This is a genomic window from Rhodococcus artemisiae (genome assembly GCF_036327795.1).
Taxonomy (GTDB): Bacteria; Actinomycetota; Actinomycetes; order Mycobacteriales; family Mycobacteriaceae; genus Rhodococcus; species Rhodococcus artemisiae.
The window spans coordinates 228413-284469 of record NZ_JAUTXY010000009.1; the positions used below are offsets into that span (position 1 = coordinate 228413).

Here is a 56057-nt window from a genome sequence, read left to right on the forward strand (position 1 = left end):
GTGGGCCGGGCACACACGGTCCTGGTCCCGGCTCTGGCGGTGGATCGTCGTGGGGTGCGGCTGGGCCGGGGCGCCGGGTTCTACGACCGCACGCTCCACCTGGCCGCGCCGGATGCGCGGATCGTTGCGGTGGTGCGCGACGACGAACTCGTCGACGAATTGCCCGAGGATCCGCACGACATTCGTATGGGGTGGGCGCTCACACCCGGGTCGGGGCTGGTCCGCCTCGGCTCCGACGAAGGTGCGGAACAACACAGACCCTAGATTTGTTGGCACTGTCGACTGTAGAGTGCTAAAGCCGATCTCATACGCGGAGGAGTCCCCGGTGCCCACTTATTCTTATGCCTGCACGACCTGCGACAACAAGTTCGATATCGTGCAGTCGTTCAGCGACGAGTCGCTGACCGAATGCCCCCAATGCACCGGAAAGCTTCGTAAGCTCTTCAACTCCGTCGGCATCGTCTTCAAGGGTAGCGGCTTCTACCGCACCGACTCGCGCAGCGGCGGCACCTCGAGCGAGTCCGCTGCTCCCGCAAAGACCGAGACCAAGTCCGATCCTGCGCCCGCCGCGGCGTCCACGTCGACCTCGACGGCTGCAGCCGCCAGCTGACGATCCCGGCTCCTCCCCGGAGTTGTCCACAGGCACCTTGTTCATCCACAGGTTGCCCGATTCGCCGGTTTCCCACGTCCGGCGGGCCGATCCGAGCCCTAGGTTCGGAGCATGCCCGTCGGACTTTCGTCGTTTCGAGATCAACTGCCGTTTCGTGACCTCGCTCAGCGACCCGCGTCGTCGCTGGAGCCGAATCTTCCCGACCGCATACGGACCCTGCTGAGCCCAGGTTGGGCCCGCAGCGTTGCGGTCAGGCGGGTCGTCGCGGCACTCCTCGTCGTCCTCGCCGCGATCTTCGCGCTACGAAACGATCCCACTACCGAACACACCGCGGTGGTGATCGCGGCTCGTGATCTGACACCGGGTGTCGCGCTCACCGCCGACGACGTCGAGTTCGCCGATCGCGACACGTCCACTCTCGTCACGGGCACCCTCACCGACGTCGCCGACGCCATCGGACACACGCTCGCAGGGCCGGTGCCGGCCGGCGAAGCGCTCGTCGACACGAGACTCCTCGGCCCGCGGCTCGCGGCCGCCGCCGTCGGCGTCGGCGCCGACGATGCGCGGGTGGTGCCCATCCGGCTTGCCGACGCGGGGGTCGGCCGGTTGTTGCGTGAGGGAGACAGAGTGGACGTCCTCACCGTCACCGCCGAATCCGATGCGGCAATGGGCGACGCCCACGTGCTGGCCCGAGGAGCCGTGGTGGTGCTCGCCCAGCACGAAGAGTCCTCCGATCAGCGCGAACGCGTGATCCTGGTGGCGCTGGAGCAGGAGCAGGCCATGTCGGTGGCGGCCGCGTCGCTGACGAGCGCTCTGACTGTCACCCTCCACTGACCGACCACACAGGCTGTCTTCGCGGTTTATCGTCCCTCTATCGGCATGTGGTGTGGAACACGCCGCATCACGGAAACGTCGATGCCGCGTTCGCGCGGTCCGGCCGAAAGGGATTGCACCATGCTGAAGGGATTCAAGGACTTCCTGCTGAGAGGCAACGTCCTCGATCTTGCCGTCGCGGTGGTGATCGGCACCGCGTTCACCGCCATCGTGACAGCCTTCACCGAGTACGTCATCGACCCGCTCATCGCCGCTCTCGGTGGCGACAACGAGATGGGCTGGGGTTTCCAGATCCTCGCCGACAACCCGTCGACCTTCATCAACATCGGCGCCGTGATTTCCGCGGCCATCAACTTCATCATCATCGCCGCGGTCGTCTACTTCGTATTGATCGTGCCGGCCAACGCGGCCAAGAAGCGGTTCACCACCGAACCCACCGACGAGAAGGCCAGCGCCGAGGACCTCCTCATCCAGATCCGGGACATCCTCGAGACACAGGCCGCGCAGGCAGGGCAGGGCGGGGCTCACGCCAAGCCCATCTCACCAGATCAGCAGTAAGCGGCTACACACAGACGAAAGCTGGGCCCTCTCGCGGTGCGAGAGGGCCCAGCTTCGTGGAGCTTCGGCTTAACGCCGGACGTCTACTTAGACTGTCCAGGCCTGGCCGTAGGTGGTGACGTTGTCGCCGTTCGCGGTGATCGCGCGGACGAACGGACGCACCTGCACAGCGCCGAGGACGCCGGAGGCGGTGCCGTGGACGTTGGAGAACTGGACGGTCTTGAAGTCGCCGTCGAACTCGCCCTCAGCGACGACGAGCTCCTCGATGCCCGGAGCCGGGGTCAGCTCGAGCTCGGCGTATGCCTGCGGGAGGATGTCGGTGACCTTGGCGCTGGCCGACTCGGACAGCGACAGCTCGAGCTGCGGGGTCGAGTAGGTGACGCCGATGGCGCCGTCGATGCTGCCGGCCCACGCGAACTGGTAACCGAACTGGAACGTGGTGCCCTCCGCCTCGGCAGCCTTCTCGCCGAGGAGGTTCGCGGTGCCGCGGCCGTTGTGGAAGAACTCACGGTTGAACGGGCTGCCACCGAGAGCCGGGACACCGTGGATGAAGGTGTCTTCCTGCGTCACGACGACCTCGAGGCCGTCGGAGACGATGCGGTTCTGGTCGTTGACCTCGGCCGAAGCGGCACCCGAGGCACCGACGACCATGCCGAGAACTGCGGCACCGGCCAGGACGCTGTTGCGGGCGGCCTTGAAGCCACGCGACTTGATTCCCATGATTACTCCGTACTAGGTGGTGGGGATTTACTGCGGATTGCTCGGAGCTGAACTCAGAGAGTCCAGACCTGGCCGTAGGTGGTGACGTTGTCGCCGTTGTCCGTGATCGCACGAACGAACGGGCGAACCGAGACGGGTCCGATGACGCCGGTGGCGGCACCGTGGACGTTGGCGATCTGTACTTCCTTGAAGTCGCCGTCGAAAGCGTTCTCAGCGACTACGATCTCCGCGATACCAGGAGCCTGAGTCAGCTCGACACCCGCGGTGACCTGTGGAAGTAGGCCCTTGACAGTGGGCGTCGTCTTGATCGTATCCACCAGCGTGTACGCAGGAACCGGTTCGCCATCAGCGTCGAGGATCGGGTCGCCGTTCTCGTCGTGCTGGTATACCGGTTCGCCGTCCGCGTCGAGGATCGGTTCCTGTACCTGAGCCGTATCGAACTTGGCCTCAAGGTCCGGACTGGTCCAGCTGAAGCCGATCGCACCGTCGAGCGATGCCGACCACGCGACCTGGTAGCCGAACTGGAAGGTCGTTGCCTCGAAGTCCGCCGACTCGGGTCCGACGATGTGGGCGAGGCCGCGACCGTTGTGGAACCACTCGCGGCTCAGCGGGCTGCCACCGATCGGGGGCACACCGTTGATGAAGGTGTCCTCCTGGGTGACGATGACCTCGTGGCCGTCGGAGACGATCCGGTTCTGATCATTGACCTCGGCACTTGCTGCCCCGGCCGATCCGAGAACCAGACCGGCCACAGCGGCCGCCGCCACCGTGGCGTTGCGGGCGGCTCGAAAACCGCGTCGCGTCTGAATCTTCATGAATGCCTCATCCGTTCTCTGCGTGCCGGTATGCGCGCCCGCGTCCGACAACTTGGTCGCCCTAGCCGTCCGCGAGGCGTATCCCACACAGAGCTCACCGCCGGTCGTTGCCGCCGGTGAGCTCGTTGTTGATCAACGTCCGCACGGTTTGCGTTACCGATTCGTGATCAAAGGTTGGCCCCTGCGACCTTTCCTTGACCTGATCGAACCTGTGAGGAGATTAGACCGTGACCAATCTCGAGGCAATGGCTACACCTGGCCATCGGAACTCTCACGAAACACAGTCAGACACAAGCGGGAAACGCAAGATATGCGCTACCGGGATTCACTCCAAGATTCCGGAACGACCTGCACCCATTGGGTGCCGTCATCAAGATTCGGACATTCATGCAGGTAATTGCCGCGATTACGTGCACTTTAAGTGCACATACATGGTGCAGGTCTGTGACCATGAACACTCACCACGCGCGCCACACCCCTACCTCGCGGGGAAACACGGCGTTACGAACGGGTTGCGACACGCCGACACCGAGCCGGGCGCAAGACTTAAGTTACCCTACGCAAAGTGATTGATATCACAGTCGACCGTGATGGGGTGGCACCTGGCGCTCGAGCCATTCGTCGGATTCGCCCGAACGGTCTTCACCGACCCCGCGTTCGTCCTTCGTCGTATCCGGAAGTGCGTCACCGAAGATCCGAGCAAGCCGCGCCCGGTCGATCCGGGCGCGGCTTCTCTGCTCTGGCGTAGTGCTGTCCGACGGGGCGGTGCTGTTGTGCTTGTCGTCGTCCGCCTTGTCGTCCGTTTTGTCGTCGGCAGAGATGGTGCTTACTCCTCCACTCGCGACAACTCGTCGATGACGTGGGTCGCGAGCGGCAACAGCGTCGCCATACCGTCGCGGATCGCCGCACGCGACGACGCAAGGTTCGCGACGAGCGTCGAACCCGACACCCCGACCAGACCGCGCGACAGGCCCGCGTCGACGGCTCCAGATGCAAGACCGGATGACCGCAGAGCTTCGGCTATCCCCCGGACCTCGTGATCGAGCACGTCCGCAGTCGCGTCCGGCGCCACGTCGCGCGGGGTAACACCGGTTCCGCCGACGGAGATCACGAGATCCACTCCCCCGATCACCGCCGTGTTGAGCGCATTGCGGATCTCGACTTCGTCGGCCGAGACCGACACGACACCGTCGACGACGTAGCCGGCTTCGACGAGCAGTTCCGTCACCAGTGGGCCGGTCGAGTCGGGGCTGTCTCCGTGCGAGACGCGGTCGTCGACGATGACGACGAGTGCGCGGCCCTTTCGGGGGGCTTCGAGTTCCATGGAGTCAAAGGTAGTTCGCAGGTCTTCCGGACGCGCTGTATGTTCGACAATCTCCATGATGTCTGCCTCCTGAATCATCGGCCACCATCCGCGTCGGAGGCGGTTTGAACATCGACCGTCGTCGGGTTGTTGCCCTGGGCGTCGGTGTACGTGACGCTCACCGTGGTGCCAGGTGCCTGCGAACGGATCGCGGCGATCAGTGAATCGCCGTCTGTGACGACCCGGTCGTCGACCTTCGTGATGACCGAACCGGCGGGGATCCCGGCACGTTCGGCAGGCCCGTCCGGGACGACCTCGGCGACGGCGGCGCCGTTCACGGCTGCCTGCGCCGGGACCTGGACACCGATGAGCGAATGCGTCGCGGTTCCTGTGCCGACGAGTTCGTCGGCGATGCGCCGCGCCTGATCGACGGGGATCGCGAACCCGAGGCCGATCGACCCGGACTGCTGACCCGAGGTCGCGATGGCCGTGTTGATTCCGACCAGGTTGCCTTCCATGTCGACGAGCGCACCACCGGAGTTGCCCGGGTTGATGGCGGCATCGGTCTGGATCGCGTCGATGACGGTGTTCTGGTTGCCGGTCTCGCCGCTGGTCGAGACGGGCCGGTTCAGGGCCGACACGATTCCGGAGGTCACGGTGCTCTCGAGACCGAGCGGCGACCCGACCGCCACCACGGGCTGCCCCACCTGAAGATTGTCGGAGTTGCCCATCTCGATCGGCGTGAGATCGTCGCGACCTTCGACACGGATGACCGCTATGTCCGTGATCGGGTCCGTCCCGACGACGCTGGCCGGCGCAGACGATCCGTCGGAGAAGTACACCGTGAGCTCGGCTCCCTGACCGGCTCCGGTGACGACGTGGTTGTTGCTGAGGATCAGCCCGTCGGAGGACAGGACGACTCCCGACCCTTCACCCGCACCGGTGCGTCCGACGACCTCGATGCGCACAACGCTGGGCACGACCCGCTGCGCGACCGCCTGCACGGTTCCCTCGGGGGCATTCGCCACCGTCGTGGTTTCCGGCCGAGGTGAGTCGAGTGCGTTCGTCACGCCGGCGCCCGACCCGGAATCGCGCATCGACCATGCTCCCACCGCGCCACCGATACCGCCGCTGACGACCGCCAAGGCGATGGCGCCCACGACGAGGGCGGTACGTCCGGACTTCCGCGGCTGCGTGGGCTGAGGTGCCTGCTGGTAAGGAGCCGTCGGTGGGGTTCCGTACTGGTGGGGTTGCTGCGGCTGCGCGGGACCGGGTTGTCCGGGCGTGGGCTGTCCGGAACCGTGGGTGGGGTCGTCGGTCATTTCGTTCGTCGCCTTCATCCTTCGAGTCGATCCGAGTGGAGGGTGTGTACTCCATCCAATATGGACCTGTCGGCTGAGAAGCTCCTGAAGAATCGGCTCACAGTTTCCTGGCAATTACCCTTCTGTCCACTCCTGGGCTCTGTGCACTACTAGGCGTCGAGCTGTGGCGTGCCCGGGAGCACGATGCGGATGAGCGCACCACCGCGTTCCGATCTGTCCACCGCGATCGTCCCGCCGTGTTTCATCACGACCTGCCGCACGATCGCCAGTCCCAACCCCGAACCGGGCATCGACCGCGCGGTGGTCGCGCGATAGAACCGTTCGAACACCAGCTCCCGCTCTTCCTCAGGGATACCCGGCCCGGCGTCGTCGACGGTCAATTCCATGAGTCCGGGGCCGATCTGATGCATCTCCACCACCACGTCCTCGTCGGCCGGGCTCCACTTCGCCGCGTTGTCGAGGACATTGACCACTGCCCGGGTGAGGGTCGCGTGGTCGCCGAAGATGAACCACGGTTCGGTGACCGCGGTGAAATCGATCTCCGTGCGACGTCGCCGTGCGCGCTCGAGGCTGCGATCGACGACCTCTGCGATGTCGACGGCCTCGAACACCGTCTCCGGCGCCTCTTCCCGGGCCAGATCGACGAGGTCGCCGACCAGTGTCGACAGTTCCGCGATCTGACCCACGACGTCTTCGCGGAGTTCGGCCATGTCCTCGTCGGGCAGGCTCGGCGCCCCCGGGCGGCTCGCGGCGATGAGCAGTTCCATGTTGGTCCGCAACGAGGTCAGGGGCGTGCGCAATTCGTGGCCGGCATCAGCGACGAGCCGTGCTTGTCGTTCCCTCGATTCTGCGAGCGCCCGCAACATCATGTTGAAGCTCTCGGTGAGACGCGCGAGTTCGTCGTGCCCGGTGACCCGGATCGGTCGCAGGTCATCGGTTCTCGCGACACGTTCGGCGGCGGCGGTCAGCCGCGCCACGGGCCGCAGACCGGTGCGGCCCACCGTCGCGCCGACGGCCGCGGCGAGCACAACGCCGCATCCGCCGACGACGAACAGCACGCTCGCGAGCCGGTTGAGTACCTCCACCGTGGGCCGCAACCGCTGCGCGATGACGATGGTGCTGCCGTCGGGGATCTGCTGCGCCAGAACCCGCTGCTGGTCGACGGTCCGCAACGACGACTCCAGCTCGCCTTCCGCGACAGCGAGTTCCGGCGCGCCGATCGGTACCGACGACCCGGGCGGGACGTATCGGCCGAGGTCCGGGTAGACGAGCGCGACGCTGATGTCGGAGCTGTAGAGCTGGGCGCCGCCGATGTAGCGCGGGTCGTAGGTGATCAGCGTGCTGGATTCGACGAGTGCAGACGCACGGGCCTGCAGTTGCTTGTCGATGTCGGAGTAGAGAGCACGCGAGACCACCATGTAGGCGGCGATGGACGTCACCGCGACCGCGAGTGCCACCGCCCCTGCGGCGAGCAGCGTGACCCGGGTGCGCAACGGCACCGACCGGGTCAACAGCATGGGGGGTCTCATCTGCCCACTCACGGAGGAGTCTCGCGCAGCACGTAGCCGACGCCACGCACCGTGTGGATGAGCCGCGGTTCACCGCCGGCCTCCGTCTTGCGACGCAGATATCCGACGTACACCTCGAGGGCGTTGCCCGAGGTCGGGAAATCGTAGCCCCACACTTCCTCGAGGATCCGGCTACGCGTGAGCACCCGACGCGGGTTCGCCATGAGCATCTCCATGAGCGCGAACTCGGTGCGGGTGAAGCTGATCTGCCGGTCGCCTCGGGTGACCTCTCGTGTCGCAGGGTTGAGGGTGAGGTCTTCGAAGCGCATGGCGTCTTCGAGTCCACCGTCCGGATCCGGGGTCGCGCGGCGAAGCAGGGCCCGGAGCCGGGCGAGGAGTTCTTCGAGTGCGAACGGTTTGGGCAGGTAGTCGTCGGCGCCGGCGTCGAGGCCGGAGACTCGCTCCGACACCGAGTCGCGTGCGGTGAGCACGAGGATGGGCAGGTCGTCGCCCGTACTCCGCAGCCGACGACACACTTCGAGCCCGTCGACGCGGGGCATCATCACATCGAGCACCATTGCGTCCGGCCGGGCGGCGGCCACTTTCTCGAGCGCGTCCTGCCCGTCGGTCGCGAGTTCGACCGTGTAGCCGTTGAAGCTGAGTGACCGGCGCAGGGATTCCCGCACCGCCCGGTCGTCGTCGACCACCAAGATGCGCATGCGCACCATTTTGGCCCCGACCGCTGAGAGGTGCCTGAGAACGGGTCAGAGTGTGTCGGGGTCGACCATTCCGAGCCGGACGGCCTTGACGAGCCGGCGTGGCACGCGGTGGGTCACGCCGCCCACGGTCACCGGCACCAGATCCGGCGCTTTCGTGTGCCATCGGGATCTGCGGCTGCGCGTGTTCGCGCGGGACATGCGGCGCTTGGGAACTGCCATGTGAAGCCTCGTTTCTGTTGTTGCAGGGTCAGCCGCGGGGACGCCGGGTGCCGTACTTGCGTTCGAACTTCTCGACGCGTCCGGCGGCGTCGAGAACGCGGGCCGTTCCTGACCAGAAGGGGTGCGATTCGTTGGTGACGTCGACGACCACGAGCGGGTAGGTATTGCCGTCCGACCACTCGACCGTGCGATCGGAGGTGATCGTCGAGCGCGTCAGGAACCTCGATCCCGTATTCGCGTCCTGGAACACGACCGGGTGGTAGTCGGGGTGGAGACCGGATTTCATGCGTGACCTCTCTTTTCGGAGCTTGATTCCGTGCGTTCGGCGGCCTGCTCGACGCGAGCCCCGTCGGTCGGCAGATCTGTGCACGGGTCCTGGTGGTAGTGGCCGAACGGGTCGTCCCACGTCGGCCACAGCTCGGGGTGGGCGAATTCGTCGTCGGTGAGGAGGGCGTCTCGCAATGCACCGAGCACGGTGTCGGGATCGGCGTCGTGGACGAGCACGACGAGCGAGCTGTCGCGGTCTCCGTAGGCGTCGCTCCAGCGCAGGGCAGCCATGGCGCGGCGTGCGTCGGGGATGCGCTGTTGTTGTTCGGGAGACATCGACGCGAGCCACGGTCCACCGTGCGCGACGCGCAGTCCACATCCCGCAGACTCGATGATCAGCGCATTGTCGGGCTGGGTCGCGACCCAGGCGCGGCCGCGAGTGCGCACGACTCCGTCGAGCAGGACGTCGATCGCCTCGTGGAGTCGCTGGGGGTGAAAGGGTCGCTGCGCGCCGAATTCGAGCAGCCGGATGCCGCAGTCGTCGTCGAGAGGTGGTTGGCCGCGCAACAGCGGTGAGTGTGCATCGGAGACCTCCCCGCGCCGCGCGCCGGACGGGATCCGCTGTAGCAGCGCCTCGACGTCGGGGTTCGTGCTCCACGCGATGGGTGCGTCGGGTGCGAGCCTGGCGAGGACGGCGTGGAGCCGGGCCTGTGCCCAGCCGTCGGCCCCGGGCCGGACGACGAGAGCGTCTGCGAACTCCACCTGTCCCACCACCACCTGGGCGACGGTGCGTTCGTCGTCGGGTGTGGTCGCGATGTCCTCGTCGCCGGTGGCATCGGTCATCCACGTGGCGGCGTCCACGCACGTCACTACTCCGTCGATGCGCACGTCACGGGAGGCGGGACCGTCGATCTGCCCGACGACATCGGCGACGACAACGTGCTCGATCGCCCAGCTCAGTGCCTCGGGTTCGAGTTGCGGGTCGAGGTGGAGCACGATCCGGTCGACATCGGATCGTCTGTGCATCCGGCGCAGCAACGGCAGGAGATCTTCCCGCAAGGTGCAGGACACACAAGCGTGCGCGAGTTCGAGTGCTTCGTGTCGCCGATCGTCCGATGTGGTGACCGTGCGGTGCACGATGCCATCGCCGACGTGCGAGAGGTCGTGGTGGACGACGATCGTGCCCGTTCGCAGGAACCCGTGGGCGACCTGTGCCGCACCTGCATCGCGAGCGTCGACTCCGCCCCGACCCGCCACGAGGATCAGCGGTGTCCTGGTATCCACCGCACCTCCTTTCGATAATGATTGTCATTAGCCAATCGGCAGAGTACAGTCGGCCCAGCCATTTGTCGAAAATGATTGTCGTTACGCTCTGTGGAGCGGCCGACAGGAAGGACACATCGTGTCGGCGCACTGCCAGGTGACCGGGCGCTCCCCCGGATTCGGGAAATCCGTCTCGCACTCCCACGTCCGCACCAACCGGCGCTGGAACCCCAACATCCAGCGCAAGACATACTTCGTCCCGTCCGAGGGGCGACGCGTCACGCTCACCCTCTCTGCGAAGGGCATCAAGACCATCGACCGCGACGGCATCGACGCAGTGATCGCCCGGCTGCGCGCGAGAGGAGAAAAGTTCTGATGGCACGAAACGAGATCCGGCCGATCGTGAAACTCCGGTCGACGGCCGGGACCGGATACACCTATGTGACCCGCAAGAACCGCCGCAACGACCCCGACCGCCTGGTCCTGCGCAAATACGATCCGACGCTTCGCAGGCACGTCGATTTCCGAGAGGAGAAGTAGCTGTGGCCAAGAAGTCCAAGATCGCCCGCAACGAACAGCGCAAGCTGGTCGTCGCGCGCTACGCCGAGCGTCGCGCAGCGCTGAAGGACACGATCCGCAGACCGACGAGCACCGACGAGGAGCGCGCCTCAGCACAGGCCGCCCTCCAGCGCCTGCCCCGCAACGCCAGTCCGGTACGATTGCGCAATCGAGACGCTGCCGACGGTCGCCCACGCGGCCACCTGCGTAAGTTCGGGCTCTCGCGAGTACGTGTACGCGAGATGGCCCACCGCGGGGAGTTGCCCGGCGTCCACAAGTCGAGCTGGTGAGGAGCGAAACATGGCAGTCAAACGAGGACCGTCGAAGAAGTCGCGTGCCGTCGAGGGCCGCAAGCCGAAGAAGAACCCCCTCTTCGCGGCGAAGATCGACCACGTCGATTACAAGGATGTGAACCTGCTCCGCACGTTCATCTCCGACCGCGGCAAGATCCGCAGCCGCCGCGTCACGGGCCTGACCCCGCAGCAGCAGCGCGAGGTCGCCATCGCCGTCAAGAACGCGCGCGAGATGGCTCTGCTGCCCTACGTCAGCAGCAAGTAGGACACACGCTCGAAGGCGCCCCTCCCGAACATTCGGGAGGGGCGCCTTCGTCGTCGAGTGTGCAGTTGTCGTCATGATTCGGACGTTTCCGCGCCGAGTTGTGCACACTCGATCAAGTTATCCACAGGGCGCGAATCGGCACTTCCGCGAACTGCCTACATCGGGCAATGTCTCGACCGTGGGGGATTTCGACGTTCCGTTCCTCGGCACCGAAGCGGTGGCTGCGGGCCGGTTGACTCAGGGGCAGCTCCGGAGCTTTCGGCGGGTACACCGGGGCGTGTATATCGATCCGAAAGTGTCGGTGACGCCGATACTTCGTGCGCAGGCAGCATGGCTGTGGTCGGGACGCCGGGGCGTACTTGCCGGCCGGTCGGCTGCTGCCCTGCACGGGTGCAAGTGGATCGATACGCGCGCGCCGGCCGAACTCATCCGCAGTGGTAGCCGACGTGCCGCGGCAGGACTCGTGATCCACGGCGACACTCTCCTCGACGACGAGGTGTGTCACCTCGACTCGATGGCTGTCACCTCACCGGCGCGGACCGGATTCGACCTGGGCCGATGGCTCGACCCCGACGATGCGATCGCCCAGCTCGACGCGTTGTGCCGTGTCACTCACCTCACTCCCTGCGACATCCACGAGCTCGCCGAGCGTCATCCCCGCGAGCGCGGACTCACACAGCTGGGCGACGTCCTCCGTCAGGTCGACCCCGGAGCCGAGTCGATTCCGGAGACCCGTGTTCGGCTGTTACTCATCCGCGGCGGGCTTCCCGTCCCCGAGACGCAGGTGCCGATCGTCGACGGCTCCCGGATACTCGCGCGAGCCGATATGGGATGGCGACAGTGGCGGACTGCCGTCGAGTACGACGGAATCCATCATTGGACGGACGAACGGCAACGCACGCGGGACATCGAGCGCTACGAGGCGTGTGAGTCGCTCGGCTGGTCGATGATCCGGGTGAACTCCGAGCAGCTGCGACGCCGACCGGCGTCGATCGTGAACAGGGTCCGGCTCCGGCTTCGCGCCGCCGGTGCTCCGGTTTGAGCGTGCACTTGTTGTCGCGTGTACCTGACAATCGCGACGACAACTGCACACTCGACGGAGCCTCGGGAGCAGGTCATTAGACTGGGCAACCATGTCTGGTGTGATCTCGGGATTCACTGTGATCTTCGTGATCATCGCAATCGGCTTCGTGCTGGGCCGCCGCGGCACGCTCGGCGCCGAGGCGCAGACCGTACTCAGCCGCATCGTGTTCGTCGTCGCGACTCCCGCATTGTTGTTCGACGCCCTCGCGACCTCCGACCTGTCGACGATCTTCTCCGAACACCTCTACGTCGGCGCAGCCACCGCCTTCGCCGTGGCCATCATCTACCTCGTGATCGCGCGGCTGTGGTTGAAGCGCGCGGTACCCGAATTGACGATCGGTGCGCTCTCCTCCGGGTACGTCAACTCCGCCAACCTCGGAATCCCGATCGCTGTGTTCGTCCTCGGCGACGCGTCGTTCGTCGCACCGCTGATGCTCTTCCAGATCATCGTGCTCTCGCCCATCGCGCTCACCGCACTCGATCTGTCCACCGCGCGACCGGGGATATCGCGGCTCGAAACGCTCATCACTCCCTTCAAGAACCCGATCGTCGTCGCGGGCGCCGCGGGCCTCGTCGTCGCGGGAACGGGGTGGCAGGTGCCCGACGCGCTGCTGCAGCCGATCCAACTACTCGGCGGCGCGTCGGTACCCGGCGCACTCCTCGCGTTCGGATTGTCGTTGCAGGGCGTGCGAGTTCTCCAGAAGGGCACCAGCCCCAGGCGCGACATCGCGCTCGCGTCGGTACTCAAGATCGTCGTCCAACCCCTGCTCGCGTGGGCCATGGGTCGCTACCTGCTCGGTCTCGACGGCACCGAACTGTTCGCGGTGGTCGTCGTCGCGATGCTGCCGACCGCCCAGAGCGTGTTCGTCTACGCGAGCGCATACGGTCGCGGCATGGTGCTCGCCCGCGACGCGGCGCTCGTCACGACGATCGCGGCGATCCCCGGACTCGGCGTGGTCGCGGCCCTACTCGCCTGACCGGCCCACCGACCACGCGGCCCACAGGCGCGCATACCTGCCGCCACGACCGACCAATTCATCGTGCGAGCCCTGTTCGACGATCCGGCCGTCGTCCATCAGAACGATGCGGTCGGCACGCGCCGCTTGGCTCAGCCGATGAGCGACGATCAGTGCGCTTCGTCCCCGCAGCGCTTCCTCGGCCGACGCCTCGAGTTCGTCGGCACCGGCCGACCCGGCGTCCGCGGTGGCCTCGTCGAGGATCACCAATGCAGGATCGAGCAGGATCAGACGTGCCAGTGCAAGTTGCTGTTCCTGCATCGGAGTGAGTACGTGGCCGCCCGAGCCCACCTCGGTGTCGAGCCCCGACGGCAGCCGCGACACCCAGCCGTGTGCGCCGACCCTCTCGAGCACGCCGACGAGCTCGCCGTCCGACGCGTCGGGCGCTGCCATCCGCAGATCGTTGCGCACCGATCCGGAAAACACGTGCACTTCCTGGGTCACGAGAGCGATCTCGCGGGTGCGACGCTCGTCGCCCAGTTCACCGATCGGAACCCCACCGAACGTCACGGTCCCGGAGCTCGCCGGATGCACACCCGCAAGCACCGCTGCGAACGTGGTCTTCCCCGCCCCGGAGGCACCGACGAGCGCGACGTGTTCGCCGTCGCCGATCTTCAGATCCACTCCGTGCACGATCTCCGGTCCGGTGTCGTAGCCGAAATGCACGTCGCGCGCGACGAGTACACGGCCCACCGGCTCCGGCGCGTCCGTGTGCTCGCGGTCGGCGTCCTCGTACTCTTCGCACTCCTCGATCAGACCCGCGATCCGCGACAGGGACGCGAGACCACTCTGCAACGAGTCCATCACCATCAGCAGCTGCCCGAGCGGACCGAACAGACGCAGGAAGAACAGCATCGCGGTGGTCGTGACACCGACGGTGATGGCATCGCTGTCGACAAGAAGGAAGCCGACGAACAGGATCGAGGCCATTCCGAGGAACTCGGCGAGATTGACTCGCCCGAACAGACGGTTGACGACGATCCGGGCCCGCAACTCCCACCGCGCCACCCACCACGAATGCTCGTCGATCGGACCGGCCAGTGCCGGACCGAGATCGAACGCGTGCACCGTCGGCAGGCCCCGGATTCCGCCGAGCACGTGGTGAGCGCGCTCCCCCATTGCCACTCGTGACTGCTGGTAGATCGGTGGGGCATCCCGCGTGTACATGCGCGCGCCCAGGTAGTGGACCGGCAACACCACGATGAGCACGATCAGGAACCGCCAGTCCAGTACCGCGAGGCCGAGCATCGTGAGTACGACGGTGAACAACGCGCCGGAGATCGCCGGCGCGGCCTCACGGATCGCGGAGCTCACCTGGGCCACATCGTCGGTCGCACGCGACACCAGGTCGCCGCTGCCCGCCGATTCGATCCGGGCCAGCGGCAGACGCATCGCCGCCGCGAGCATGCGTTCGCGCAAGCGCGCCAGGCCGGTCTCGAACAGCTGCGAGGTGAGCATCAGTCCGAGGCCGCTCAACACCGCGAATACGATGACTCCGACGACCATTGCCCCCGCGAGCCACGCAATATCGGTGAGGTCGCCACCCTCGAGCACCACGTCGACGGATCGTCCCATCGCCCAGGGCGTCACCAGGCCCGCCGCCGCGCCGATCACGAGCACGACGAACACACCGAAGGCCACGCGGCCCTTACCCGCGAACGCCGATCGCGCCACACGCACGGTGCCGCGCGCATCCGCGGTCCGGAACCGCTCACCTGCACGAACAGAAGTGGTGGTCATCGGTTCTCCCCGGTGGATGCGAAGGAACGGCCGGTCAGCTCGAGCACGTCGTCGGCCGCCGCGGTGAACGCGGGCGACCGCGTGAACACCACCGTGGTCCGTCCGCGCCGAAGCTCGGGTAGGCGTTCGGCGATCGTGGCCTCGGTGACGGAATCGACGGCCGTCGTGGGGTCGACCAGCACGAGCACTTCTGCGGGCGCGGCGAGCGCGCGTGCAAGCGAGACGCGTTGACGCTGTCCACCGGACAGCAGCCGGCCCGCCTCACCGACGGGTGTGTCGAGACCGGCGGGGAGTACCCGCGCGACGTCATCGCACGCCGCGGCGAACACCGCACGAGTGACCCTCGCATCGGCGTCGGGTGCGTCCGGTACGCCCGCAGCGATGTTGTCCACGACAGTGCCCTCGAACAGGTGCGACGCGTGCGGCACCACCCGCACGCTGCGTCGCGCCGCGTCGTTCCCCAGATCGAACAGGTCGACGCCGCCCACCACGACGCGTCCTTGTTCCGGGTGACGCGACCGCGAGAGCACGGCGACGAGATCAGCGGTGGTCTCGGCGTCGGTATGGACGACGGTGAACTTACCGGCGGCGATCGTCAGATTCAGATCGTGCACATGCCCGACCGTGAGCGATTCGAATTCGACGGTGCCATCGCCCGGGGCTTCGAGATCACCGGTCGCGACTGCGGGTGGCGCCTGCAGGACGCTCAGGACCCGCTCCGCGGAGGCGACTGCTGCCGCCCACACCGCACCCATGTTGGATCCGAGCGCAGCGAGCGGACCCATGATCACCTGCGTCACGCCGACGACGGTGATGAGCTGCCCGATGCTCAGCGAACCGGTGACCGCCATCGCGCCCGCAGCCACCGCGACACCGACGATGAGCAGGCCCGACGCGAATTCCATGGTGGCGATGTAGGCGCCCTCGGCGCGCGCCGAACGGAGTACGCCGTCGAGTGCTCGGCGGCTCGCGCCGACGTATCGTCGCGACGCCTCCGCGTCGGCGCCGATGCCCTTGACCACGCGGATGCCGGTGACGAGGTCGGTGGCGGTACCTGCTGCCGCTCCCGCGACCTTCTGTTCCTCGAAGCTGCGCCGCCGCAACGGACCGGAGCCCTTGTCGAGCAGCCACAGAATCACGGGCGCCCCGATGAGGATCGCCAACCCGAGCGGCCACGACACGCTCACCAGAATGACGGCACCGAACACGACCGCGGCGACGTGCCCGATCGGGTACACCATGACGGCGATGCCGCGGGCAAGCTGTTCGACATCCGAGGTCGCGATGTTCAGCATGTCGCCGGGAGTGCGCTGCGGGCCACCGACTCCGCGCACGTCGAGGATCCTGTCGGTCACGCGTGTGCGCATCCGGTGCTGCACCGCGAGCATGCCGGACTGCCCGATACGTCCACCGAAGCGTGCCGCAACCGTCAGGACCGCGAATACCGCAGCGAGGACGAGCAACCAGCGCCACAGCGCATCGAAATCCCTGGTCGCGACAGCCCGGTCGATGGCCTGCCCCATGACGACGGGCACCAGCGCTTCACACACCTGGTGGAGCGCGACGAGCAAGGCGGCCGGGGTCGTCCACTTCTTCGCCGCCAGCATCGTGAGCACCGTGAAGCGGCGGGGTGTGGTCGTATCGTCGACGACGACCTCGGGCGTCGGCATCGCCTGGGGCGGCGGGTCGAAAAAGACTGGCAGCTTCATCTATTATTCGGCGCGGATGCTCCCTCGTTCACGGGGAGAGGAAGCGCCGTCCTCCTTCCAAAAGGTGGGCTGCGTGGAGTAACCGTGTCGGACCGAGCACACCGTGTCGGTGGGTGCGGTTATGGTGCCGGGCATGGGGACCGAGGTGGTGCGTTACAAGTACCGGCTGCGGCCGGGTGCGCTCGCCGAACGTGCCCTGATCGAGGAATGGCACCGTTGCCGATTTTTGTGGAACGAAGCCGTCCACCAACAGAAGACCGGCCGGAAACCGAACTTCACGAAACTGGGCACCATGCTGACCGAGACCCGCGCCCGTTCGTCGTGGTTGTGGGAGGGTTCTCAGGTCGCGCAGCAGCAGATGCTCCGCACCTACGCGCAGGCGTTGGATGCCTCGTTCACCGTCAAAGGCCGCGGTCGTCCCCGCTACAAGGCGCGGAAAAAGGCGTTGCCGTCGCTCGAATACACCCGCCGCGGTTTCCGGATCCGCGACGAGCAGTTGGTGTTGCCCAAAGGTGTGACGATACCGGTGGTGTGGTCCCGTGACTTGCCGTCGGAGCCGTCGAGTGTGCGCATCACGCGTGACTCGCTCGGCCATTGGTGGGCGTCGTTTGTGGTGACCCGCGAGAGACAGCTGATCCCTGCCGTTGAGGAGGACAGTCGTGTGGGGATCGACTGGGGTGTCACGCAGACCGCGACGGCCACCGATGAGCAGTTCGATCTGCCGCATGCCGAATATCGGAAACGGTGCTCTGCGGAGTTGGCGAAATCCCAGAAACGGATGGCGCGACGCCGGCGTGGGAAAGGGCAGGCGCCGTCGAAGGGCTACCAGCGGGCCCGAAAACAGGCGGCGAAGGTGCACAAGAAAGCGGCCCGGCAGAACCGGCACGACGGACGAGCCTGGGCCAAGCGGGTTGTCGACGAGCATCAGTTGTTGGCGGTGGAGGATTTCAAACCCAAGTTCCTGGCGAAATCGAACATGGCGCGCAAGGCTGCGGATGCGGCGGTCGCGACCATGAAGCGGGAACTTGTCGAACGCGGTAGGCGGGCCGGCCGGAAGGTGGTGTTGGTGCGGCCCGCGTATACGACGATGACGTGTTCGGGGTGTTTCGCGAGAGCCAAGCAGCCCCTCGAACTCGCTGAACGAGTCTTCCGGTGCTGGGCATGCGGTCATACCGCGTGTCGGGATCGGAACGCTGCCAGAGTGATTCTGGCTGTGGCGGAGCGTGGCCACACCGGTGTCGACGACGTAGGTCACTGGGGTCCGCCTCCTTCGGGTGGTGGTTCGGGTGCGGTCTGAGCTGGAAATCTCCTGCCAACAGGACAGGAGAGACGTTAAGGTCCTCCGTCGTCGTGCGCGGCTACACACATTGCCACGTGGCACGCCTACGGTGGAACGCATGCGTCCTGTTGTGCTTCTCGCCTGCTGCCTCCTCGCCGCCGCATGCGGCTCGACTCCACCCGACGTCGAACCGCTACCGGAGAGTCCCGAACCGGCGGGAGCCACGGTCTTCTCGGCGCGACCCGACATTGTCGAGGCGCACCCGCTGACCATCACGTCGTTCTCACGTGTCGGCGACGACCGGCTCTCCCTGCATTTCGAGACCGGAACCCCGGAATGCTTCGGCGTCGACCCGACCGTGACCGAGACCGACGACGTCGTGACAGTGTCGCTGACGGGCGGCACCCTGCCGGAGGCGCAGGACAGCATGTGCATCATGGTCGCGGTGTTCGGAACGGTCGAGGTGCCGTTGCAATCGCCGCTCGGGGATCGAGTGGTCACCGCCTCCTGATCGATGCAGTCTCCTCCACGCCACTGGCTGTTCTATCTCTGCATCTCCACCGCGCTGCTGCACGCAGCATTCCAGTCGGTGCGCGTGCTCGTGTCGTACCGGATCCTCGCTCTCGGCGGCGACGCCGCGACGATCGGCATGGTCACCGCCCTGTACGCGATCGTGCCGTTGCTCGCAGCGGTCCGGATGGGGCGCGCCGTCGACCGCGGCCATGCCACGGTGATCCTGCGCGGGGGCATCGTCGTGTCCACCCTGGGTGTCGGCCTGATCGCGCTCAGTTCCGGCCTGCTGGTGCTGGGGCTCGGCAATATCGTGCTCGGACTCGGCCAACTGCTCGTCACCGTCTCCGGTCAGGCGTTCGTCTCGATCCTGTCGCCGCCGGGCGAGCTCGACCGCGGATTCGCCGGGATCACCCTCGGCGTGTCGATCGGGCAGGCCGTGGGAGTGCCGGTCGCGGGCATGATCGCCGCGACACACAGCACCGGCGACGGCGCCGTCGAGACCACGGGTGCGCTCATCGCGATGACGGTGCTGGCCGCGCTCGCATTGCCGTTCGTCATCGGGCTGCGAGAACCGCCCGGATCCGGGCGCACCGCGAAGGACGGTCCACCCCAGTCGGTTCGCTCGATGCTCGCCACGCCCGGCATGAAACCGGCGATGCTGTCGAGTCTCATCGTGCTGGCCTCCGTCGACCTCATCGTGGTGTACCTACCGCTGCTCGGAGAGCAGTTCGGCTTCGGGGTGCTACTGGTGTCGGTGCTGCTCACCGCGCGCACGGTCGCGTCGATAGTCTCCCGCGCGCTGCTGCCGTGGGCGTTGCGCCGGATCCCGCGGCGGCAATTGTTGTTGTCGGCGACCGCAGGCACGATCGTGCCGGTCGCGCTGATTCCTCTGGTGCCGAACCCGTGGGTGATCGGGGTGCTGCTCGCAGTGTGCGGAGTGTTCTGGGGCGTGGGCCAGCCGCTGACGATGACGTGGGTCGTCGAACTGGTCGCGCCATCGGATCGGGCGTCGGCGCTGGCGGTGCGGCTGACGGGCAACCGTCTCGGGCAGGTCGCGGTGCCACTCGCGGCGGGCGCGGTCGCCGGTGTCGCGGGGGTCGCCTCGGTGTTCTGGGTGACGGCGGCGCTGCTGTCCGCCGCCGCCACCTCGACGTGGCGCGCCTTGCGCAGCTGACGCGGCCCGGGAGCAGCGATTCAGTGGCAGGCCGACGGCACCGCCGCGAGTATGTCCCTTGTCGCGGCCGCCAGCCGATCGAGCCACGGCCCGGTACCCGCTGCCCGACGAAGCGCTTCATTCGGTAGCTCGATGCTCACCGGCAGATGCTCGGGCAGCGTCGCCCAGATCGCGGGGAGATCGATGCCCCCCGTCCCAGGTACGAGTCGTTCTTCACGAGCGTGCCGGATCAGTTCGGCGTCGTCGGTCGGGGCGGGCACCGACCCGTCGCACATCTGCGCATAGTGCAGCCATTCCCGCGGAATCGCGGCCAGGTCGTCGAGGGACGTCGTGGACCGTCCGACGTGCAGCGCGTCGACGAGAACGCTGCGGGCCGGGCCGTCGGCCTGTGACACGATCTCGACCGCGGCCTTCGCGTCGGGCACGGCTGTCCACGGCATGAACTCGAGGCTCGCGACAATCCCGTACTGCGCGCACAGCTGCGCGAGCTCGGCGTACGAGTCGGTCAGCCGTCCACGGTCCGGGTCGTCCCCGCCCACGAGCACGGCGCGGGCGCCCAGCCGCGTGCCCGCTTCGAGCATCGGCACATACGCGGCGGCATCGAAATCCTCACCGATGCGGATGATCTCGAGATCGAACACGTCGACCGGTGAGTCGTCGAGCCGCCTGATCAGTGTGTCGAGTGCAACCCGGTTCTCGTGCAGCGGGTACGCGATGGTGCCCGGCGCGGCCGGGAGCAGACGCAGACCGATGGTGTCGAAACCGTGCTGTTCGGCGAGCTCGACATGATGCAGCGGCGCGATGTCGAGGACGGTGAGGGCAGCAAGCCCCAGCGGTGCGGTCATCGGTGATCTCCTGGGGTCGAGGCGAGGCGGCGACCGGTGAGGTAGCCGAAGGTCATGGCGGGGCCGAGATTGATGCCGCCCGACGGGTAGTGCCCGCCCATCACGGATGCCTGGTCGACACCGACGGCGTAGAGGCCACCGATGGGCTGGTCCTTCGTGTCCAGCACCTGCGAGCGGACGTCGGTGACCAGGCCGGCGAAGGTACCGAAGCTGCCCGGCACCACCTTCACGGCGTAGTACGGACCCTTCTCCAGCGGCGCGAGCGACGGGTTCGGCCACGGATTCGCGGTGTCACCGGAACGCTGCGCGAACGGGGTTGTGCCCCGGTCGAACTCGGGGTCCACACCCTCGCGGGCACCCTCGTTGAAGGCGCTGACGGTCTTCTCCAGCCCGCCCGGGTCGACACCGATCTTCTCGGCGAGCTCGCGGATCGTCGAGCCCTTGGACAGATACCCGGACCGGACGTACGGGAACAGCGGAATCGGCAGCGGCTTCGCGAACCCGAGCGGCAGGTACCGCATGTAGCGGGCATCGGCGATCAGCCAGGAGCACACCTCCTGCCCTTCCGGGACATTCTTCATCATGCCGAGCGTGTAGTCGTGGTAGCCGAGGGCCTCGTTGACGAACCGGTGGCCGTCTGCGAGCACACCGATCACACCGGGCTTGCCGCGGTCCATGATGTGCGGGAACACACCCTCCTTGCCGTTGCGGTACTTCACCAGCGACACCGGGCAGTACGCGACCGGGGAGGCGCCGGACCGGTCCAGCCGACCACCGACGGACTCGCCGAGGGTGATGCCGTCACCGGTGGTGGTCGGCGGGGTCAGCGTCCAGTGCTCCCGGCCCGTGGGGGTGCGCGGGAACAGTTCCTTCACCCGGTCGAGGTCGTGGGTGAACCCGCCGGTCGCGAGTACGACACCACGGCGCGCGGTGACGGAGTACGCGCTGTCCGTCCCCTCGAGGCGAACCCCGGTGACCGCACCGCTCTCGTCGGTGACGAGGGCGGTCGCCGAGGTGTTCACCCGGATCTCGACGCCGGCATCGAGCGCGGAACGCAGCAACCGGCCGACGAGCGCGGTGCCGTTCACCAGCTGCTGACCGCGACGCTTGGTGACGAGGTCGAACATGTGCGTCGACACCCGCCGCGCACAGTGCACGAAGGCCTTCGGTGACCGGGTGGAGTGCAGGAACGCCTGCAGATCCGGGCCGGCCATGATGCCCATGCCGAGGAACGACGTCTCGTACAGCTGCCGGCGCAGCAGGCGCGCCACCTCGGGGCCGAGCTTGCGCAGGTTCACCGGCTTGGGCCCGACGGAACGGTGCCCGGTTCCGGCGCCGGGGGTGTTGCCGTGGATGTCGGCGATGCCGGCGCCTGGCACGAACTGCAGCGCGGTCTTCGTCTCGAAGAACTCGACCATCTCGGGGGCACCGTCGAGCAGTGCGTCGACCTTGACGGCGTCGAAGTTGTCGCCGAGCCGGTGCTCCAGGTAGGTGCCGGGCAGCTCACGCGGCTCATCGACACCGTCGGCGTGCGCGAACAGGTTGCGAGGAGCCCAGATCCAGCCACCCGACCACGCGGTGGCACCACCGCACACGCCGGCCTTCTCGACCACCAGCACGGACGCACCACCGTGGGCCGCGGCGACCGCGGTGGCCAGGCCACCGGCGCCGGAGCCGACGACGACGACGTCGTAATTGTCGGTGGATGTAGCGGGATTCATCACTGCTCCTCGGATGCGAGTACGGGTGTGGGTGCGAGGTCGACGGGCCGGCCGGTGCGAGCCGACTCGTAGACGGCTTCGACGACGGCGAGGGAGGTGCGGGCGTCGCGCCCGGTCACGGCCGGCGGTCGACCGGTGCGCACAGCGTCGGCGAAGTCCTGCACCTGCAGGGTGTGGAAATCGGTGAGGCCGGCGTTGACGGCGCCGACGTCGAGGTTGGCGTGTACCTCCGGGTCGTAGGGGGCGCGGAACCCCAATTCGCCTGGGACGGTCCACAGTTCGTTGACGCCTTCGCGGCCCTCCGGGAACTCGAGGACGCTCGCGACCGCCCCGGCGGACCCGATGACGGTGACGCGGTTGCCGAGGTTGTGGTTGACGCCGGTGGTGGCGGTGATCGTCGCCGATCCCCCGGACTCGAACGTCACGACAGCGGAGGCGGCGTCCTCGGTTTCGATGTGGTCGCCGTGGAAGCGGGTACCGATGACACCGGTGACCCGGACGGGTTCACCCATGAACCACTGCAGCATGTCGATCTGGTGCACGGCCTGCGTCATGAGCACGCCACCGCCGTCGGTGTCCCACCGGCCGCGCCACGGGTCGGCCGAATAGTAGGTGGACGGTCGGTGCAGAAGCACCGACGCCTCCCCGAGCACGGGCTGCCCGATCCGGCCGTCGTCGATCGCCGCCTTGATGCGGCGCGCCGCCGGCCAGAACCGTCGCTGGAACAACACCCCGAGCGTGACACCGGCACGGTCGGTGGCGTCGATCATGCGGTCCGCCGCCGCGACGGTCCCGGCGATGGGCTTCTCGCACAGCACGTGGATGCCCGCCTCCGCGGCGGCGACGACGATCTCCTCGTGCACCGGATGCGGCGTGCACACGGTGCACGCGTCCAGACCGAGCGCGAACAGCTCTGCCGTGGACGACACCGAATGCGGCAGACCGAATTCCGCGGCGAAGGCGCGAGCCCGGTCGAGGTCGGCGTCGCAGCAGCCGATCACCTCGACGCCGGGACTGTTCTGCAGGGCTCGGGCGTGGTTGCCGGCGATACGCCCGCACCCGACGATTCCCGCACGCAGCATCAGAAGTGCTCCTCTCGTTCGACGTCGCGCGCGGCGTTCTCACCGCGATCGAGGGCATCGAGCGCCACGATGTCGGCGGCGTCGAGTCGCACCTCCGTCGCAGCCAGGTTCTCGGCCTGCCGCTGCGGGTTCGCCGACCGCGCGACCGGGACCACGCCGTGCGCGCGGTGCCACGCGAGGATCACCTGCGCGGGTGTGTGCCCGAGCCGCTCGGCGATCCCGGTGACCACCGGGTCGCCGAGGGTGTCGCCGCGACCGAGCGGGCTCCACGACTGGGTGAACACCCCGAGCTCGTCGTGTGCCCTACGCACCGGCACCCGCGCCAGGGTGGGGTCCATCTGGATCTGGTTGACGGCGGGTGCTTCTCCGGTGTCGTCGATGACGCGGCGCAGGTGGTGTTCGAGGAAGTTCGAGACGCCCACGAACCGGATCAGCCCGGCCTCGCGGCACTCGAGCATCGCCGCGAAGGCCGCCGAGTACTTGTCGAGTCGCGGCAGCGGCCAGTGGATGAGGAACAGGTCGAGGTAGTCGAGGCGCAGGCGGGTGAGGCTGCGCTCGACGGCGCCGCGGATGTCGCCGGACACGTGGTCGCTGCCGCGAAGTTTCGTGGTGACGAACAGCTCGTCGCGGGGCACTCCGCAGGTGGCGAGGCCGGCGCCGACTGCATCCTCGTTCTCGTAGACCGTGGCGGTATCGATCAGCCGGTATCCGGCGTCGATCCCGGCGAGCACGGCGCGGGTGGCATCGTCCCCGACAAGCGGCCAGGTTCCCAGACCGATCGGAGGCAGCGCTGCGCGCACGGCATCGCGCGTCGTGACCGGGGTGGTGTCGGTGGTCATGCGGAAACCTCCATGCGGGTGGTAGCGCGGGCTGCCTCGGCGGTGATGCGGACGGCCACATCGGCGGCGGTGACGTTCGCGGCGTGAATGGATCCGCCGTCGCCGCTCGCGTCACCCACGCTGTACACACCGAGCCGCGGGGCGAAACGCCGCAGGTCGGCGAGCAGGTCGGCGCGGGGTTCGATGCCCTGCGAGACGAGCAGTTCGCCCGGTGCGTCGACGGTGCGCTGTTCACCGTTCGTGGAGATCACCACCCGGTCGGTCTCGATGCGAGCGATGGTCGACGACAGGTGCGCGGTGAAGTGCTCCGCGGCGTCCAGGCGCGGCAGCAGGACGATCTTGGCGCGGCGTCCCACGTCGTGAGCGATCGTTTCCTGCGGGCCGATCATGACGACGGTCGTGCCGCGCTGCAGCAGATCGTCGGCGACAGCAGCGGCCTCGCGGTCGGCGCCGAAGATGGTGATCGCCTCGGGGGCCGGATCGCCGGAGCACAGGAACTCCCGAACGTCGCGGACGCGGCGGGAGTCCAGGCCGGGCACGTCGAGGACCGGGCCGCGTCCGCCGGTGGCCAGCACGATCGCGTCGAAATCGAGCGCTGCGAGCGTCTGGGCGTCCACGGTCACGCCGGTGTGGCAGGTCACCGGAAGCTCGGCGAGTTCGGCGAGGTACCAGTCCACGATCCGTCCATATTCCGGGTATTCGTGGAGATCAGATGCGAGCGCGAAATCTCCTCCGAGGCCGTCACGTTCGTCGTAGACATCCACCTGATGGCCCGCGACGGCGAGTTCGCGTGCCACCGACAGACCGGCCGGTCCGCCACCGATCACCACGACCCGTGCCGGCACGCCGGCGGGTGCGGTGGGCTGGTCGAGTTCGCGTCCGACCCAAGGGTTCACCGAGCACGGCACCGCGCCGGCGGCGAGGCTGTCGATGCAGTAGTTGCACGCGATGCACGGGCGGTAGCGGGTCCCGGCGATCGCACGGTTCGGGAAGTCCGGGTCGGCGTGCAGCGTGCGGGCCATGGACACGAAATCTGCCTGGCCGGAGACGATGATCTCCTCGGCCGATTCGGGGGTGCTGATGCGACCGGCGACACCGACGGGAATGTCGAAGTCGCGAGTGTACTGCTCTGCGTAGGGTGCGAGCAGGCCGCGAGCCCACTCGCCGGGCTGGATGATCCACTGTCCCGCTTCGTAATTGCCGGCCGACACGTCAAGGAAGTCGAGGCGGCGCGTGTCGATCGCGTCGAGGCGGGCGCGGGTGGTGTCGGCATCGAGACCACCCTCGACACCTTCGAAGGCAGAGAAGCGGATGCCGAGTGCCAGGTCGGGCGCCGCGGTACGCACGGCGTCGATGACACGGTTGACGAACAGGGTGGGATCGGCCCACTTGTCGTCGCGCTTGTTGTAGGCGGGCGAGAGGAACTGATGGATGAGATATCCGTGGCCACCGTGCAGCGACAACACGTCGACTCCTGCCTGCGCGCAGCGCGCGGCGGCCTCGCCGAAACACTCGATGATGTGCTCGATGTCGTCGTCGTCGAGCTGCTCGGGCATCTCGCCACCGACGACCATGCACGGGATGGGGGTGGGTGCGACGGGAACGAATCCGCTGACGGCGCCCTGTGCAGTGCGGCCGCCGTGGTTGAGTTCCACGCCGACGAGCGCGCCGTACGCGTGCACTGCCCCGGCCATGCGGGCGATGCCGGGAATGCGATCGTCGTCGTCGACGCCCATCTGCCGGATACGGCCCTTGCCGTCGGCCCGCACGTAGGCGGCTTCGGTGAAGACGAGGGCCGCTCCGCCGGCGGCGCGCTGTTCGAGGTAGGCGATGTACTCGTCGGTCATGGTGCCGTCCGCGGCGCAGTAGTTGCGTTCCATCGGTGCCGACACGAATCGGTTGCGCAGACGCACCGGGCCCAGGTCGAGTGGCCGGGCGAATGCGGGGGTGTTCATCGAATCTCCTTGGTGAGGCTGTCCTCGATCAGTTCGTCGAGGTGGCCGCGCATGCGTCCGGGGTCGGGGGTGACCCCGGTCAGCAGCGCGAAGGTATCGGCGGCCTGCGCCACCAGCATCTGTCCGCCGTCGAGCACGTCGCATCCGGTGCGGATGGCCGCAGCGATCAGCTCGGTCCGCAACGGCCGGTAGACGATGTCGGCGACCCACAGGTCGGGGCGCAGCGCGGCGGTGTCGAACGGGGTGCCGGGGTGACCGGTCATGCCGATCGGGGTGGCGTTGACGACGCCCCGGCACTCCGGCAGTGCGGCGGGGATGTCCGCGACCGCGAGCGGTGTTGCCCGGACGGGGAAGGCGTCCGAGACGCGGGAGCACACATCCGCGGCGCGGTCGGGGTCGACGTCTGCGATGCGCATGTCCTTCACGCCGGCGCCGCCGAGCGCGTAAGCGACCGCCGAGCCTGCGCCGCCGGCACCCACGAGCAGCACCGTGTCCAGGTCGGCCCCGGGCAGTCCGCGCTGCAGCGCGGTGAGGAACCCGCTGTGATCGGTGTTGTGACCGATCAACCGGCCGTCGTCCACCACTACGGTGTTGACGGCACCCAGCAGCCGCGCGTTGTCCGACAGGTCGTCGAGGGCGGGAATGACGAGCTGTTTGCAGGGATGTGTGACGTTCAACCCGGTACGGCCGTCGCGGACTGCTTTGCGGACGACGTCGGCGGTGTCGGCGACGTCGAGGTTCTCGGCGTCGAGGTCGACCAGGTCGTAGCGGTAGTTGCCGAGACCGAGCTCGACGGCTTCGTGCGTGTGCAGGGCCGGCGACAGCGACGAGCCGATTCCGGCGCCGACCAGCGCGATACGGTGCGCGGGGGACACTATGGTGCTCCTGTGGGGTGGTGTGCTTCGGCGCTCACGGGGAGCACCTCGGTGAGGGCGATCGGTCAGGCGTCGGCGAAGCTCTTCTCGAGTTTCGCCGGTGAGGTAGGGCTCGATCCGCCGAGTTCCTCGGTGGGGGTGCGGTAGGTTTCGGGACCGGTCAGCGCAGCGCCCGCGGACAGGACTGCGAAGCCCAAGCACATCCACGCGACGGGGGCCCAGTTGGCGACGTCACCGGACGAGATGACCTGTGCGATCGCGGGGGTGAATCCGGCGACCAGCAGACCGAGCATCAGGCTCACGGCCATGCCGGTGTAACGCACCTTCGCGGGGAACTGCTCCGGGAAGTAGGCCGGGTAGATGCCGTTGGGCATCGCGTAGAAGAAACCGATCATGATGATGCCGCTGGCGAAGACCATCGGCGTGCTGCCGGTGCTGATCGCATGGAAGAACACGAACACCATGCCGCCCGATCCGATCGCGCCGAACACGAACACCGGCTTGCGTCCGATGCGGTCGGCGAGGATCCCGAAGAGCGGTTGAGTGAGCACCGCGACGAAGTTGGCGGCGGCGATCGCCCACAGCATCGAAGACCGTTCCATGCCCTGCACATCGACTGCGTACGCGAGGGCGAAAACGTTGACGATGGTGTTGATCATCGCGAAGCTGGACGACAGGCTGACGCGGATCACCGTGCGCCAATGCGAGCGGAACATCTCGACGACCGGCAGCGACGCCGTCTCGCCGTTCTCCTGCATTTCCTCGAACACCTCGGGCTCGTCGAGCTTGCGACGCAGCCACACGGCAACGACCGTCACAACGATGCTCAGCCAGAACGGGACCCGCCAACCCCACGAGTACAGGGCGTCATCAGGCAGCGACGCCACCGGAATGAAGACCAGGCTCGACACGACGATTCCGAACATGATGCCGCTCATGGTGAACGACGTGAAGAACGCGCGACGGCGCTCCGGAGAGTGCTCGAGGGTGAGCGATGACGACCCAGGCGATTCACCGCCGGCGGACAATCCCTGCAACAAACGGAGCAGCACCAGGATCACGGGTGCGGCCATACCGATCTGGTCGTAGGTGGGCAGGCAACCGATGATGAACGTCGAGATCCCCATCATGAGCAAACAAGCCAGAAGCGCGTTGCGCCGGCCGAATTTGTCGCCCCAATGTCCCCACAGCACCGCGCCGAGCGGACGCGCCACATACGCGACGCCCAGGGTACTGATCGACAGAAGAGTCGCGGTCGCGCCGCCGCCGGGGAAGAATATGTGGCCGAAGACCAGGGCCGCGGCAGAGCCGTAGATGAAGAAGTCGTAGTACTCGAGTGTGCTTCCGAGGAAGCCGGAGATCGCCGCCCGGCGGGCGTTCGCGGTGCTGCCCGTACCGGGGGCGGCCGCGTGGCTGTTCGTCATCTGATGTTCCTTTCGTCCCAGAATCCGACGAACTCCGAGGGCTCTTCCGAGAAGACGGCCCTCATACTCGCCGGAACGAAACGAGAGTGACACGCAGCACTATTTCGCGTCCAACACTGAAAAAGTCTTTGAAAAAGACCGATTACGTCTCAATAGGCCCGGGCAGGATCTCCTCGGCGAGATCGAGCGCTACCTGTAGTGCCGGCGAGATCCGCTTGCGCGACCACCCGAGTCCGTGCTGCATGTAGACAGGCTCCCCGGCAAGGGGCACGAACACGGTGCCGGGCGGGGCGATCGGTGCGATTCCCGAGGTCATGAGCGCGACACCGACTCCGGTCGAGACGAGCAGCAGGATCATGTACGGGTCGGTGATCTCCTGCACGATGCGTGGCCGGAAGCCCGCGTCCAGGCAGGCGCGCATCGCCACCTCCTGCAACGACGATCCCGCGGAGATCGGCGTGGTGATGAACCCGTCGTCGGCGAGATCGCGGAGGTCGATCTCCGATTCGCCGGCGAGTGGATGGTCGGTCGGCAGCACCGCCCCGAACGGTTCGCGACGGATCAGCCGCGTCGCGACGCTCACAGACTGCACAGGAAGCCCCACGAAGGCCAGATCGAGTGCGCCGCTTTCCAGTTGATCCACCGCATCACGCGTCATGATTCGACCGACCAGGGTCAGTTCGATGTCCGGGTAGCGCTGACGTAGCGCACGGGTGAGCGGCGGTAACGCCAGATGGTTCAACACACCGGTGAACCCGATCCGGATCCGGCCGTAGACGCGCCCTTCCGAGGCGCGGGCGGCCTGCCTGGCCGTCTCGACATTTTCGAGAATCTGGTAGGCGTGCGGCAGAAAGGCGTGCCCGCCCGCAGTGAGCGCGACACTGCGGGTGTTGCGTTCGAACAGAGTGACGCCGAGATCCTTCTCGAGTTTGCGCACCGTCTGGCTCAGGGGCGACTGCGCCATCTGCAACCGTTGGGCGGCCCGGCCGAAGTGCAGTTCCTCGGCGACCGCCACGAACGCTTGTATCCAGCGAATTTCCACCGATTACCTCCTCGAGGGATTGACGCCCGACTCCGCGGCCGTATATTGATCTCGCACACAACAGTGACATAAATTATGTCGATTTTGTACATAGCTTGTGCTCGGTTCGTACATAGATCCCCGAGGAGACCTCCGATGATCACCTATCCCACACGCGCGACCGCACTCGTCACCGGAGGTGCCAGCGGAATCGGCGCAGCGTGCGCGAAACGCCTCGTTGATGCCGGCGTGCGGGTCACCACCGCCGACATCGCCCCCGGCGCCGACGACTATCTCGACGTCACCGACCCCGATTCCGTCGACCGGCTGCGAACGCGCGTGGGCAAGGTGGACATCCTCGTCAACAGCGCCGGCATCGTGGGACCGTCCGCACCCGTGACCGACGTCGACTTCGCCGACTGGCAACGCACCTTCCGCGTCAACGTCGACGGCACCTTCCTGATGTGCCGCGCGTTCACCCCCGGCATGATCGAGTCCGGGTGGGGACGCATCGTGAACCTGGCGAGCATCGCGGCGAAGGACGGAAACCCCACCCAGAGCGCATATTCGGCGTCGAAGGCCGCCGTGATCGCATTGACCAAATCACTCGGCAAGGAGATCGCCACGACGGGCGTGCTCGCCAATGTCGTCGCCCCGGCGGCCGTGGAAAGCCCCATGAATGCCGACACAGACCCGGCGATCCTCGCCCGTTCACAGAGCCTGACTCCGATGAGCCGGATGGGCCGCCCGGAGGAGATAGCGGAACTCGTCGCGTGGCTGTCTTCGGACGCGTTGAGCTACTCCACCGGCGCCGTGTACGACGCGAGCGGTGGGCGTGCGTCGTACTGACACAACCGTCGTGCCGGTACCAGCGCGAGGTCAGCGACGCCGCATCCGCACGTAATTGCCCACCACAGCGGCACCGAGACCGTCGAGGTCCGGCGCGACCACACGACCACCCACACGGCGTGCCATCCTGTCGACGATCCGCGCGAGCCCGGGATCGTCGCCGAGCCGGAAGATCGTCACCTGCGCATCGATCTTCGCGAGATGGTCGAGTTCGCGCACGGTCAGCCCGAGAGTCCGTGCACTGGGCGGGTAGTCGAATGCCGCGTACCCGTCCGATTCCAGATGTGCGGTCGGTTCCCCGTCGGTGACGACGAGCACCACCGGCTGCGCGTTCGGATGACGTCGTAGATGTCTGCCGGCGAGCAACAGCGCGTGGTGGAGGTTGGTGCCCTGCTCGTAGACACCGTCCAATCCAGCGAGTTCAGGGGCAGTGACCACACGTGCGTGCCGGCCGAACGCGATGAGCTGCAGCGCATCACCGCGGAATCGGGTGGACACGAGGTGATTCAATGCGAGCGCGGTGCGTTTCATCGGCACCCACCGCCCGTCCATGACCATCGAGAACGAGGTGTCGACGAGAAGTGCGACCGCAGCCTGCGCACGCTGTTCCGTCTCGACCACTTCGACGTCCGACACCGCCATCCGCACGGGCACACCGGGATCGCGCAGCGTCGCATTGGTCAATGTGCGCACGACATCCCACGGTTCGGTGTCGCCGAACTCCCACTGCCGGGCCGCTCCGGTCGGTTCCCCCATCGCCCCCGCGCGCCGCGTCTCGCGCTGCCCGCCCCGCGACGAGATCCGGTTCATCACATCGCGCAGCGCGTGCTGCCCGAGTTGCCGCATGGCCTTCGGCGACAGACGCCACTGCCCATCGGCACCACGATCGAAGAACCCCTGCTTCTGCAGTTCCTTCTCGAGTTCGGCGAGAGTCCGCGCATCGGCGGCGGCCTCCGGACCGAGATGACGTTCGAGGGCATCGAGATCGACGTCGTCGAGCGACGCACCCGCGTACTGCTGCGACAGCTGCTCGGCGAGCTGGTCGAGTTCGGAGATCTCCTGCAGCGCTCCGGTACCCTCCCCGAGCCCCATCCCCTCGTCGCCGCGGAACCGCTGGGAACCGGTCCAGTCCTCGCCGGGACGGGCCGAGCGCAGATTGCCGTCGAGCCGGTCGAGTTGCTGCATGAGGTCCGGGGAGCCGAATGCCTGCTGGGCCAGCGCATCGAGTTCGTCGCGCTGTTCCTGCGTCAGCGAATTGCGCAGGCGCTGCGCCGCCGCGGCACGCTGCGCGAGGGAGTCGAGCAGTTCCTCGACGTTCTGCGGATTCTCCGGGAAGAAGTCGCCGTGCTCGGCCATGAACTGCTCGAAGTCTTCCGGGGTGTCCTCACCGCGGGAGTGCTTGTCGAGTAGATCGTTGAGATCCGAGAGCATCTCGGCGATGCGCTGCCGGTCTTCGTCGGTCGCGCCTTCGAGCGCCTGCTTCATGCCCGCGAACCGCTGGTCGAGCATCTCCCGGCCCAGGAGGTCGCGGATCTTCTCGTAGTCCTCGCGCGCTCGGGAGCTCCGCCAGTCGTAGTCGGCCAGTTCCTGCACCGCCTGCGCCGTGGAACTCGGGAGTTCCTCCATGCGCATCTCCGAGAAGCGCGCGTCGTCGTCGAGTGCCCGCGCGAGCGTCTTCCGTTCTTCGAGGACGGCCTTGTCGAGCAGTTCGCGCACCTCCCGCAGGGTGCCGTCGAGGTTGGTGCGATCGAGCAGCTCACGCTTACGCCGGTTCGCCTGCGCCGCAAGCTTGTCCAGTCCTCGCATGTTGCCCTGCCCGCGCCGGAGCAGCTCGCGCAACGCCTGCCGCGGCGAACTGCCCGCGAGGACGTCGTCGCCGATCGACGCGAGGGCATCCCGCAGGTCCACCGGCGGGGCGAGCGGATCACCTCCGTGATAGGGACCGTATCGAGCTGCCCTGCTCATCAGGAATACACCGCCGCGCCGTCGTCGCCAGTATCCTTGGAGATGCGCCGCGCCAGGTAGAGCCCCTCGAGTGCGAACTCGATCGCTGAGGCGCGGGTACCGGGATCGCTCGCGCCGAGGCGGTCGGCGATGTCGTCGAGCACGGGCAATTCGGGAAGTTCGTCGAGCAGCACTTTCGCGGTGATCCGCTCCCCCGTGACCACAGGATCGCCCTGTTCGACGGCCGCGACGAGCGGGGCGAGGTCGATGCCGGCCAGGCGAGCACGGGCGGTCTCTGCGGTCGCGCGCCGCAGCAGGTGGTCGAGGACCTCGAATTCTCGCCCCTCCTCACCGGACTCGAATTCGACCTTGCCGCGCAATACTTCGACGACGGTGCCGAGATCGACCGGACGCGCCACCGGATCGTCCTCCCCCAGCACCGCACCGCGGCGCACGGCCGAAGCGGCGACGGTCTCGGCCCCCGCGACCGCGAACCGTGCCGAGACACCGGACCGTTGGTCGACCGAAGTCGACTCGCGCAGCAGCCTGGTGAAGCGCGCAAGGATCTCGAGCAGGAAACCGGGAACACGGGACTGCAATTCGGCCTCCTGCCGGATCACCGCGATCTCGTCGTCGAGTTCCATCGGGTAGTGCGTACGGATCTCCGCGCCGAAGCGATCTTTGAGCGGGGTGATGATGCGTCCGCGGTTCGTGTAGTCCTCAGGGTTGGCGCTCGCGACGAGCAGCACGTCCAGCGGCAGCCTGATGGTGTATCCGCGCACTTGGATGTCGCGTTCCTCCATGACGTTCAGCAGCGACACCTGGATGCGTTCGGCGAGGTCGGGAAGCTCGTTGACGGCGACGATACCGCGGTGCGACCGCGGCACGAGACCGAAATGGATGGTCTCGGGGTCGCCGAGACTACGCCCCTCCGCGACCTTGACCGGGTCGACGTCGCCCACGAGGTCGGCGACGGATGTGTCCGGGGTGGCCAACTTCTCCGCGTAACGCTCGCTGCGGTGCCGCCACGCGACGGGCAGGTCGTCGCCGAGTTCGGCCGCGCGCCGGATCGACGCGGGTGTGATCGGCTCGTACGGGTGTTCGCCCAGTTCCGACCCGGCGATCACGGGTGTCCATTCGTCGAGGAGCAGCGGCAGGGTGCGCAGCAGGCGGGTCTTGCCCTGGCCTCGTTCACCGAGCAGCACCACGTCGTGGCCGGCGAGCAGCGCCCGCTCGAGCTGCGGGACCACCGTCTCGTCGAATCCGACGATTCCTGGCCACGGATCGGTGCCGTCGCGCAGGGCGGTGAGCAGATTCTGTCTGATCTCGTCCTTGACGGAACGCTGCACGTGTCCGGACGCGCGCAGAGCACCGAGAGTGGACGGGCGGGAAGAAGGTGACGTCACCCCACCAAAGGTACGACTGTCGCGACGTTTCGGCACCCGCTCGCGAATCGGACGGGTGAATGGACGGCAACGTGGAGCGCCGCGCATACACTTCCGCTCATGGACACCTGGCTCCTGGCGGTGCTGCTCGGGCTCGGCCTGGCCGCTGCGACCGGGTTGCGCACGTTCCTCCCGCTGCTGATGTTGAGCGCGGCCGTGCACTTCGAATTGTTCGGAATCGTCGTGGGTGACTCGATGCAGTGGGTCGGTTCCACGGCGGCGCTCATCGCGTTGGCGATCGCCACGGTCGCGGAGGTGCTCGCCGATCTGATCCCGCTCGTCGACAATGCGTTGTCTCTGGTCGGTACGGTCGCCCGTCCGATCGCGGGTGCGCTGGTGGCGTGGGCAGCGTTCAGCGAGCTCGATCCGGCGTGGGCGGCGATCGCCGGGATCGTGGTGGGCGCGCCCACCGCGCTCGCGGTGAGTACCGCGCAGACCGGAACCCGCGCCGTGAGTACCGCCACAACCGCGGGCGTCGGCAACCCCGTGCTGTCGGTGATCGACAGCACCGCGTCGTTCGTGACGTCGCTGATCGCGCTGGTCGTGCCGCTGCTGGTGATCCCTCTGTTGATCTTGTTCGGCTGGCTCGGGTTCAAGGGATATGCCCGGATGCGACGCGCCCGCCGCGCGGGAACGGCCTGAGTGTCCGCAAGGTCCGGTCCTTCTGATAGACAAATGACATGTCGGACACCGAGATCACCTTTTCCAGCGGCGATGTGACCCTGCACGGCAGCATGCGCATCCCCGTCTCGATCAAGGGAGCGGTACCGGCGGTGCTGTTACTCGCAGGCAGCGGACCCACCGATCGCAACGGCGACAGTGCCCTGCTGCCGGGAAACATCGGCACCCTCCGGCACCTCGCCGACGTCCTCGAAGACAACGGTTTCGCGAGCCTGCGCTACGACAAGCTCGGCAGCGGCACCACGGGCCTGGGCCCCTATGATGTCGAGGACGTCGCCGATCTCGGATTCTCGACGTTCATCGATGCCGCCTCCGACGCGCTGGCCTTCCTCGCGAAGCAACGCGGCGTGGACGCATCGCGGATGTACGTCGTCGGGCACAGTGAGGGCGCACTGATCGCGCTGTCGCTCGCGCAGGACAGCGCCCGAACCGAACACGACATCAAGGGCCTCGGCTTGATCGAGCCGCTGGCTGTGCGCCTGCTGGATCTGCTCACCGCCCAGATCGACGCCCAACTCGACGCCGTGGTGTCCGCGCGGCAACTGCCTGTACAGATCGCCGACGAACTGCGTGTCGCGCTGGCGGGTGCGGTCGAGTCACTGCGCGCCGACGGCACACTGAGCGACAACCTTCCCGAGCCGCTGCGCAACGCGGGGCTCGTCTCGGCCAACGCCAAGGCACTCGCCGAAGAGGACGCACTCGATCCGCGAATGCTGGCCGCGCAGGTCGACGGCAACCTTCCGGTCCTCACGACCGTCTCGTCGAAGGACATCCAGGTCCGCATCGAGGACGTCGACTCGCTCGACTCCGCGCTGGTGCACACCCGGCTGACCTCGCTGCGCATGCAGCGCACCAACCACGTTCTCAAGGACGTCGGCGACCAGCAGTCCACCGGTTCCGACTACGTCGCCGACCTGCCGTACTCCCAAGAGTTCACTTCCGGTTTCCAGAAGTGGGTCGGATCCCTCTGACCTGCATCAATGCGTCCGGCGCGAAATCTCAGATGTCGCTTTCGCGTCGATAGTGTATTGTCTTCCGTTAACCCGCTGGAGCACACAAGAAAGGTACGGTCCGATGCGTATTCAGTATCAGTTCTGTAAGCGCCGCTCCGTACCGTTCGCGTTCTTCCACTCCCACGTAGCCCCGCGGCAACCCCGAGAATAGAGTCCTCGACGACTCGCCTCTCGGGCACCCGGGCACATCGCCCCGGGTGCCTTTTTCTTTCCCTTCCGACAGGAGAACACTATGAAATTCCGACTCACCCCTACGGGCGAGATCCCGAAGGATCTGCCCGACGATCTGACCGGCCACGCCATCACGATCGACCTCAGCCACGTCGACGCCGAGAAGGGCGCCGAAGCGGCCGTCCTCATCCGCAAGCTGCTCGACCGCGGCGCTGCCCGCCTGGTCATCGCCGACGACCGCGGCGTCCTCGACGCCCCCGCACAGCGCACCGCCCACCCGCAAGCCGCCTGAACAGCAGCAACTGCGAGTGGGCGGTAGCCCTGCGAGAAGACTCGCTCCGCTCGGGATCAGTGCGCGAAGTGCCGCGCACCCGTCAGGTACAGCGTGATGCCGGCCTCGCGAGCAGCGTCGATGACCTCGTTGTCGCGCACCGATCCACCCGGCTGCACCACGGCCTTGACGCCCGCCTCGGTCAGAACCTGCAGGCCGTCGGCGAACGGGAAGAACGCGTCGGACGCCGCAACGGAACCGACGACACGGTCGCCGGCGCGGGTCACCGCGAGCCGCGACGAATCGACCCGGTTGACCTGGCCCATGCCGACACCGATGGTCGCGCCACCTGACACCAGCAGGATCGCGTTCGACTTCACGGCACGCACCGTGCGCCACGCGAACTCGAGATCGCGCAGAGTCGCCTCGTCCGCGGGGTCACCGCACGCGAGCTGCCAGTTGGCGGGCGAATCTCCCTCGGCCGTGATCTCGTCGCGCTCCTGCAGAAGCAGACCACCGGAGATCTGACGCATCTCGATCTGCGCCGACTTCGGTGAGTCCGCGCGCAGGATGCGGATGTTCTTCTTACGGGAGAGCACTTCGACGGCACCGTCGGCGTACGACGGGGCGATGATGACCTCGGTGAAGATCTCGGCGACCTGCTCGGCCATCTTCACGCTCACCTCGCGGTTCGCGGCGATCACACCACCGAACGCCGACACCGGATCGCACTCGTGGGCATTGCGGTGCGCTGCGGCGATGTCGTCGGCGATCGCGATGCCACACGGATTGGCGTGCTTGATGATTGCGACGCACGGCTCGCTGTGGTCGTGCGCAGCGCGCCACGCAGCGTCGGCGTCCTGGTAGTTGTTGTACGACATTTCCTTGCCGTGGAACTGTTCGGCCTGCGCCAGTCCGGGCTCGCCGTCTTCGGAGACGTACAGGGCAGCGGCCTGGTGCGGGTTCTCGCCGTACCGCAGGACATTCGCGCGGGTCCACGTCGCGCCGGCCCATGCCGGGAACTGCGACTGCTCTCCCCCTGCTACTTCCCCCGTCGCTTCGCTCGCCCCCGCTACATCACCCGTCGCTTCGCTCGCCCCCGCTACATCACCCGTCGCTTCGCTCGCCCCCGTGACATCCCCCGTCGCTTCGCTCGCCCCCGCCTCGGCTGCATAGCCGCTGTTCATCCAGCTCGCGACCGCGACGTCGTATGCGGCGGTGTGCTGGAAGGCCTGGGCCGCAAGACGCTTGCGCTGCGCCAGCGTGAATCCGCCACCATTGACGGACTCGAGGACGCCACCGTAGGCGGCGGGGTCGACGACCACCGCGACCGACGGGTGGTTCTTCGCAGCGGCACGCACCATCGACGGACCGCCGATGTCGATCTGCTCTACGCACTCATCGGGAGTCGCGCCCGAGGCCACGGTCTGCGTGAACGGGTACAGGTTGACGATCACCAGCTCGAACGCCTCGATACCGAGATCGGCGATCTGGTCGAGGTGGTCCTGCTTGCGAGTATCGGCGAGGATGCCGGCATGCACTCGCGGGTGCAGCGTCTTGACGCGACCTTCGAGGCATTCGGGGAAACCGGTGAGTTCCTCGACGCGCGTCACGGGCACGCCTGCTCCGGCGATCGTCGCGGCGGTAGAGCCGGTGGACACCAGTTCGACGCCCGCGTCGTGCAGGCCACTCGCCAGCTCGACCAGTCCGCTCTTGTCGTAGACGCTGACCAGTGCGCGGCGCACAGTCTTACGTTCGGTCACTGGGGATCACGGCCTTTCGTCCATCGGATACAACTCCACGGGTCGCGACGGCGGCGACAACGTCGACCAGCAAGCGTCGTTCCACAACCTTGATGCGTTCGTGCAGGGCAGCCTCGTCGTCGTCGTCGAGGACCGGCACGGGTTCCTGCGCAAGAATCGGCCCGGTGTCGACCCCACCGTCGACGAGGTGCACGGTCGAACCGGTGACCTTCACGCCGTACGCCAGCGCGTCGGGTACAGCGTGCGCACCGGGGAACGACGGCAGCAGAGCGGGGTGCGTGTTGATGATTCGCCCACCGAATCGCTCGAGGAACGCGGTACCGAGGATCTTCATGAACCCTGCGGTGACAATGAGGTCGGGTTCGTGTTTCGCGACGGCCTCGGTGAGGGCGCGATCCCACTCACCGCGGTCGGCGTAGTCGCGCAGCGCAACCTTGAACTGCGAAACCCCTGCGACGTCGGCGTGCTCCTGCGCGGCGCACACGCGGTCGACGCCGACTGCGACGATCTGCGCGGGATACCCGTCGGTGCGGGCCGCGTCGAGGAGCGAATACAGCAGACTTCCCGCGCCCGAAGCGAGCACGACGATCCGCGCGGGTGCGGTGGGCGGCAGCTGGTCACGCGAGGCAGTCAGCGCTCTACTCCTGGAACTCGAGGGGGCAGGCCGGTGAGGCGGCCGCCTCAGACACTAGTCGCCGTCCTTCTCGCGCTTTTCTTCGACCTCCCTGTCTACGGTGCCGGACGTCGTCCCAGCAACAGATTCGTCGGTATCCGCCTCGCCTGCGGCCGTCTCCTCGTCTTCCAGGTCGACGACTTCGGCCTCGATCACGTTGGGGTCGTCGTCGGCATCTACGTCTTCGCCAGCGTCCTCGTCTTCGGTGTCTTCGGTGTCTTCGAGGTCTTCGGTGTCTTCCCCGTCATCGGCAGAGTCCGCCTCGGGCCCCTCGATCGCCTTGATCTCGTCGTCGACGTCGTCATCGTCGGGGTCGAGGTCGTCGGGGTCGTCGTCGTACCCGGCGCCATGGTCGTCGTACTCGTCCGCGACGGCCTCTGCCGCAGCGAGCTTGCCCTCGCGCCACATCAGCAACTGCGCGGTGATCAGGCCGAGCAGCCCGACCCACGCGAAGACCAGAACACCCGTGAGCCACCAATTGCTGCCCACGATCCCGAATATCCCGAGCGGGCCGCCTGCGGCCCAGGCCAGCAACGCGATCGCGAGGCCGGTCTGCGCGGCCGCCGCGAGAAGCGTCAACGACGCGTCGGCGCTGCGCACCGGCACACCGTCGGCCTGCGCCTGCAGGACGCGGTGCGCGACGAACCTACCCGCGAGCGCGCCGACAGTCGCGGGAACGGCCAGCATCACCGGCCAGAACGCAGCTACGGGACCGGCGGGAATCGCGGCGAGGACGGGGAGCGCCGGCAGATCGCCGCCGCTCGCCTCGAACAGGCTCAGTCGGACGTCGCCGAACTGCACGGTGCTACCGGCAAGGATCGACGAGGCGCCGAGGAAGACGTTGGGGAGATAGAGAATCGACAGCACTGTCAGCCCGAGGACACCGACGATTCCTCCACCGCGCTCGAGCAGGTCGCCCATTGTGGTCCACGACAACGCCATGCCCACCAGGGTGAGGACACCGCCCATCGCGAACATGCCGAGCAGCGCTCGCACAGCCGGACGCACCGACAGAATCAGCCATTCGGGAATGTCGTACCGCTGGCAACCCACGCGCCATGTCCGCGCACCGATCCCCAGCACGGCAGCCAGTAGGTACAGACCCGTCACCCAGGCGAGTGCGGCAGCCGCGTTGGGTGGCGCCACCGGGAGCACACTCGCGGCATCCTGCATCACGACGAGAGCGATCACGGTGACGAGCGTGGGTCCCGCGATGGTCGCGACGACGATCCGTGCAGCGTCGTGCAACGTCAGGTTCTGTTCGGTGTGTTCGATGGTCGAATCCACTGCCGCGGCACTCGCCCGCACCGCCTGCCACACGATCAGCCCCGTGGGCAGCAGTGGCAGCACACCGAGTGACGTGCCGTCGATCGTCAGCGTCACCTGGTGCAACGCGAGCCACGTACCGGCGATCGCTGCGTAGATTCCCGTGAGATCGCTGTTCACCGCGACCATCGTGATCACCACGACGGTCGCGACGAAGGCGATCGTTACCGCGGGGACACGCGCCGCCGCTGCGATCAGGATCCGGAAGCGTTCCGAGTCGATCCGGTCGTCCTCGGGAGGTGTGTGCCGAATGGGCCGGCCTAGCGTCGAAGTCATCACCTCGATGGTTGCACCGCCGGTCGGCCAACGGTGTCAGGCGCGCCGATCACCGCTGGTCGTCGGGCGCACGGAACACCTGGGTCGGCGCCTCGTCACCGGTGTTCTCGGCAACCGGGGCAGCGCCCGATCCGGTGTCGCGGGGCTGCTCGGGCTCGGACTCCCGGGGTTGCGCCGGCTCGTGCGACTGGGCCGGCTCGTGCGACTGGGCCGATTCATAAGACTGGGCCGGCTCGTGCGACTGCTCTGCATCACGCTGCGCCGCCGCGTACGGCTGCAGGTATTCGCTGTAGGGCGCCTGCTGAGATGTCTGTCCCGCAAACGGGGCCTGCTGGCCCGGATAGGGCTGCTGCATCCCCGGGTGCTGCATCTGACCGGGTTGCTGCTGCCCCCCGTACTGCTGTTGCTGGGCCCCATACTGCTGTTGCTGGGCCCCGTACTGCTGGGTTTCGAACTGCTGGCCGGGATACTGGGCGCCGAACCGGCCTGCTGGAACCTGCTGGCCCTGCTGCAGGAATCCTGGTTGCGCAACGCCCTGCTGTGGAACGCCCTGCTGAGGGCTTCCCTGCTGGGGTGTTCCCTGCTGGACGGGTTGCTGGGGGAAGCTCTGACCGTAGGGACCCTGCGGGGCGGGGCGCTGCCCCGGGACCAGCACGCCGATCCCGAAGAGCAGCGCAAACACCGCGAGCGCCGTCTGCAGGAGACCCAGCACGAGAATGGTCACGCCACCCCAGGCGATGCCCGTGTCCTGGGGAAGGTGGAACAGTTGGAAAAGCGATGTCACGAATCCGACCCCCGACGCGACCACCGCGGCCGCGCGCAGATCCTGGCCGGGCAGCAACGACAGAGCCGCGCAACCACCGCCGAACAGCAGAAACGCGAGCGGCACGACCGCAAACCCGAAGTCGAACGACGACAACGACACGAACGAGCCGAAAGTGATCCTCACGTACGGAGCCAGTCCGACGATGAAGTTCACGATGCCGAGTACCGCCACGCCGATCGGCAACAGCAACGGCACAACCTTGCTTTGGACGGATGGGCCGCTGGGGTATGACATCGATCCTCCTGCAGTAGTCGGTCGCTGATCACCACCCTATGCACCCGGAGCCAGAATGGTGGCCATGCCGCACACACTCGCGCCAGGATCGGACATCCTCGTCGAGACGGAGGTGAAGAACTCACGGTTCCTCGCCGCGATCCGCCGCGTCCACTCGACCGGCGATGCCACCGCGTTCGTCGACGAACAACGCCGGCTGTATCCGGACGCGCGTCACCACTGCTGGGCCTTCGTCGTGGGGGACGATCAGGCGCACCGTGCGGAACGGTCGAGTGACGACGGCGAGCCAGGTGGCACAGCCGGTGTCCCGATGTTGCAGGTGCTGCATCACCGCGACCTCGTGAACATCGTGGTGGTGGTGACGCGCTGGTTCGGCGGCATCAAACTCGGCGCGGGAGGTCTTGTCCGCGCCTACTCGGGTGCAGTGTCGACGGCGATGGACACCGCGTCACTCGTCGAACGACAGAAGCGCGAAAGGTTCACGCTGGGCGTCGGGCATGCCGACGCCGGAAGACTCGAGGCAGAACTGCGTGGGCGTGGAACGGCGGTGCTCGATGTCGCCTACACCGACCGGGTGGTGTTCACTGTCGCGGGCGATGCAACGGAGCTCACAGGGCTGGTGGCGTCGCTGACTTCCGGTGCGGGTGAACTCGAACCAGCGGGCACCGAGTGGATCGACCTTTGACGTCCTCCCCGATCCGAGCGAAGGGGCAGACGTCGGGCGACCCGCGGGTGGAAACAGGAACGCGGCGCCCGCCCGGACCGTGTGGTCCGGGCGGGCGCCGCGGTGAATCTACTCAGGCGCTACAGCTCAGAGCGAAGCGAGGATCTCGCGCGCGAGGGCCGCGGTCTCGGACGGCGTCTTGCCGACCTTCACGCCGGCCGCCTCGAGGGCGTCCTTCTTGGCCTGGGCCGTGCCCGAGGAGCCGGAGACGATGGCGCCGGCGTGGCCCATGGTCTTGCCCTCGGGAGCGGTGAAGCCCGCGACGTAGCCGACGACCGGCTTCGTGACGTTGGCCTTGATGTAGTCGGCCGCGCGCTCTTCGGCGTCGCCACCGATCTCGCCGATCATCACGATGACCTTGGTCTCGGGATCCTTCTCGAACGCCTCGATGGCGTCGATGTGGGTGGTGCCGATGACCGGGTCGCCGCCGATACCGATGGCGGTCGAGAAGCCGTACTCACGGAGCTCGAACATCATCTGGTAGGTCAGGGTGCCGGACTTGGAAACCAGGCCGACCGGGCCCTTGCCGGCGATGTTCGCCGGGGTGATGCCGACGAGTGCCTCACCCGGGGTGATGATGCCGGGGCAGTTGGGGCCGATGATCCGGGTCTTGTTGCCCTTCTCGACGTTGTAGGCCCACGCGTACGCGGAGTCCTGCACCGGGATGCCCTCGGTGATGACCACGAGCAGCGGGATCTCCGCGTCGATGGCCTCGACGATGGCGTCCTTGGAGAAAGCCGGAGGAACGAACGCGATCGAGACGTCCGCGCCGGTCTCCTTCATGGCCTCGGCGACGGTGCCGAAGACCGGCAGTTCGACCGGGTTGCCGTCGGCGTCGGTGTGCGAAACCGTCGTGCCGGCCTTACGTGCGTTGACGCCACCGACGACCTGGGTGCCGGCCTTGAGCATCAGTGCGGTGTGCTTGGTGCCCTCGCCGCCGGTGATGCCCTGGACGATGACCTTGGAATCCTTGGTCAGGAAGATTGCCATTGTTCTGTGTGTCCCTTACTTCGCGGCGAAGGCGAGCTCGGCAGCCTTGTCGGCAGCCTCGTCCATGGTTGCGACGACCGTGACCAGCGGGTGAGCGGCCTCGGCGAGGATGCGCCGACCCTCGTCGACGTTGTTGCCGTCCAAGCGCACGACGAGCGGCTTGTTGGCCTCGTCGCCCAAGGTCTTCAGGGCGCCGACGATGCCGTTGGCCACCGCGTCACACGCGGTGATGCCGCCGAAGACGTTCACGAACACGCTCTTGACCTGCGCGTCGTTCAGGATGACGTCGAGTCCCGCAGCCATGACCGCAGCGGAGGCGCCGCCACCGATGTCGAGGAAGTTGGCCGGCTTGACGCCGCCGTGGTTCTCACCCGCGTAGGCGACGACGTCCAGGGTCGACATGACCAGGCCGGCGCCGTTACCGATGATTCCGACCTCGCCGTCGAGCTTGACGTAGTTGAGGTCGTTCTCCTTGGCCTTGAGCTCGAGCGGATCCGTCGCGTCCTTGTCCTCGAACTCGGCGTGGCCGGGCTGACGGAAGTCGGCGTTGGCGTCCAGGGTGACCTTGCCGTCGAGGGCGAGGATCTGGTCGTCGGGAGTGCGGACGAGGGGGTTCACCTCGACGAGGAGCGCGTCCTCCTTGATGAACACCTCCCACAGCTTCTGGATGGTGTTGGCGGCCGCGTCGAGCACCTCTGCGGGCAGCTTGCCGGCCTCGGCGATCTCGCGAGCGAAAGCGAGGTCGACACCCTTGACGGCGTCGACCGGGATCTTCGCGAGGGCGTCGGGGTTCTCCTCGGCGGTGACCTCGATCTCGACGCCACCCTCCACTGAGCACATAGCCAGGTAGGTGCGGTTGGTGCGGTCGAGCAGGAAGGAGATGTAGTACTCCTCGGCGATGTCACTCGCCTCTGCGACCAGCAGCTTCTTGACGACGTGGCCCTTGATGTCGAGGCCGAGAATGGCCTCGGCGTTGGCCTGGGCGGCATCGACGTCGGCGGAGTACTTCACGCCACCGGCCTTGCCACGGCCACCGACCTTGACCTGCGCCTTGACCATCACGGGCTTGCCGATTTCCTCGGCGATCTCGCGGGCACCGGCGACGGTGTCGGTCACACGGCCGGCCGAAGTCGGCACGTCATGCTTGGCGAAGAGTTCCTTCGCCTGGTATTCGAAGAGATCCATCTGCTCACCGTCTCGTCTGCGTTCTCGCCCGCTCGGGGGTATTGAGCGGGCCGATTTCGGACTCTAGTTTCTCGGACGACCTACGAAACGACCGCGCCCGCACTCTGTGGCGCACATCACGGACTCCGCAGGTCTCGTACTACCTCACGGGGTTACCTCCGGGAAGGCAGCTGTACGACAACCGAGAGGACCACCTGATCCAGAATGACAGGTGACCGAGACCGCATGATGACCGGCACCCGGCGAGGGTCCCGGTGGTCGAGCACACAGCCGGACGCGGCGCTCGCCGGTCACATTTGCGATCCGAGCGATATTCGACGGTTTGAATTCGTGACCTGGCGGGAAATGCCCGATCCGACCTGGTCCAGCCTGTGATGCCAGTCACATAAACGCCCTGTTCGGGCTTACGGCTTGCCCCACACGCGACCATTTCGTTACCGTCACTGCCAGCTCAAGTAACGATGAGGTCACGATGAAGGAGGACGGCATGCGTCCAGGCAGCCAGATCACCGGCAGCCCCGCTCGCCGCTCCACCACCGAACCCGACGACGCCTGGGATCCCTGGAGCTCCTCCGAGAGCCCGCACTACCGCAATACCGATTTCCGCAACACAGGCAAGGCACAGCCCACGTACTACGGCAGCGAGCCGGTCGAGGACGTCAACTCCCCCGCGCCCCGTACAGGTGCCCACCGCATCCCCACTCCCCCCACCGCACTCAAGGGCCGCGCAGCCGTCTTCGCTGTCGCCGCCGGTGCCGTCGTCGCCGCCGGTCAGGCCGCGACCAGCAATTCCGGTTCGAGCCCCGCGACCTCCGAGATCGCGCTCGCCGCCGACACCTCGAACTCCGACACACTCACCGCGACGGCCGTTCCACAGGCCGCCCAGTTCGCCTCCGATTCCGCGAGCGACGGCGCCGCCCCCTCGCAGGCTCCCCAGGTTCTCAACATCGCAGATCCCAACGATCTGTCGCAGTTCTCCAACCTGCTCGCCAAGGGCCAGCGCTTCAGCGAGGAGCGGGCAGCGCGCGAAGAGGCCGCCCGCCGCCCCCTGTTCGTTCTTCCGGCCGTCGGCGCCTTCACCTCGAACTTCGGAGCCCGGTGGGGCACCCTGCACGCGGGTGTCGACATCGCCGGCCCGATCGGCACTCCGATTCTCGCGGTTGCCGATGGCGAGGTCATCGACTCCGGTCCGGCTTCGGGCTTCGGCATGTGGATTCGCCTGCTCCACGCGGACGGCACCGTCACCGTGTACGGGCACATCAACGAATCGCTCGTCACCGTCGGTCAGCGGGTCATGGCGGGCGATCAGATCGCCACCATGGGCAACCGCGGCTTCTCCACCGGCCCCCACCTGCACTTCGAGGTTCACCTGGGCGGCGTCGACAAGATCGACCCATTGCCGTGGCTCGCCACCCGAGGCATCTCCCTCGGCCAGAACGCCGACTGAGCAAAATCCTTCCGCTCCACACCGGTGCGCGCCACCGCATCGCCCCTGCGTGAATCTTCCGCCGATCCCGGCGACGCGATCCTTCCTCAGAGCTTGGTCATCGGCACACCGCCGACCAGCATCAGCCGCACTTTGCCGGCACTTCCGAAATCGATGACCACCGTCGCGGTGGGTCCGGATCCCTTGGTTTCGAGCACCGTCCCCAGGCCGTACTTGTCATGTGTGACGCGATCGCCCACGGCGAGCACGAGATGATTGTTCCGGCCCCGCGCGGGACCGAAACTCGGAGTTGCCGAACGTGATTCGCCGGCCGAGAAACGAGATCCGGTACCGGAACCGATGGACTGCCCGCGCGCCGGCCCTGGATCGCTCCGACGCCAATCGATGAGTTCCTGCGGAACCTCTTGCAAGAAGCGTGATTCCGGGTTGGTCACCGGCTGGCCCCACGCCGAGCGCAGCACCGCACGGGAGAGGTAGAGACGACGACGCGCGCGGGTGATCCCCACATATGCGAGGCGTCGCTCCTCGGACAGTTCGGCCGGGTCGCCGAGCGCCCGCATGTGCGGGAATTGTCCGTCTTCCCAACCTGTTACGAATACCACCGGGAACTCCAGCCCCTTCGCGGTGTGCAGCGTCATAAGCGTGACGACGCCGGCGTCGTTGTCGGGAACCTGGTCGGCGTCGGCCACCAACGACACCTTCTCGAGGAACGCGGCAAGAGAACCCGCAGCAGGCTCCCCCTCCTCCGGTTCGGTGTCGTCCACACCGGCTGCATTGCGAGCGTCCGAGCTGAATTCTCTAGCAACGCTGACGAGTTCGTGCAGGTTGTCGAGGCGGGTGCCGTCCTGAGGATCGTCGCTGGCAGCGAGTTCGGCACGATAACCGCTACGTTCGATGATCGCCTCGACCACATCGCCGATGTCGACCGCATCGTTTCCGTCGGCGTCGGTCTCGCTCAACATTATTCGAAGGTCGTCGAGCATGCCGACGAAGCCCGCAATCGCCTTCTGCGCGCGCGTGTTCAACAGCGCGACGTTGCCCTCAGCGGCGTCGAGCAGTGCCTGCCCGAAACTCACCCCGTGCCGTTCCGCGTGGACGGCGACACACGCCTCGGCGCGATCGCCGATACCGCGCCGCGGGGTGTTGAGGATACGACGCAGGCTCACCGTGTCGTGGGGGTTGTCGAGCGCCTTCAGATACGCGACGGCGTCGCGAACTTCCTTCCGCTCGTAGAACCGCACTCCCCCGACCACCTTGTAGGGCACGCCGTGACGGATGAACACGTCTTCGAACGGCCGGGAGGCGTTGTTGGTGCGGTAGAACACGGCGATATCGGAGTACTTGACCTCCCCGGTGTCGACCAGCCTGTCGATCTCGGAGGCGACGAACCGCGCTTCGTCGTGCTCGTTGTCGGCCACGTAGCCGGTGATTGCTTCACCCGTGCCGGCATCGGTCCACAATCGTTTCTCGCGCCGCCCGGAATTGCGGGAGATGACGGCGTTCGCGGCCGACAGGATGTTCTGCGTCGACCGGTAGTTCTGCTCGAGCAGGATCGTGCGGGCCTGAGGGTAGTCGCGCTCGAACTCTTCGATATTGCGGATCGTCGCGCCGCGGAAGGCGTAGATCGACTGGTCGGCGTCTCCCACCACGCACAGCTCGCTCGGCGGGACATCGCCCGGTTCGTCGGGGTCGCCCACGAGGGTGCGCACGAGCACGTACTGCGCGTGGTTGGTGTCCTGGTATTCGTCGACGAGGACGTGACGGAATCGACGACGGTAGTACTCGGTGACCTGCGGATGAGCCTGCAGGAGTGCGACCGTCTCGCCGATGAGGTCGTCGAAGTCGAACGCGTTGGCCGAGCGCAGCCGCTTCTGATACTGCGCGTACACACTCGCGACGATCTTCGGGAGCGGAGCGGGGTCGGAGCTCGCGGTGGCGGCGGCCTCGTCGGGGCCTATCAGCTCGTTCTTCAGGTTCGAGATCTGCGTGGCGAGCAGCCGCGCGGAGTACTTCTTGGTGTCGAGCTCGAGATCCTTCGCGATCATCGTCAGCAGGCGACGGGAGTCGTCGGAGTCGTAGATCGTGAAGTTGGAGTTCATGCCGGTCAGCAGTGCCGATTGCGCCCGGAGAATCCGCACACAGCTCGAATGGAACGTCGAGACCCACATCGCGTGCGCGCGCGGCCCGACGAGACCCGCGACACGCTCGCGCATCTCGGCCGCGGCCTTGTTGGTGAAGGTGATGGCAAGCACCTGTCCGGGTGCGACACCACGCTCGGCCAGCAGGTATGCGATCCGGCGGGTGAGCACGGCGGTCTTGCCCGAACCCGCTCCGGCGACGATGAGCAGCGGTGCACCTTCGTGGGTGACTGCTTCCCGCTGTTGCGGATTGAGACCCTCGAGGAGGGCGTCGGAAGCGGGGAGCGAATGGGCGAGCGCTGCAGGTGTGTTCATCGTTCCCCCAAACTACCGGACAGGTCGGACATCGAATCCGACTTGGCCGCGAGGTGTCCGGGTGGCAAACTGGACGCTATGTCATGTGTCCTTCGTTCGGCCGAGCTGCGAGCATACGGTCGGTTTCGCGTCTCGACCACCGACGTTTCCCGATTCCGGTAACAGCCCCCGTTTCCCGGACGATTTCAGAGCTGACGCGAGGAGATGACATGAGTACGAACATCGACGCTTCCCTGACCGGCGGTGCCGCTGCATCGAACGGTCCCGCTGTATCGAATGGCACCGACCCCGTACCCACCAGCGAGGCCGAGATCGACGAGCTCCGCCAGGAGATCGACCGCCTCGACGCGGAGATCCTGGCCGCAGTCAAGCGTCGTGCCGAGGTGTCCCGTCTGATCGGCCGTACTCGCATGGCTTCCGGTGGCACCAGGCTGGTTCACAGCCGCGAGATGAAGGTGCTCGAGCGCTTCAGCGAACTCGGCCAGGAAGGCCACACCCTGGCGATGCTGCTTCTGCGCCTCGGTCGGGGACGCCTCGGCCACTGACTGACGCCCCGTCCGTCGGTACTGCGCGGCTCGTCGGTTACTGCAGGGCGATGTACTTGGTGTCGAGATACTCCTCGATCCCTTCACTGCCGCCTTCCCGTCCGAGTCCTGAGTCCTTTACCCCACCGAACGGCGCCGCGACGTCCGAGACCACTCCGCGATTGACGCCCAGGATTCCCGAATCGATCGCGTCCGACAGTCGCAGTGCCCGGTCCAGATCCTTGGTGAAGACGTAGGCCGCCAGTCCGTACTCGGTGGCATTCGCCGCGGCGATCGCTTCGTCCTCCGTGTCGAACCCGCTGATCGCGGCGACGGGCCCGAACACTTCTTCGCGCAGTATGCGGGCCTGCCGTGGAACGTCATCGATCACCGTCGCGGGATAGAACCATCCCGGCACGTCCGGAACCTGTCCGCCGAGGCGCACGCGTGCACCGGCCGACACGGCGTCGTCGACGAGCTCGACGACGGTATTCCTCTGGGATTCGTTGATCAGGGGCCCGAGTGTCGTGTCCGGGTGGGTGCCTGGCCCCATCCGGTACGTCGCCATCTTGTCCAGCAGCTTGGTGACGAACTCCTCCTTGACGGAGTTCGCGACGTGGAATCGGTTCGCGGCGGTGCACGCTTCGCCGCCGTTGCGCAGTTTCGCGGCCACTGCGCCGTCGACGGCGGCGTCGAGGTCGGCGTCGTCGAACACCAGGAACGGCGCATTGCCGCCGAGTTCGAGCGACGTGCGCAGCAGCGACCGGCCGGCAGCTTCAGCGAGAGAGCGGCCCACGCCGGTCGACCCGGTGAAGGTGAGTTTCCGCAGGCGCGGGTCCTCGAGGAGCGGCCCGGTGACGGCGCTCGCGTGTGACGTCGGCAGCACCGACAGCACGCCTTCGGGAAGTCCGGCTTCGGCGAAGATCTGTGCGAGCAGCATCAGTGTCAGCGGCGTCTCGGATGCGGGTTTGACCAGCATGGTGCAGCCGGCAGCGAAGGCGGGACCGATCTTGCGGGTGCCCATCGCGAGCGGAAAGTTCCACGGGGTGATCGCGAGGCACGGTCCCACCGGCTGCTTCGTGACGAGGATCCGCCCCGTCCCGGCCGGGGCCTGGGTGTAGCGACCGGCGATCCGGACGGCTTCCTCGGAGAACCACCGCAGGAACTCGGCGCCGTAGGCCACTTCGGATCGGCTCTCGGGCAGTGCTTTGCCCATCTCGAGCGACATGAGGTGGGCGAAGTCGTCGGCGCGGGCGGTGATCTTCTCGAAGGTGCTCCGCAGGATCTCGCCGCGCTGCCGCGGCGGAGTCGCCGCCCAGCCGGGTCCGGCGGTCACGGCCGCGTCGAGCGCCCTGGCTGCGTCGCCGGCCGAGGCGTCTGCCACCCGGGTCAGTTCGTCGCCGGTAGCGGGATCACGAACGGCGAAGGTGTTGCCGTCCTCGGCGGGCACCCAGCGTCCGCCGAGGAACAGGTCTGTGGGAACGGAACGGATCAACTCTGCGGTGTCCATTTCCTTATAATGCTTGATAGGACACCTTTCGTCACCAGCCCGGCAGTAACCGCAGGTGAGAGTTAGGCTTCTCGCATGATCGACATCACCTCCACCGTCGAATGGCAGGAACTCGCTGCGCATCGGGCGGAGGTCGAGTCGATACACCTGCGGGACCTGTTCGAGCAGGACCCTCAGCGTGCCACGCGGATGTGCACCAACGCGGGCGATCTGTCGATCGACTACAGCAAGCATCGGATCACCGACCGGACCCTGGAATTGCTGCTCGGTCTCGTGCGGGCGGCACGGGTCGAAGACCGTCGGGACGCGATGTTCGCCGGTGAGCAGATCAACGTCACCGAAGGTCGCTCCGTGCTGCACACCGCACTGCGGCTTCCCCGCGGCTCGTCGCTGGTCGTCGACGGTGAGGACGTGGCCGCGCAGGTACACGAGGTACTCGACGCGATGGGTGAGTTCACCGACCGCGTGCGCTCGGGAGGGTGGCGCGGCGCCACCGGCGAGCGGATCGCGACGGTGGTCAACATCGGTATCGGTGGCTCCGATCTGGGCCCGGTGATGGTCACCCGCGCGATGCGGTACTACGCCGACGGCCCCGAGGTTCGGTTCGTGTCGAATGTGGACCCGGCGGATCTGACTGCGGTGCTCACCGGACTCGACCCCGCGACGACATTGTTCGTGGTGTCGTCGAAGACCTTCTCGACACTCGAAACCCTGTCGAACGCCACGGCCGCGCGTCGCTGGCTGGTAGCCGCACTCGGAGACGACGCGGTGGCATCCCATTTCGTGGCGGTCTCGACGCATCGTGAACGGGTCGTCGAATTCGGGATCGATCCGGCGCACATGTTCGGGTTCTGGGACTGGGTCGGAGGCCGCTACTCGGTGGATTCGGCGATCGGGCTGTCTGTGATGTGCGCGATCGGCCGCGACCGGTTCGCGGAATTTCTGGTCGGGTTCCACACGATGGACACGCATTTCCGCACGGCGCCACTGGAGGACAACGCTCCGGTCCTGCTCGGGATACTGGGTCTGTGGTACAGCAGCTTCCTCGGTGCGGAATCGCGGGCGGTGTTGCCGTATGCCAATGACCTGGTGCGGTTCCCGGCGTACCTGCAGCAGCTGACGATGGAGTCGAACGGCAAGTCGGTGCGGGTCGACGGGTCTGCCGTCGACTACCCGACCGGGGAGATCTTCTGGGGTGAGCCGGGCACGAACGGGCAGCACGCGTTCTATCAGCTTCTTCATCAGGGCACGCATCTGGTGCCGGCCGATTTCATCGGGTTCGCGCGGGCCTTGGTAGACCTGCCGGGCCGCGACGGCACCGGGTCGATGCAGGCGACCCTGATGGCGAACATGCTGGCGCAGTCGAAGGTGCTGGCGTTCGGGAAGTCTGCGGAGCAGATCCGCGCCGAGGGCACCGCGGACGACCTCGTGGCACACAAGGTGATGCCCGGCAATCGTCCGTCGACGACGATCCTCGCTCCGCAGTTGTCGCCGTCCACGCTCGGTCAGCTGATCGCGTTGTACGAGCACCAGGTGTTCGTACAAGGTGTGGTGTGGGGTATCGATTCGTTCGATCAGTGGGGTGTGGAGTTGGGGAAGGTCCAGGCCACGGCGTTGCAGCCGGCATTGGAGAGCGACAGCGCCCCGTCGACGGGCGACGCCTCGACCGACGCACTCATCCGCACGTACCACCGCATGCGACAGCGCTGACGAACTTCAGGCCGCCCGCGGATCCGACCACGTCGACGTCGTGTGGATCCGGCCTCTCGAGTCGATGAGACGACCCGCCAGCTCGTATTGCTCGAGCCAGGACAGCGCCCCGATTCCCCGGTGCAGGGCCGTCGTCGCGGCGGCGTCGGCCCACACTGCGTCTGCTGCGATGACGGTGATCGTGCCCCATCGTTGCTCGTCATCGGTCGAGGTTCGCGAACTCATCGCGGCACCTGCCGGCAGCTCGACGATGCCGTGATCGGGTAGTGACACCTGCCACCCGCCCGCCGGGCAGTGTCCCGCAGTGGAGATCGTGTCGCCCATCTGTACCAGCACCCCGCATTCGAGAACGGTTGCGACGAGCGTGGCCGCCCTGTCGGTGACGTCGGCGTGTGCGGTGGCGGTGATGTCGAGGCTCGCGCCCCACGGCGCGAGCACGGTGTCGTCGTCGAGCTGGACGTCGAGATAGCGCGGAATCGGGTGGATCGGAGGTACCGATCTCTCGTCGAGCGTCGCGTCGTCGCCCGCGACGGGATCGACCGCGCCGTCGGTCATCCGCGCGGCCCACAGTGCCGACCGCAGGAGGGCCGCGAGCCTCGGACTCACCCGCACTGGTGTGCCCTGTGCCAGATTGACCGCATGGATCTCCGCGTCGCCGCGTCGGAGGTCGCAGGCGGCCGCGGACTCTTCGATCACCGACCGCACGAGCTCTTCGGCGTCACCGAGTGCCGCGCACTCGGTGACCGCCAGTGCGACGTCTTCCCCCCACCCCCGCCATTGTGTGCTGCTGATCATGACGGGCACCACCCGCAATCGTTTCTGGGACGTTGGCTTCCAGTATGCCCTGAATATTCGCGCCGGTCAGGTGCCGAATCAGACCTCGGTGGTGATCAGATTCGAGACAGAATGCCCGCGGTGTCGACTCCTGTGGGCAAAGTGCCCAATGCGATTCCCCAGTCGGAATCGAGTCGGCTCGCGCAGAACGCATCGGCCACCGCCGGGTGACCGTGCCGGACCAGCTGGGCGCCCTGCAGCACCAGCGCCATGAGTTCGACGATGCGTCGGGCGCGATATTCGATGTTCTCGAAGTCGGCGAGTTCCTTGCCGACGCGCGCGATCGCGTCGTCGAGTCGCCTGTCGGCTCCCTCGGCCGGCCGGACCTCGGAGAAGAACGCTTCGACACTGTCGGGTTGCTTGACCATCGCGCGGAGTGCGTCGAGAGCAGCGACGTTGCCCGAACCCTCCCAGATGGACATCAGCGGCGCCTCCCGGTAGAGCCGCGGCATACCCGATTCTTCGGCGTAGCCGTTGCCGCCGAGGCATTCGAGGGCTTCGGCGCTGTGCGCGGGGGCGCGCTTGCACACCCAGTACTTGGTGACCGCCAGCGCGATCCGGCGCAGAGCCGCTTCCTGTTCGTCACCGCCCGCGCGGTCGGTTGCTCCGGCAAGCCGCATCATCATGGTGGTGGCCGCCTCGGATTCGACGACGAGATCGGCGAGGACGTTACGCATGAGCGGCTGATCGATGAGCAGCGCGCCGAAGGCCTTGCGATGGCGCGCGTGGTGCACAGCGCGCAGCGTGGCCATCCGCATGCCGGTCGACGAGCCGATGACGCAATCGAGCCTGGTCATGTTGACCATCTCGATGATCGTGTTGACGCCGCGACCTTCCGGTCCGACGAGCGTGCCGATCGCACCTTGGTATTCGATCTCGGACGACGCGTTGGACTTGTTACCGAGCTTGTCCTTGAGACGCTGGATGTGGATGCGGTTGCGGGTGCCGTCGGGCAGTACCCGCGGCAGCAGGAAGCACGACGAGCCGTTCTCCGTGTTGGCCAGGGTCAGGAACATGTCGGACATCGGAGCCGAGGTGAACCACTTGTGCCCGACGATCGTGTAGCTGCCGTCGGCATTGGGCGTCGCGGTCGTGGTGTTCGCGCGCACGTCGGAACCGCCCTGCTTCTCGGTCATGGACATACCGGCGATCAGACCGCGCTTGGACGACGGTTCGCGCAGGCCGAAGTCGTAGTGGGGTGCCGCGAGGAGCGGCTCGTAGACCGCGGCGAGTTCGGGGTTGTGCCGCAACGCAGGAATCGCGGCGTAGGTCATGGAGATCGGGCACATGTGCCCGGCGTCGGCCTGCCCCCACACATAGAACTTGGCGGCGCGGGCGACGTGCGCACCCGGGCGGGGATCGCTCCAAGGTGCACCGTGCAGGCCGTGCTCGACGGCGACGGTCATCAGATCGTGCCAGTGCGGATGGAATTCGACCTCGTCGATCCGGTTTCCGTAACGGTCGTGGGTGTGCAGAACGGGCGGGTACTCGTTGGCGAGCCTGCCCCATTCCTGTGCCTCGACACCGCCTGCGCGCGCACCGAGTTCGCGGACCTCGTCCTCGGCCCAGGACGCGCCCTCGCGGCGGAGCCCTTCTAGCAGCGCCTGGTCGTCGGCGGCCTGGTAGGGCACGAGATCGGGTACCTGATTGAACACTTCGTGGGTGGCCGGGAATGTCATGACGGAACTCCTTCGGGCTGGTCCAGGGCAGGGTCTGATCCCGCTGCCCGAAGGGCGAGGATCACGAGATCGGGGACGGTGGTGGTGGATGCCCCGCCGGCGCTGAGTGGGCCGGTGAGGACTTCGCTGACAGCCCCGACGAGCGCCGCGGCCACGAGGTCGGGGTCTTGCGGGGGAAGTTCGCCGGTGGTGACGCCGAAGCGGATCGCGTCGGCGAATGCTCCGGCGAATGCGCGGCGGAATACGAGACGTTCGGCGTCGACGGCGGCGTCGACCGGTTCGGCGAGCAAGGCGTACGCCAGGGTGGGTTTCCGCAATGCGCGGGAGGCGAAGGTCTCGACGACCCGCGCGACACGTTCGGCGGCCGATCCGGTGGAGGTGACGGCGTCGACGGCGTCGACCTCGCGGCCGCACTGTTCGCGGAAGACGCGGACCATGAGATCGGACTTGTCCGTGAAATGCCGGTAGACGGTGCCGGTGGCGACTCCGGCTCGCTCGGCGACGGCCGCGATGGACAACCCCTTGTACCCGTGCTCGGTGAGCAGCCCGACCGCCGCGGACACAATCGAGTCGCGTTGCGCGTCGAGTCGCTGCTGCACTGCGGGGGTACGCCGATAGGCCATACCAAGTATTGAACCCGGATTCATACCTTCAGTCAAGGGAACCGCTGCCCAGACCTGAAGTCGGCGATACCGTCGTATTTGTGAATCGTCGTAACGACCTGCCCGCCGAGCACACCGTCGGCACCAGAACCGATCGCCTCACGGTGGTCGACGAGATATTCCTGCACAAGCACCGAGGTCTCGGACTGCCGTCGGTGATGCAGGGCGTGTGGCGCACCGACGACCACATCGGCGCTCCCCTCCTCATCTCGCTGCACGACGCGTTGTCACAGGGTCCGCTGGGCCGGAGGGTGGTGCGTTCGAAGATCCCCGGTGCCCGCCCCCACTTCGAACCCACCACCGTGTCGTATCCCGTGCGCTACACGAACGATCCTCTCGGCGACGGCGATATCCTCGACTGGGCCGACGCCCAGGCCGAGGTCGACCTCGACCCCTCGCATGCTCCGGGCTGGGCCCTCGCGGCCGCACCCATCGCGGGCGGCGGCACCGTCGTCTCGCTCGTGTGCTCGCACGTTCTCACGGACGCTCGCGGACTGATCGACGCGGTGACCGACGCTCTGGCGGGAAAGGGCATCGCCACCGAAGACGACGGATCGTCGGCCGCATCCGAGTCCGACCTCCGCGACGCCCTGCAACTGACCGGACGCGTCGTCAGAGGCCTGCGCAACGTGCGCTTCGGAAACTCGGGTGAGGACCCTCCCCCACCGCACATCGTGCGATCGAAGGCCCGTACCGCACTCGTCGACGTCGACGCCGCAACGTGGGACGACGTAGCGCACGCCGCCGGGGGATCCTCGAACTCACTGTTCCTCGCGATCACGACCGGCATCGCCACCCGCGCGGGACTCGCGCTGCCGCTGCGCATCGCGATCCCGGTCGACGTGCGCGAGTCCGGCGGCGCGCCAAACGGTGTGATGATCACCGAACTGGTCGTCGACGAGGGCGACACAGCGGCGACGCTGCGAGCCAAGACCTCGGCCGCCTACCACACCCCGAGAGAGGCAGCTCCGTACGGGATTCCCGACGAGATCCTCCATTTGATGCCCGACCGGGTGGCCGCGCACCTCGCGCGCGAGTCGGTAGAACGCGAGCTGATGTGCTCGAACATCGGCCGCACACCACCGCTGTTCGACGCGTTCGGCCCGCATCCCAGCCGCGGTGTCGCCATGCGGGCAATGCATCCCGGCCTCGACACGCTGCAGGTCTCGACACCGACGAAGCTGTCGTCGTATCTGAACCGCAATCGCGGCACCTACTCGCTGGCACTCGTCGCACTGGACGAGGACGCCTTCCCCGACACTGCCGCGCTGCGCAGGTATGTCGACGACGAAATGGGCGCCCGCGGTCTCGAGCCCGCGCACTGGTGATAGTCACAC

The 56057-nt window shown here is 67.1% G+C and carries 55 protein-coding genes (2 of these 55 running past the window's edge); 22 read left to right on the forward strand and 33 right to left on the reverse strand.

Annotated elements, in window-relative coordinates; genetic code table 11:
* From Q7514_RS19770 to mscL, 4 genes are all read left to right on the forward strand, one after another.
* On the forward strand, positions 1-264 hold the final stretch of the coding sequence (locus Q7514_RS19770; protein WP_330134969.1) for a 5-formyltetrahydrofolate cyclo-ligase. The gene continues 339 nt to the left of window position 1, outside the view; the window shows 264 of its 603 coding nt (coding positions 340-603); its start codon lies beyond the left edge, outside the window; its stop codon occupies positions 262-264.
* 61 nt (positions 265-325) lie between these two features.
* A complete protein-coding gene (locus Q7514_RS19775; protein WP_330134970.1) occupies positions 326-610 on the forward strand; it encodes an FmdB family zinc ribbon protein in 285 nt (94 codons plus the stop codon).
* Positions 611-721: 111 nt separating this feature from the next.
* Positions 722-1444, forward strand: a complete 723-nt coding sequence (locus tag Q7514_RS19780; RefSeq protein WP_330134971.1) for an SAF domain-containing protein — start codon at positions 722-724, stop codon at positions 1442-1444.
* Between the two features lie 120 nt (positions 1445-1564).
* On the forward strand, positions 1565-2002 hold the full coding sequence (gene mscL / locus Q7514_RS19785) for a large conductance mechanosensitive channel protein MscL (protein ID WP_330134972.1): 438 nt from the start codon (positions 1565-1567) through the stop codon (positions 2000-2002).
* Positions 2003-2089: 87 nt separating this feature from the next.
* Here mscL and Q7514_RS19790 read toward each other — a convergent pair whose 3' ends face one another.
* From Q7514_RS19790 to mrf, 9 genes are all read right to left on the reverse strand, one after another.
* The gene (locus Q7514_RS19790) at positions 2090-2722 is read right to left on the reverse strand and encodes an MspA family porin (RefSeq protein ID WP_330134973.1); all 633 of its coding nucleotides are present in this window, start codon (positions 2720-2722) and stop codon (positions 2090-2092) included.
* 53 nt (positions 2723-2775) lie between these two features.
* Positions 2776-3537: an MspA family porin gene (locus Q7514_RS19795; protein ID WP_330134974.1), complete on the reverse strand. Its 762-nt coding sequence runs from the start codon at positions 3535-3537 to the stop codon at positions 2776-2778.
* Positions 3538-4363: 826 nt separating this feature from the next.
* Positions 4364-4861: a MogA/MoaB family molybdenum cofactor biosynthesis protein gene (locus tag Q7514_RS19800; RefSeq protein WP_330134975.1), complete on the reverse strand. Its 498-nt coding sequence runs from the start codon at positions 4859-4861 to the stop codon at positions 4364-4366.
* Positions 4862-4935: 74 nt separating this feature from the next.
* Positions 4936-6162 carry a S1C family serine protease gene (locus Q7514_RS19805; RefSeq protein WP_330134976.1) on the reverse strand — a complete coding sequence of 409 codons (1227 nt, stop codon included), beginning with the start codon at positions 6160-6162 and terminating at the stop codon, positions 4936-4938.
* Between the two features lie 149 nt (positions 6163-6311).
* Positions 6312-7691 carry a HAMP domain-containing sensor histidine kinase gene (locus Q7514_RS19810; RefSeq protein ID WP_330134977.1) on the reverse strand — a complete coding sequence of 460 codons (1380 nt, stop codon included), beginning with the start codon at positions 7689-7691 and terminating at the stop codon, positions 6312-6314.
* An 8-nt stretch (positions 7692-7699) separates the two neighbouring features.
* Positions 7700-8389, reverse strand: coding sequence for a response regulator transcription factor (locus Q7514_RS19815; RefSeq protein ID WP_054720727.1), 690 nt, complete (start codon positions 8387-8389; stop codon positions 7700-7702).
* A gap of 45 nt (positions 8390-8434) precedes the next feature.
* Positions 8435-8608, reverse strand: a complete 174-nt coding sequence (gene rpmF, locus Q7514_RS19820; protein WP_169687855.1) for a 50S ribosomal protein L32 — start codon at positions 8606-8608, stop codon at positions 8435-8437.
* Positions 8609-8636: 28 nt separating this feature from the next.
* Positions 8637-8894: a type B 50S ribosomal protein L31 gene (locus Q7514_RS19825; RefSeq protein ID WP_330134978.1), complete on the reverse strand. Its 258-nt coding sequence runs from the start codon at positions 8892-8894 to the stop codon at positions 8637-8639.
* Positions 8891-10159 carry a ribosome hibernation factor-recruiting GTPase MRF gene (mrf, locus tag Q7514_RS19830; RefSeq protein WP_330134979.1) on the reverse strand — a complete coding sequence of 423 codons (1269 nt, stop codon included), beginning with the start codon at positions 10157-10159 and terminating at the stop codon, positions 8891-8893. The genes Q7514_RS19825 and mrf overlap by 4 nt, the downstream gene beginning before the upstream one ends.
* Positions 10160-10277: 118 nt before the next feature.
* On the opposite strand from mrf, the gene rpmB reads away from it, so the two are divergent.
* The 6 genes from rpmB to Q7514_RS19860 all read left to right on the forward strand — a co-directional run bounded on the left by rpmB (position 10278) and on the right by Q7514_RS19860 (position 13314).
* Complete coding sequence (gene rpmB / locus Q7514_RS19835) at positions 10278-10514, forward strand: 50S ribosomal protein L28 (RefSeq protein WP_330134980.1); 237 nt, start codon at positions 10278-10280, stop codon at positions 10512-10514.
* On the forward strand, positions 10514-10678 hold the full coding sequence (rpmG, locus tag Q7514_RS19840) for a 50S ribosomal protein L33 (RefSeq protein WP_054719658.1): 165 nt from the start codon (positions 10514-10516) through the stop codon (positions 10676-10678). Before rpmB ends, rpmG begins: the two co-directional genes overlap by 1 nt.
* 2 nt (positions 10679-10680) lie before the next feature.
* Positions 10681-10986, forward strand: a complete 306-nt coding sequence (gene rpsN / locus Q7514_RS19845) for a 30S ribosomal protein S14 (RefSeq protein ID WP_330134981.1) — start codon at positions 10681-10683, stop codon at positions 10984-10986.
* 10 nt (positions 10987-10996) lie between these two features.
* Complete coding sequence (gene rpsR / locus Q7514_RS19850) at positions 10997-11254, forward strand: 30S ribosomal protein S18 (protein ID WP_054719669.1); 258 nt, start codon at positions 10997-10999, stop codon at positions 11252-11254.
* Between the two features lie 178 nt (positions 11255-11432).
* Positions 11433-12296, forward strand: coding sequence for a DUF559 domain-containing protein (locus tag Q7514_RS19855; RefSeq protein WP_330134982.1), 864 nt, complete (start codon positions 11433-11435; stop codon positions 12294-12296).
* 91 nt (positions 12297-12387) lie between these two features.
* Entirely contained in the window at positions 12388-13314 is a 927-nt protein-coding gene (locus Q7514_RS19860; RefSeq protein WP_132472188.1) for an AEC family transporter, read from the forward strand.
* Here the strand turns inward: Q7514_RS19860 and Q7514_RS19865 are convergent.
* Both Q7514_RS19865 and Q7514_RS19870 read right to left on the reverse strand, forming a co-directional pair.
* A complete protein-coding gene (locus Q7514_RS19865) occupies positions 13303-15093 on the reverse strand; it encodes an ABC transporter ATP-binding protein (RefSeq protein ID WP_330134983.1) in 1791 nt (596 codons plus the stop codon). The genes Q7514_RS19860 and Q7514_RS19865 overlap by 12 nt on opposite strands.
* Positions 15090-16802, reverse strand: a complete 1713-nt coding sequence (locus tag Q7514_RS19870; RefSeq protein ID WP_330134984.1) for an ABC transporter ATP-binding protein — start codon at positions 16800-16802, stop codon at positions 15090-15092. The genes Q7514_RS19865 and Q7514_RS19870 overlap by 4 nt, the downstream gene beginning before the upstream one ends.
* A gap of 133 nt (positions 16803-16935) precedes the next feature.
* On the opposite strand from Q7514_RS19870, the gene Q7514_RS19875 reads away from it, so the two are divergent.
* The 3 genes from Q7514_RS19875 to Q7514_RS19885 all read left to right on the forward strand — a co-directional run bounded on the left by Q7514_RS19875 (position 16936) and on the right by Q7514_RS19885 (position 19768).
* Entirely contained in the window at positions 16936-18099 is a 1164-nt protein-coding gene (locus tag Q7514_RS19875) for an RNA-guided endonuclease InsQ/TnpB family protein (protein ID WP_330134985.1), read from the forward strand.
* Between the two features lie 100 nt (positions 18100-18199).
* The gene (locus Q7514_RS19880) at positions 18200-18592 is read left to right on the forward strand and encodes a hypothetical protein (RefSeq protein WP_330134986.1); all 393 of its coding nucleotides are present in this window, start codon (positions 18200-18202) and stop codon (positions 18590-18592) included.
* A 3-nt stretch (positions 18593-18595) separates the two neighbouring features.
* On the forward strand, positions 18596-19768 hold the full coding sequence (locus Q7514_RS19885) for an MFS transporter (protein WP_330134987.1): 1173 nt from the start codon (positions 18596-18598) through the stop codon (positions 19766-19768).
* A gap of 20 nt (positions 19769-19788) precedes the next feature.
* Here the strand turns inward: Q7514_RS19885 and Q7514_RS19890 are convergent, their stop codons facing one another.
* From Q7514_RS19890 to Q7514_RS19925, 8 genes are all read right to left on the reverse strand, one after another.
* Complete coding sequence (locus tag Q7514_RS19890; RefSeq protein ID WP_330134988.1) at positions 19789-20613, reverse strand: sugar phosphate isomerase/epimerase family protein; 825 nt, start codon at positions 20611-20613, stop codon at positions 19789-19791.
* Entirely contained in the window at positions 20610-22334 is a 1725-nt protein-coding gene (locus tag Q7514_RS19895; protein ID WP_330134989.1) for an FAD-dependent oxidoreductase, read from the reverse strand. Before Q7514_RS19895 ends, Q7514_RS19890 begins: the two co-directional genes overlap by 4 nt.
* Positions 22334-23419, reverse strand: coding sequence for a Gfo/Idh/MocA family protein (locus tag Q7514_RS19900; RefSeq protein WP_330135030.1), 1086 nt, complete (start codon positions 23417-23419; stop codon positions 22334-22336). The genes Q7514_RS19895 and Q7514_RS19900 overlap by 1 nt, the downstream gene beginning before the upstream one ends.
* A complete protein-coding gene (locus Q7514_RS19905) occupies positions 23416-24255 on the reverse strand; it encodes an aldo/keto reductase (protein ID WP_330134990.1) in 840 nt (279 codons plus the stop codon). Before Q7514_RS19905 ends, Q7514_RS19900 begins: the two co-directional genes overlap by 4 nt.
* Positions 24252-26210, reverse strand: a complete 1959-nt coding sequence (locus Q7514_RS19910) for an oxidoreductase (protein ID WP_330134991.1) — start codon at positions 26208-26210, stop codon at positions 24252-24254. The genes Q7514_RS19905 and Q7514_RS19910 overlap by 4 nt, the downstream gene beginning before the upstream one ends.
* Entirely contained in the window at positions 26207-27085 is an 879-nt protein-coding gene (locus Q7514_RS19915) for a shikimate dehydrogenase (RefSeq protein ID WP_330134992.1), read from the reverse strand. Before Q7514_RS19915 ends, Q7514_RS19910 begins: the two co-directional genes overlap by 4 nt.
* A 65-nt stretch (positions 27086-27150) precedes the next feature.
* Entirely contained in the window at positions 27151-28509 is a 1359-nt protein-coding gene (locus Q7514_RS19920) for an MFS transporter (RefSeq protein WP_330134993.1), read from the reverse strand.
* Between the two features lie 142 nt (positions 28510-28651).
* Positions 28652-29551, reverse strand: a complete 900-nt coding sequence (locus tag Q7514_RS19925; RefSeq protein WP_330134994.1) for a LysR substrate-binding domain-containing protein — start codon at positions 29549-29551, stop codon at positions 28652-28654.
* 135 nt (positions 29552-29686) lie between these two features.
* Between Q7514_RS19925 and Q7514_RS19930 the strand changes: the two genes are divergently transcribed.
* Positions 29687-30379 (forward strand): SDR family NAD(P)-dependent oxidoreductase, encoded by a 693-nt coding sequence (locus Q7514_RS19930; RefSeq protein WP_330134995.1) that lies wholly within the window; start codon positions 29687-29689, stop codon positions 30377-30379.
* A 30-nt stretch (positions 30380-30409) separates the two neighbouring features.
* Here the strand turns inward: Q7514_RS19930 and Q7514_RS19935 are convergent, their stop codons facing one another.
* Together Q7514_RS19935 and Q7514_RS19940 are read right to left on the reverse strand one after the other, a co-directional pair.
* Positions 30410-32344 carry a vWA domain-containing protein gene (locus tag Q7514_RS19935; RefSeq protein ID WP_330134996.1) on the reverse strand — a complete coding sequence of 645 codons (1935 nt, stop codon included), beginning with the start codon at positions 32342-32344 and terminating at the stop codon, positions 30410-30412.
* On the reverse strand, positions 32344-33729 hold the full coding sequence (locus Q7514_RS19940) for a sigma 54-interacting transcriptional regulator (protein ID WP_330134997.1): 1386 nt from the start codon (positions 33727-33729) through the stop codon (positions 32344-32346). The genes Q7514_RS19935 and Q7514_RS19940 overlap by 1 nt, the downstream gene beginning before the upstream one ends.
* 99 nt (positions 33730-33828) lie before the next feature.
* Between Q7514_RS19940 and Q7514_RS19945 the strand changes: the two genes are divergently transcribed.
* The 3 genes from Q7514_RS19945 (at position 33829) to Q7514_RS19955 (ending at position 35925) form a co-directional block, all read left to right on the forward strand.
* The gene (locus Q7514_RS19945; protein ID WP_330134998.1) at positions 33829-34410 is read left to right on the forward strand and encodes a DUF4126 domain-containing protein; all 582 of its coding nucleotides are present in this window, start codon (positions 33829-33831) and stop codon (positions 34408-34410) included.
* A 38-nt stretch (positions 34411-34448) separates the two neighbouring features.
* Positions 34449-35420, forward strand: a complete 972-nt coding sequence (locus Q7514_RS19950) for an alpha/beta hydrolase (RefSeq protein WP_132472196.1) — start codon at positions 34449-34451, stop codon at positions 35418-35420.
* Positions 35421-35694: 274 nt separating this feature from the next.
* Positions 35695-35925 (forward strand): hypothetical protein, encoded by a 231-nt coding sequence (locus tag Q7514_RS19955; RefSeq protein WP_330134999.1) that lies wholly within the window; start codon positions 35695-35697, stop codon positions 35923-35925.
* 56 nt (positions 35926-35981) lie between these two features.
* Here the strand turns inward: Q7514_RS19955 and purH are convergent, their stop codons facing one another.
* The 4 genes from purH to Q7514_RS19975 are packed head-to-tail and all read right to left on the reverse strand — an operon-like array spanning position 35982 to position 41002.
* Complete coding sequence (gene purH / locus Q7514_RS19960; protein WP_330135000.1) at positions 35982-37667, reverse strand: bifunctional phosphoribosylaminoimidazolecarboxamide formyltransferase/IMP cyclohydrolase; 1686 nt, start codon at positions 37665-37667, stop codon at positions 35982-35984.
* The gene (gene purN, locus Q7514_RS19965) at positions 37654-38301 is read right to left on the reverse strand and encodes a phosphoribosylglycinamide formyltransferase (RefSeq protein ID WP_330135031.1); all 648 of its coding nucleotides are present in this window, start codon (positions 38299-38301) and stop codon (positions 37654-37656) included. Before purN ends, purH begins: the two co-directional genes overlap by 14 nt.
* A gap of 54 nt (positions 38302-38355) precedes the next feature.
* Positions 38356-39942, reverse strand: a complete 1587-nt coding sequence (locus Q7514_RS19970; protein WP_330135001.1) for a cell division protein PerM — start codon at positions 39940-39942, stop codon at positions 38356-38358.
* A 49-nt stretch (positions 39943-39991) separates the two neighbouring features.
* Complete coding sequence (locus Q7514_RS19975) at positions 39992-41002, reverse strand: DUF5336 domain-containing protein (RefSeq protein ID WP_330135002.1); 1011 nt, start codon at positions 41000-41002, stop codon at positions 39992-39994.
* Between the two features lie 64 nt (positions 41003-41066).
* Here Q7514_RS19975 and Q7514_RS19980 point away from each other — a divergent pair, with 64 nt between their 5' ends.
* Complete coding sequence (locus Q7514_RS19980; RefSeq protein WP_330135003.1) at positions 41067-41687, forward strand: IMPACT family protein; 621 nt, start codon at positions 41067-41069, stop codon at positions 41685-41687.
* 126 nt (positions 41688-41813) lie between these two features.
* On the opposite strand, the gene sucD is transcribed toward Q7514_RS19980, so the two are convergent.
* The gene (sucD, locus tag Q7514_RS19985; RefSeq protein WP_054718134.1) at positions 41814-42716 is read right to left on the reverse strand and encodes a succinate--CoA ligase subunit alpha; all 903 of its coding nucleotides are present in this window, start codon (positions 42714-42716) and stop codon (positions 41814-41816) included.
* A gap of 15 nt (positions 42717-42731) precedes the next feature.
* Positions 42732-43901 carry an ADP-forming succinate--CoA ligase subunit beta gene (sucC, locus tag Q7514_RS19990; RefSeq protein WP_132472202.1) on the reverse strand — a complete coding sequence of 390 codons (1170 nt, stop codon included), beginning with the start codon at positions 43899-43901 and terminating at the stop codon, positions 42732-42734.
* A gap of 487 nt (positions 43902-44388) precedes the next feature.
* On the opposite strand from sucC, the gene Q7514_RS19995 reads away from it, so the two are divergent.
* On the forward strand, positions 44389-45348 hold the full coding sequence (locus Q7514_RS19995; RefSeq protein ID WP_330135004.1) for a M23 family metallopeptidase: 960 nt from the start codon (positions 44389-44391) through the stop codon (positions 45346-45348).
* An 86-nt stretch (positions 45349-45434) separates the two neighbouring features.
* On the opposite strand, the gene pcrA is transcribed toward Q7514_RS19995, so the two are convergent.
* Positions 45435-47801 (reverse strand): DNA helicase PcrA, encoded by a 2367-nt coding sequence (gene pcrA / locus Q7514_RS20000; RefSeq protein WP_330135005.1) that lies wholly within the window; start codon positions 47799-47801, stop codon positions 45435-45437.
* Between the two features lie 209 nt (positions 47802-48010).
* Between pcrA and Q7514_RS20005 the strand changes: the two genes are divergently transcribed.
* A complete protein-coding gene (locus tag Q7514_RS20005) occupies positions 48011-48346 on the forward strand; it encodes a chorismate mutase (protein WP_330135006.1) in 336 nt (111 codons plus the stop codon).
* A gap of 37 nt (positions 48347-48383) precedes the next feature.
* Here Q7514_RS20005 and Q7514_RS20010 read toward each other — a convergent pair whose 3' ends face one another.
* The gene (locus Q7514_RS20010; RefSeq protein ID WP_330135007.1) at positions 48384-49835 is read right to left on the reverse strand and encodes an NAD-dependent succinate-semialdehyde dehydrogenase; all 1452 of its coding nucleotides are present in this window, start codon (positions 49833-49835) and stop codon (positions 48384-48386) included.
* Between the two features lie 75 nt (positions 49836-49910).
* Between Q7514_RS20010 and pgi the strand changes: the two genes are divergently transcribed.
* Positions 49911-51545 carry a glucose-6-phosphate isomerase gene (pgi, locus tag Q7514_RS20015; RefSeq protein ID WP_330135008.1) on the forward strand — a complete coding sequence of 545 codons (1635 nt, stop codon included), beginning with the start codon at positions 49911-49913 and terminating at the stop codon, positions 51543-51545.
* Between the two features lie 6 nt (positions 51546-51551).
* Here the strand turns inward: pgi and Q7514_RS20020 are convergent, their stop codons facing one another.
* The 3 genes from Q7514_RS20020 to Q7514_RS20030 all read right to left on the reverse strand — a co-directional run bounded on the left by Q7514_RS20020 (position 51552) and on the right by Q7514_RS20030 (position 54681).
* Positions 51552-52340 carry an FAD:protein FMN transferase gene (locus Q7514_RS20020; RefSeq protein ID WP_330135009.1) on the reverse strand — a complete coding sequence of 263 codons (789 nt, stop codon included), beginning with the start codon at positions 52338-52340 and terminating at the stop codon, positions 51552-51554.
* Between the two features lie 95 nt (positions 52341-52435).
* Positions 52436-54058: an acyl-CoA dehydrogenase family protein gene (locus Q7514_RS20025; protein WP_330135010.1), complete on the reverse strand. Its 1623-nt coding sequence runs from the start codon at positions 54056-54058 to the stop codon at positions 52436-52438.
* Positions 54055-54681, reverse strand: coding sequence for a TetR/AcrR family transcriptional regulator (locus Q7514_RS20030; RefSeq protein WP_330135011.1), 627 nt, complete (start codon positions 54679-54681; stop codon positions 54055-54057). Before Q7514_RS20030 ends, Q7514_RS20025 begins: the two co-directional genes overlap by 4 nt.
* An 80-nt stretch (positions 54682-54761) precedes the next feature.
* On the opposite strand from Q7514_RS20030, the gene Q7514_RS20035 reads away from it, so the two are divergent.
* On the forward strand, positions 54762-56048 hold the full coding sequence (locus Q7514_RS20035) for a hypothetical protein (protein WP_330135012.1): 1287 nt from the start codon (positions 54762-54764) through the stop codon (positions 56046-56048).
* A 3-nt stretch (positions 56049-56051) separates the two neighbouring features.
* On the opposite strand, the gene Q7514_RS20040 is transcribed toward Q7514_RS20035, so the two are convergent.
* Positions 56052-56057: the 3' end of an RNA polymerase sigma factor gene (locus tag Q7514_RS20040; protein WP_330135013.1), read on the reverse strand. Its footprint extends 513 nt past the window's final position; the window shows 6 of its 519 coding nt (coding positions 514-519); its start codon lies beyond the right edge, outside the window; its stop codon occupies positions 56052-56054.

Coding starts and splice junctions, on each gene's coding strand:
- Q7514_RS19995 (WP_330135004.1), top strand. CDS start 44,389: ATGCGTCCAGGCAGCCAGATCACCGGCAGCCCCGCTCGCCGCTCCACC.
- Q7514_RS19920 (WP_330134993.1), bottom strand. CDS start 28,509: ATGACGAACAGCCACGCGGCCGCCCCCGGTACGGGCAGCACCGCGAAC.
- Q7514_RS19805 (WP_330134976.1), bottom strand. CDS start 6,162: ATGACCGACGACCCCACCCACGGTTCCGGACAGCCCACGCCCGGACAA.
- Q7514_RS19860 (WP_132472188.1), top strand. CDS start 12,388: ATGTCTGGTGTGATCTCGGGATTCACTGTGATCTTCGTGATCATCGCA.
- Q7514_RS19945 (WP_330134998.1), top strand. CDS start 33,829: ATGGACACCTGGCTCCTGGCGGTGCTGCTCGGGCTCGGCCTGGCCGCT.
- Q7514_RS19955 (WP_330134999.1), top strand. CDS start 35,695: ATGAAATTCCGACTCACCCCTACGGGCGAGATCCCGAAGGATCTGCCC.
- sucD (WP_054718134.1), bottom strand. CDS start 42,716: ATGGCAATCTTCCTGACCAAGGATTCCAAGGTCATCGTCCAGGGCATC.
- Q7514_RS20025 (WP_330135010.1), bottom strand. CDS start 54,058: ATGACATTCCCGGCCACCCACGAAGTGTTCAATCAGGTACCCGATCTC.
- rpmG (WP_054719658.1), top strand. CDS start 10,514: ATGGCACGAAACGAGATCCGGCCGATCGTGAAACTCCGGTCGACGGCC.
- rpmF (WP_169687855.1), bottom strand. CDS start 8,608: ATGGCAGTTCCCAAGCGCCGCATGTCCCGCGCGAACACGCGCAGCCGC.
- Q7514_RS19810 (WP_330134977.1), bottom strand. CDS start 7,691: ATGAGACCCCCCATGCTGTTGACCCGGTCGGTGCCGTTGCGCACCCGG.
- Q7514_RS20010 (WP_330135007.1), bottom strand. CDS start 49,835: ATGGACACCGCAGAGTTGATCCGTTCCGTTCCCACAGACCTGTTCCTC.
- Q7514_RS19815 (WP_054720727.1), bottom strand. CDS start 8,389: ATGCGCATCTTGGTGGTCGACGACGACCGGGCGGTGCGGGAATCCCTG.
- rpsR (WP_054719669.1), top strand. CDS start 10,997: ATGGCAGTCAAACGAGGACCGTCGAAGAAGTCGCGTGCCGTCGAGGGC.
- Q7514_RS19980 (WP_330135003.1), top strand. CDS start 41,067: ATGCCGCACACACTCGCGCCAGGATCGGACATCCTCGTCGAGACGGAG.
- Q7514_RS19825 (WP_330134978.1), bottom strand. CDS start 8,894: ATGAAATCCGGTCTCCACCCCGACTACCACCCGGTCGTGTTCCAGGAC.
- Q7514_RS19790 (WP_330134973.1), bottom strand. CDS start 2,722: ATGGGAATCAAGTCGCGTGGCTTCAAGGCCGCCCGCAACAGCGTCCTG.
- pgi (WP_330135008.1), top strand. CDS start 49,911: ATGATCGACATCACCTCCACCGTCGAATGGCAGGAACTCGCTGCGCAT.
- Q7514_RS19800 (WP_330134975.1), bottom strand. CDS start 4,861: ATGGAACTCGAAGCCCCCCGAAAGGGCCGCGCACTCGTCGTCATCGTC.
- Q7514_RS20020 (WP_330135009.1), bottom strand. CDS start 52,340: ATGATCAGCAGCACACAATGGCGGGGGTGGGGGGAAGACGTCGCACTG.
- mscL (WP_330134972.1), top strand. CDS start 1,565: ATGCTGAAGGGATTCAAGGACTTCCTGCTGAGAGGCAACGTCCTCGAT.
- Q7514_RS19890 (WP_330134988.1), bottom strand. CDS start 20,613: ATGACCGCACCGCTGGGGCTTGCTGCCCTCACCGTCCTCGACATCGCG.
- Q7514_RS20030 (WP_330135011.1), bottom strand. CDS start 54,681: ATGGCCTATCGGCGTACCCCCGCAGTGCAGCAGCGACTCGACGCGCAA.
- pcrA (WP_330135005.1), bottom strand. CDS start 47,801: ATGAACACACCTGCAGCGCTCGCCCATTCGCTCCCCGCTTCCGACGCC.
- Q7514_RS19950 (WP_132472196.1), top strand. CDS start 34,449: ATGTCGGACACCGAGATCACCTTTTCCAGCGGCGATGTGACCCTGCAC.
- Q7514_RS19895 (WP_330134989.1), bottom strand. CDS start 22,334: ATGAATCCCGCTACATCCACCGACAATTACGACGTCGTCGTCGTCGGC.
- Q7514_RS19970 (WP_330135001.1), bottom strand. CDS start 39,942: ATGACTTCGACGCTAGGCCGGCCCATTCGGCACACACCTCCCGAGGAC.
- Q7514_RS19910 (WP_330134991.1), bottom strand. CDS start 26,210: ATGAACACCCCCGCATTCGCCCGGCCACTCGACCTGGGCCCGGTGCGT.
- Q7514_RS19885 (WP_330134987.1), top strand. CDS start 18,596: ATGCAGTCTCCTCCACGCCACTGGCTGTTCTATCTCTGCATCTCCACC.
- Q7514_RS20005 (WP_330135006.1), top strand. CDS start 48,011: ATGAGTACGAACATCGACGCTTCCCTGACCGGCGGTGCCGCTGCATCG.
- Q7514_RS19930 (WP_330134995.1), top strand. CDS start 29,687: ATGATCACCTATCCCACACGCGCGACCGCACTCGTCACCGGAGGTGCC.
- Q7514_RS19975 (WP_330135002.1), bottom strand. CDS start 41,002: ATGTCATACCCCAGCGGCCCATCCGTCCAAAGCAAGGTTGTGCCGTTG.
- sucC (WP_132472202.1), bottom strand. CDS start 43,901: ATGGATCTCTTCGAATACCAGGCGAAGGAACTCTTCGCCAAGCATGAC.
- Q7514_RS19780 (WP_330134971.1), top strand. CDS start 722: ATGCCCGTCGGACTTTCGTCGTTTCGAGATCAACTGCCGTTTCGTGAC.
- Q7514_RS19795 (WP_330134974.1), bottom strand. CDS start 3,537: ATGAAGATTCAGACGCGACGCGGTTTTCGAGCCGCCCGCAACGCCACG.
- Q7514_RS19875 (WP_330134985.1), top strand. CDS start 16,936: ATGGGGACCGAGGTGGTGCGTTACAAGTACCGGCTGCGGCCGGGTGCG.
- Q7514_RS19870 (WP_330134984.1), bottom strand. CDS start 16,802: ATGAAGCTGCCAGTCTTTTTCGACCCGCCGCCCCAGGCGATGCCGACG.
- Q7514_RS19880 (WP_330134986.1), top strand. CDS start 18,200: ATGCGTCCTGTTGTGCTTCTCGCCTGCTGCCTCCTCGCCGCCGCATGC.
- Q7514_RS19935 (WP_330134996.1), bottom strand. CDS start 32,344: ATGAGCAGGGCAGCTCGATACGGTCCCTATCACGGAGGTGATCCGCTC.
- Q7514_RS19905 (WP_330134990.1), bottom strand. CDS start 24,255: ATGACCACCGACACCACCCCGGTCACGACGCGCGATGCCGTGCGCGCA.
- Q7514_RS19865 (WP_330134983.1), bottom strand. CDS start 15,093: ATGACCACCACTTCTGTTCGTGCAGGTGAGCGGTTCCGGACCGCGGAT.